Here is a 50,095-nt window from a genome sequence, read left to right on the forward strand (position 1 = left end):
CCCGGGCCGTCAGGGCCCCCCCGGGGGGCGGCGTCCGCCCCCCCGGGGGGTCAGGGCCCCGGGGCCCCGCGGGGGGGGGGCCCCCCGGGGGGGGGGCGGCCCCCCGGCGCGCGGGCCGCCGTCGTGGTTTTCGCCCCCCGGCCGGTAGGCCGGCCGCCTGACGGGTAACCGTCGCGGACCACGACCGGACACGCCCAAGGGCCACCGCACGGGGGAGTGCAGCGCACATGGGCATTGGCAGCGCCATCTTTCTCATCGCGCTCGGCGCGATCATGACCTTCGCCATCCGGGCCAACGTCTGGTGGATCGACCTGCGCGCGGTCGGTTGGGTGTTCATCCTGGCCGGGCTGGCCGTGCTGCTCACCACGCTGTGGTTCTGGCAGGACCGGCGCAAGCGGGCACGCACCCTGATCGTGGAGGAGAACCGGCTCTCCCACCCGACCGCGATGATGCCCCCGCCGCCGGACCCGCCGCCGCCCACGGCCCCGCCGTCCTGACCCGTTCCGCCAGCGAAGGTACTGACCGCGGCCCCCCGGTACAACGGAATCCGTTGACAGGGGGCCCTTCCTTTCGCCTCAGCCGCGGGCGGTGTGCCGGGCGGTGATGGGCGCGCCGCCAGGTGCCAGCGCCGCCCAGGGGGCGGTCGTCCGGTGTACCACCAGGTCGGTGGTACGCAGCCCGTCCGGGTCCGCCCGCTGCGGGTCCAGCAGCGCCGAGAGCAGCGAGATGCCCGGGTTGTGGGCCACCAGCAGCACGGTGCCGGCGTCCGACGGGACCGCCCGGACCAGCTCCAGCAGCTGCTCCGGCTGGGCCTCGTAAGCGGTCGGCTCGTAGCGCACCACCGGCGACGACCCCGCCGGTCCCCCCTCCGGTGGGGATCCCGTCATGCCCATCTCCACCCCGTGCCAGGTCTGTCGGGTGCGGCGGGCGGTGGAGGAGAGCACCACGTCGGGGAGGAGGGCGTGTCGGGCCAGCCATGCGCCGGCGGCGGCCGCGTCCGCCTGGCCCCGCGCGCTCAGCGAGCGGTCCGCATCCGGCGCGTCCTGGGACTGTTCGGCCTTGGCGTGCCGGAGCAGCACCAGCGTCCGTTCCTGGTTTGTGCCGTCCGTCATGCGCACAGCTTGCCTGATTGGCGATCCGAGCGCCTGGGTAAGTCGATGGATGCCGCTACCTCATCCATGGCCGCGGCGGGTTGGAAACGCCAGCAGAACGCCAAGGAGGCGACGTCATGGGCATCGGTGCAAGCATCTTCCTCATCGCGCTGGGCGCGATCTTCGCGTTCGCCATCAACGCCAACCTGGGATGGCTCGACCTGAACGTCGTCGGCTGGGTGCTGATGCTGGTCGGTCTCGTCGGCCTGGTGATGACCCTCTACTTCTGGAACAACCGCCGCCGCACGGTGGTCGCGGCCCCGGTCCGCGAGCGGGTCGTCGCCGAGCCGGTCGTGCCGGTCCAGGACGACCGGGTCGTGCGCGAGGAGTACCGCGAGGTGCGTCGCCCGGGCTACCCGGCCTGATCCGTCCCCCCGCAGATGTCGAGGGTCCCGCAACGGCGCGGGGCCCTCGTGCTGTCTCCGGCGGCTCAGGAGAAGATCGCGAAGTAGATCGCGATGTGGTGGCAGATCGCCGCCACCAGGGTGCAGGCGTGGAAGAACTCGTGGTGGCCGAAGACGGTCGGCCACGGGTTCGGCCGGCGTAGCGCGTAGAAGACCGCGCCGACGGTGTAGATCGCGCCGCCGATGATCAGCAGCACCAGGGCGGTGACGCCGCCGGCGTGCAGGATCTGCGGCAGCATCGCCACCGCGACCCAGCCGAGTGCCAGGTAGAGCGGCGCGGAGACCCAGCGGGGCGCGTGCGGCCAGATCAGCTTCAGCGCCACCCCGGCCAGCGCCCCAACCCACACCAGGCCGAGCATCAGGGTGGCCTGCCGGGTGCCCAGCAGCAGGGCGCAGAACGGGGTGTACGTGCCGGCGATGAACACGAAGATCATCGAATGGTCCATCCGCCGCATGATCTGGTAGCCGCGCTCGGACCAGACCCGGCGGTGGTAGAGGGCGCTGGTGCCGAAGAGGCCGCACACGGTCAGGCTGTAGATCAGGCAGCTGACCAGCGGCGCCCAGCCGGGGCGGGCGGCCGCGATCGAGCACAGCACGATGCCGCAGACGAGCGCGACGAAGAACGCGTAGGTGTGCAGCCAGCCCCGCATCCGGGGCTTACCGATGTCGACCGGCTTGAGTCGAAGCGGTGCGGAGGTGGTCACGCCATTAGGTTACGGCACCGTAGGTTACTTGCAGGTATCGGCATCTCGACCGCCTGCCTCGAACCCTCCGAACGCCATCGTCGACTGATCCACGCCCGGGCGGGAGGATGGCGGGATGCGGATCCGACCCGTCGGCGCGCACGCCCTGCTGCTCGACTGTGCCGACCCCGACCAGGTCCAGGCGTGGCGCGCCGAGCTCTGGCGCCGCCGGGACGCCGGGGAGTTGAGCGCCGTCGAGATCGTCCCGGCGGCGACCACCGTGCTGGTCGACGGCGTACCGGACCCGGAGGCGACCGCCGCCCGGATTGCCGGCTGGACCCCGCGGGGCGGCACCGCCGGCGCCGGCGCCGCCGAGGTCGAGGTGCCCACCGTGTACGACGGAGAGGACCTGCCCGCCGTCGCCGAGCACTGGGGCGTCGACGTGCCGGCGGTGGTCGACCGGATGCGGCGCACCGAGTTCCGGGTGGCGTTCTGCGGGTTCGCGCCCGGGTTCGCGTACCTGACCGGCCTGCCGGGAGAGCTGGCCGTGCCCCGGCTGGCCACCCCGCGTACCCGGGTGCCGGCCGGGTCGGTCGCCCTGGCCGGCCCGTACGCGGGGATCTACCCCACCGGCTCGCCCGGCGGCTGGCTGCTGGTCGGCCGGACCGACCTGGTCCTCTTCGACGTGCACGCCGACCCGCCGGCGCGGCTCACCCCTGGCGCCCGGGTACGGCTGGTGTCCCGTGAGCGCGAGGAGTGAGCCGGTCTTGCGAACCCCGCAGTCGCGAACCGGCCCGCTCAGCATGATCGAGGTGCTCCGGGCCGGTGCCCTCACCACCGTCCAGGACCAGGGCCGGCCCGGGTACGCCCACCTCGGCGTACCCCGCTCCGGCGCGCTCGACCCGGCCGCGCTGCTCCTGGCCAACCGGCTCGTCGGCAACCCGGAGACGGCCGCCGGCCTGGAGATCACGCTGACCGGCTGCGAACTGCGCGTCACCCGGGCGGTCAGCGTGGCGCTCACCGGCGCCGAGGTGGACGTCCGGGTCGGGCACCGGCCGGGGGACCTGGGCCGGCCGCTGTCGGTGCCGGCCGGGGCGGTGCTGCGCGTCGGGCCCACCCGCGCCGGGCTGCGTACCTGGCTGGCCGTCTCCGGCGGGATCGCGGCCGAGCCGGTGCTCGGCAGTCGCGCCACCGACACCCTCTCCGGCCTGGGCCCGCCCCCGGTACGCGACGGCGACCGGCTCCCCCTCGGCCCGTCCGCCGGCCAGCCCGCCCCGGTGGACGCCACGGTCAGCCCACCCGTCCCCGGCGAGCTGCGGCTGGGCCTCCGGCTCGGCCCCCGGCACGACTGGTTCACCGCCGCCGCGCTCGACCTGCTGCTCGGCACGACGTACGCGATCAGCCCGCTGAGCAACCGGGTCGGCGCGCGACTGGTCGGCGCGGCGCTGCCCCGCGCGGTGGCCGGGGAACTGCCGAGTGAGGGCATCGTCCTCGGTGCGGTGCAGGTGCCGGCGGACGGCCAACCGCTGATCTTCCTCGCCGACCACCCCACCACCGGCGGATACCCGGTCGTCGGGGTGGTGGACGACGTGACGCCGCTCGCGCAGGCCCGGCCAGGGACTACGGTGAGGTTCCATGGACCTCAACGCTGACCTCGGCGAGGGATTCGGCATCTGGCGGCTCGGCGACGACGCGGCGCTGCTGGACCTGGTGACCTCCGCCAACGTCGCCTGCGGCTTCCACGGCGGCGACCCGTCCACCATGCACCGGGTCTGTGCCGCCGCCGCGGAGCGCGGAGTCGCTGTCGGCGCGCAGGTCGGCTACCGGGACCTCGCCGGCTTCGGCCGGCGGCACATCGCGTACGACTTCGCCGAGCTGCGCGACGAGACGATCTACCAGGTCGGCGCGCTCGACGCGTTCTGCCGGCTGTTCCGCACCCAGGTTCGCTACGTCAAGCCGCACGGCGCGCTCTACCACGCGGCGGCCTGCGACGAGGCCCAGGCCGCCGCGCTGGTCGCCGCCGTCAGCGCGTACGACCACGAGCTGCCGCTGCTCTGCCCGCCCGGCTCGGTGCTCGCCCAGCTCGCCGTCGGCGCCGGGTTGCGGGTGGTCGCCGAGGGCTTCGCCGACCGGAACTACCTGCCCAACGGCCAGCTGGTGCCCCGGACCGCCGCACACGCACTGGTCACCGACCCGGAGGAGGTGGCCAACCGGGCCGTCCGGATGGCCACCGAGCGGACCCTGGTCGCGGTGGACGGCAGCGAGGTCCCCGTCCAGGTGGAGTCGATCTGCCTGCACGGGGACAGCCCGGGCGCGGTGCGCTGCGCCGAGCTGGTGCGGGCCGCCCTCATCGACGCCGGCGTCACCCTCGCCCCGTTCGTCTGAAACGAGGGGCCCTTCCTCACGCCTGCGGTAGCGGAAGGGCCCCTTCTCAACACCGGCCGGCGTCAGGCCTCGTCCATGCCGCGGAGGACCAGGGGGACCCGGGTCGCGCCGCCGTCGACCACCCGGACCGGGACGCCCCAGTCCTGCCGGGTCAGGTGGCAGGCGGCGTGCTCGACGTCGGCGTCGCAGCTGGCCGCCTGCGCGGTCACCTGCAGCACGCCCTCCGCCACCTCGGCGTTGACCACCAGGCGGCGGGACAGGTCGGTGGTCGTCCCGGCCCCCTCGACGAGCAGCTCCGGCGGGGACGCGGAGACCACCAGCCGGGTCGACGGCCCGTACGTCTCGTCCAGCTTCTGCCCGGGCGCGGGCGTGAAGATCACGTCGAGGGTCAGCTCGCCGGCCGCCACGTCGGTCGGCTTCCGCTCCAGCTTGTGCCGGGGGCCGTCGACCGTGCTCGCGCCGGCGGCGGTGAGCACCCCGGGGGCGAGCCGGGTCAACCGATGGGCGGCCGACTCGACCACCAGCACCTCGCCCTCGGCGGTCAGCACCACGTCGCTCGGCTCCGCCAGCCCGTCGGCCACGGTGGCGACCTGGTCGGTCTCCGGGTCGAACCGGCGCACCGCGCCGTTGTACGTGTCGGCGATCAGCACCGAGCCGTCGGGCAGCGCGCACACCCCGAGCGGGTGCTGGAGCAGCGCCCGGTCGGCCGGCCCGTCGACGTGGCCGAAGTCGAACAGGCCCTGGCCGACGGCGGTGTGCAGCACGCCGTCCTCGACGTACCGGACGGCGCTGGTCTCGCTGTCGGCGATCCAGAGCCGGCTGCCGTCGGCCGAGACGGAGAGGCCGGAGGGCTGGGCCATCCAGACGTCCGGCAGCGGCCCGTCCCGCAGCGCCTCGACCGTGGTGCCCGCGTAGACGCCGGCGGTCCGCTTCACCGGGTCGAACCACCAGAGCTGGTGGATGCCGGCCATCGCGATGACGACCTTCTCGTCGTACCAGGCGACGTCCCAGGGGGAGGAGAGGTCGATCGAGAGCGCGTCGTGCGCGTGGTCGTCGACCGTCGAGCGCCACGGCCGGCCGGTGCCGGCCACCGTGACCACCTCGCCGGTGTCCAGCTTCACGCCGCGCACCAGGTGGTTGACCGTGTCCGCGACGACCAGGTCGTACCCGGCGACCTCGGCGGCGTGCGTGGGCAGCAGACAGAGCCCCTGCGGCTCCGAGAAGGTGGCCACGTCGGCCGGGCCGTCGTCCTGCCCGCGGGTGCCCGCGCCGATCCGGCGGACCAGCTTCTCGCCGTCCGGGGCCAACTCGACCAGGGAGTGCCGGGCCGAGTCGGAGACCAGCAGGTTGCCGCCGTCGAGCACCACCGCCTTGCCGGGAAAGCGCAGCGTGGTCTCCGGCTCGGCCGGCGGCACGTACGGGCCCTCGCCCCGGTGCAGGGTGCCCTTCGCCTCGTGGGTGGTGATCAGGTCGTCGATCAGGCGGGCCAGCCCCTCGGCATGTCCCTCGCCGGCCATGGTGGCGACCACGTAGCCCTCCGGGTCGACCACCGAGAGGGTCGGCCAGGCCTTCGCCGCGTACTGCTGCCACATGTCCAGCTCGGGATCGTCGAGCACCGGGTGGTGCACGCCGTACCGCTCGACGGCCGCCGCCAGAGCGTCCGGGTCCTTCTCGTGCTCGAACTTGGGCGAGTGCACGCCGATCACGACCAGCACGTCGCCGTAGCGCTCATCCAGCGGGCGCAGCTCGTCAAGGACGTGCAGGCAGTTGATGCAGCAGAAGGTCCAGAAGTCCAGCAAGACGATCTTGCCCCGCAGGTCGGCCAGTGTGACGGCCTTCCCGCCGGTGTTCAGCCAGCCGCGGCCGCGCAGCTCGGGTGCCCGTACTCGTGCGCTCATGCCCTCAGTCTGCCGGACCGCGCGCCCCGATCCGGCCGACACCCGACGCGGGGTCGATCACACCCGGGACGTACGACGGCGGGGCCACGGACCACCGTGACCCCGCCGTCGGGGAACTGCTACTGGCCAGCCGGCTTGAGGCAGAGCACCCGGTTCCCCTCGACGCCCTTGAGCTCCACGATCGGCTGCGTCGGGTCGGTGCACTTGTCCTTGCTCTCGACCCTCGAAACGACCTTGAACGCGCCCGACTCGGCGCAGTCGGCCGGCGCCGCGGACGTGCCGGACTGCTTGATGCAGGAGTCCACGGCCGGGTTGAACAGGGCCGGCTTGTCGTCACCGCCGATCTTGCCGAGCAGCGCGAGCACGCCGAACGGGATGGCGAGGATCAGCACCGCCGCGATCAGCACGAGGGCCAGCACCCGGCCGTTGCGCACCTTGGGCGCGGGCGCCTCGGTCTTCGGCTCCGCGTCCGGCTTGAACGCGTCGAACCGGCCCTGGTCCGCGTCGGTGCCCGGGCCCTGCTGCCAGGCCGGCGGGGCGTGCTGGGGCGGCGGCGGGAACGCGGGCGGGAAGCCACCCTGGCCCGGCTCGCCCAGCGGCCCCGGCCCCTGACCGGGCACGGCGACCGAGGCGCGGCCGCCGGGCGGCCCGCCGAACGGGTCCGGCTGGCCGCCCGGGCCGCCGTACTGGCCCTGGTGGGCGAACGGGTCCTGCTGCCCGGCCGGGGCGCCGAACGGGTCGTGCTGGCCGCCGGGCCCGCCGAACGGGTCACCGGGACGCTCTCCGCTCTGCGGGTGCACTCCGTTGACCGGCCGGTTGTTGGCGGCCGGGTCCATGAAGGACGGCACCCCGGGTGGGAACGGCGGCGGACCGGCGGGCGACGACGGCGCCGGCTGCGCCTCGGCGAAGGCGTTCGGCAGCACAGGGTGCTCCGGCTCGTCGGCGCGCGGCTCCGGGCCCGCCTCGTCGAACCGGAGACCCTCGCCCGGGTAGCCGTTCGGGACGCCGTGGCCGGGGAGCCCCTCCGGCTCGGGCGGGATGGGGCGGCCGTAAACGCGGGGCTGCGGGGCCGGCGTGGCGGCGGGCCGCATCCCCTGGTCGGTCGGGGGCATCACCCGGCTGGCCAGCGGCACCGAGGCGCTGGCGGAGACGCTGCCGGGCGCGCCGGCCTCCGGCGAGGTACGCGGGCCGGGCACCACCGGTCCGGCCGGCGACTGCGGCTCCTCGTGGGACGGCTCCGGCGCGCCCCAGGCGGTGGCGGCCCGCTCCGGCTCGTACGCCTGCGGGTTCCGGTCGGCAGGCTCGCCGGCCGGGGCGAACTGGGCCGGCAGCGAGTAGTCGGCGGGCGGGGAGGCGGCCAGGGTGGCGCCGGGCACCCGCTGCTCCTGCGGCGGCAGCGGTACGGCGTTCGCCGGGGAGATGCCGGGGCCGGGTTCCGGCTGGTAGGCCGGCGTCTCCTCGGCGCGGGTCGGCTCCCAGTTGTGCGACGGCGACGCGGTCGGCCCGGCCTCGGCGGCGTGGCCCCACGCCTCAGCCGGCGACCACGGCTCCGCGTCCGGGATGGTCGGGGGCTGCGGCGTCCACGGTGCCGGGTTGTCCTGGTTGCCGGCCCAGGCGGGCGGGGAGTCGGGCGAGGGCACCGAGGCGCTGGCCCGGGCCGACGCTTCCGCCGACCCCCAGGCTCCGGCCTCCGGCCGGTCGCCGGCGGCACCCCAGCCGGACTGTGCCGGTTCGTCCTGGTCACGCTGCTGCGGCACGGCCGCCGCACCGCTCCACGGGGCGGCGGGACGCTGCTCGTCCGGGGCGTCCCAGCCGGTCTGCTGCGGGGCTTCGGCGTGCCCGGCGGCCCGGCCTGCGGCCCAGCCGCCGGAGCGGTCCGGGTCGCCGTCCTGCGCACCGGACGGGCCGGCCGGCCAGCCGCCGGACCGGGCAGGGTCGTCCTGCGGGGTCGACCAGGCGTTCTCGGCCTGCGCACCCGGCACGGGGACCTTCGCGGAGGCGCGGGCGGGCGGCTCGGCGGGTGCCCACGCGGGGCTGCCCTGATCGTTCTGCTGGCCCCAGGCCGGCTGGTCGTCCGGCTGCGGCGCGGTCCAACCGCCGGCCTGGTTCGGGTCGTCCTGGTGCTGGGCGCCGGCCCCCACGGCCCAGCCGCCGGAGCGGTCCGGCTGCGGGTCGGACCCGGCCTGCCAACCGCCCGAACGGCCGGGGTCGTCGTCCTGCTGCGGGGCCGGGGTGGCCCACGTCTCGTGCGGCACGGTGGCGGGGGCGGGCACCTGCGCGGCACTGCGCGCGCCCGGCTCGGCGGGCTGCGCCCAGGCCGGCGGCTCACCCGACCCGGCGCCCCAGGCGGGGCCGGCCTGCTCGGTCGACGCTCCCCAGGAGGGCGGGGACGGCTCCCCGGGGGCGGCCGACGGACCGGCGGCCCACGCGGGCTGGCCGGACGCGGCCCACCCGCCCGGCTCCGCCGGCGGCGGCACCTGGGCGGCGCCACGGTTGGTGGGCTGTCCGCCCGCCGCCCAGCTGGGTGCCGGGTCGTCCGGCGCCGCCCAGGCGGGGGCCGGGTCGTCCTGCGCCGCCCAGGCGGGGGCCGGCGGAGCGGGCCGAGCCGCCGGCGGGGGCGGGGCCCAGCCGAGGTCGGGAGTGCCGGGGTACCCGTTGTCCTGCGGGGCCGGGCGGTCGCCGTACGGCGACGCCCCGCCCGGCGACACCTCGCCCGGCTCCTGGCCAGGGCGGTGCGGGGCCTCGGACGTCATGGGTGCGCCTCCTCCGTCACATGTCGGCCGCCGATGCCGATCGGGACCGTCGGCAGGGTTGCCGGCGTCGCCGGCGGTTACCGGCCGTCGGGCTCCCCGCACCGTATCCGGTGGCCGCCCAGAGGCGTCCGGGGGAGCACCGGCCGTCACTCACCGTCGCCGGACGCTGTCGATCGGTTTCCCGTCGTCGTGAGTGGTCCGGGGGCGGGCGGGTGGCGACCGAGCCCCACCGTACCGGGCGGTGCGGCGAGGTGGAATCCCGGTCTCAATCGACGTGAAACGCCGAAGACCCGCCCGGGGTGACCGGGCGGGTCTTCGAACTGGAGGAGGTGAGGAAAGTAGGGGAGCGTCAGCTCATGTGACGCTGGGCGATGGCGAGAAGCTCCTCGCGGACCGCGGGCGAGTTGGCGGAACGCAGCGCGTGCTCGATGGCGCGGGCGCGGCGGTTGGCGTCGCGGCGGGTGCGGATTCGCTCGATCATGCTCATCTGGGTCTCTCCTCCTGGCTATTCGGTTGTCAGCCCCTTGATGTCTCTATTGAACACCAGGACGCCGCCAACTTCCATCGATTATTAGGTGAGCTGAACCACCCACCTAAGGATCGTAGGTTGAGAAGTGCCCTCGACCGAAGATTCCGTCCCCCATCGGCAACGGCCGGTGTGCCGGGCGTTAACCCGTGGCACACCGGCCGTTGGCTGGTGCGGTGACCGTCAGGTCCAGGCGAGCAGCGCCGCCTCCGGATCGGCCAGGAAGTCCCCGACGTCGCGCAGGAACTTCGAGCCGAGCTCACCGTCGATGATCCGGTGGTCGAAGGAGAGGCCCAGGGTGGTGACCAGGCGCGGCTTGACCTTGCCCTTGTGCACCCACGGCATCTCCCGGACCGCGCCGAAGGCCAGGATCGCCGACTCACCCGGCGGCAGGATCGGCGTACCGGTGTCGACGCCGAAGACGCCGACGTTGGTGATGGTCAGCGTGCCGCCGGACATGTCGGCCGGGGAGGTCTTCCCCGTCTTGGCCGTGAGCACCAAGCCGGTCATCGCGTCCGCCAGCTCGCGCAGCGAGAGCCGGCCGGCGTCCTTGATGTTCGGCACGATCAGCCCGCGCTCGGTGGCCGCCGCGATGCCCAGGTTGACGTACTCCTTGACCACGATCTCGTCGCCGGCCCAGGTCGAGTTGACCATCGGGTGCCGCTTGACCGCGAGGAGCACCGACTTGGCGACCAGCAGCAGCGGCGAGACGCGGACGTCCCGCCACTCGCGCCGCTCGCGGAGCCGGTCCAGCGCCTTCATCGCCCGGGTCACGTCGACGGTCAGGAACTCCGTCACGTGCGGGGCGGTGAACGCCGAGCGGGACATGTTCTCCGCGGTGAGCTTGCGTACCCCCTTGACCGGGATGCGCTGCTCGCGGTCCGCGCCGAAGCTCGCGGCCGCCGTCGCCGGCGCCGCGACCGTCAGCGGCTCGGCCGTCGCCGGAGCCGACGCCGCCCGCTGCACGTCCTCGCGGGTGATCGAGCCCAGCGGGCCCGAGCCGGTCAGCGTGGCGAGGTCGACGCCGAGGTCCTTGGCGAGCTTACGGACCGGCGGCTTGGCCAGCACCGGACCGGTGGCACGGCCGTTGCCGCTCACCGCCGGTACGGGCGACACCGGGGCGACCGGTGCCGGGGCCGGCGCGGCCTGGACCGGGGCGGCCGGAGCCGCCGCGGCCTGGGCCGGAACCCCGCCCTTGCGCGGGCGGCGCTTGGCCGGCGCGTTCCGCGGGCCGTAGCCGACCAGGACGGCGGTACGCCCGCCCGGCGCGACCCCGCCGATCAGGCCCGGCTCGACCATGCCCTCCTCGGGCGCGACCTCGACCGCGGCCAGCGAGGCCGCAGACGGGGTGGGCAGGGCGGCGGCCGGCGCGCCGGTCGTCGACTCCTCGATCGGCCCGGCGTTCGGGTCGGTGTCGATCGCGATGATCGGGCTGCCGACCTCGACCGTGGCACCCTCCGGGTGGAAGATCGCCTGCACTCGGCCGGCCCACTTCGCCGGGATCTCGACCGCCGCCTTGGCGGTCTCCACCTCGACGATCGGCTGGTTCAGCTCGATGTCGTCGCCCACCTTGACCAGCCAGGCGAGGATCTCGCCCTCGGTCAGGCCCTCGCCCAGGTCGGGAAGGTTGAATTCCTTGATCCGCGACATGCCGCTCACCAGCCGAAGGTGCGGTCGACGGCGTCGAGCACCCGGTCGAGGTCGGGCAGGTACTCCTCCTCCACCCGGGCGGCCGGGTAGGGGGTGTCGAAGCCGGTGACCCGCAGCACCGGGGACTCCAAGGAGTAGAAGCACTCCTCGGTGATCCGGGCGGCGATCTCCGACCCGAGGCCCAGGTTGCCCGGGGCCTCGTGGACGACCACGCAGCGGCCGGTGCGCTTCACCGACTCGTACGCGGCGGTCAGGTCCAGCGGGGAGAGCGTGCGCAGGTCGATGACCTCCAGCTCCCGGCCGTCCTCGGCGGCGGCGGTGGCCGCGTCCAGCGCGGTCCGCACCATCGGGCCGTACGCCAGCACGGTGGCGTCGGTGCCCGGCCGGGCGACCCGGGTGGCGTGCAGCGGGTACGCCTCGGCGAGCGGGGCGTCCAGCTCGACCAGCCCCTTCTCCCAGTAGCGCCGCTTCGGCTCCAGGAAGACGATCGGGTCGTCCGAGGCGATGGCCTGCTGGATCATCGAGTACGCGTCCTGCGGGTTGGCGCAGGTCACGACCTTCAGGCCGGCGGTGTGCGCGAAGTACGCCTCGGGCGACTCCGAGTGGTGCTCGACCGCACCGATGCCGCCGCCGTACGGGATCCGGATGACCATCGGGATCCGGACCTTGCCCTGCGAGCGGTAGTGCATCTTCGCCACCTGCGACACGATCTGGTCGTACGCCGGGTAGACGAAGCCGTCGAACTGGATCTCACAGACCGGCCGGAAGCCACGGATGGCCAGGCCGACCGCGGTGCCGATGATGCCGGACTCGGCGAGCGGGGTGTCGATCACCCGCTGGTCGCCGAAGTCCTTCTGCAGGCCGTCGGTGATCCGGAAGACGCCGCCGAGCTTGCCGACGTCCTCGCCCATGATGACGACCTTCGGGTCGTTCTCCAGCGCCTTGCGCAGACCGGCGTTCAGGGCCTTGCCGAGGGTGAGCGTCTCCGTGGCCATCAGTGGGCGCTCCCCTCGAACGACTCCAGGTACTTGCTGAACTGGGCCCGCTGCTCGTCGAGCTCGGGGGACCCGTTGGGGTAGACGTGGTCGAACATGGTCACCGGCTCCGGGTTGGGCATGGCCAGCACCCGCTCGCGCAGGTGCACCGACTCGGCCCGGGCCTGCTCGTCGACCTCGGCGAAGAACGACTCGTCGACGATCTGCTGCTTGGTCAGGAACGCCTTCATCCGGGCGATCGGGTCCTTGGCCTGCCAGGCCTCGACCTCGCTGGCGATCCGGTAGCGGGTCGGGTCGTCGGAGGTGGTGTGCGCCCCCATCCGGTAGGTGTACGCCTCGATCAGGCTCGGGCCCTGGCCGTGCCGCGCGTTGTCCAGCGCGTGCCGGGTCACCGCGTACGACGCGAGCACGTCGTTGCCGTCCACCCGGACGCCGGGGAAGCCGAAGCCGCCCGCCCGCTGGTACAGCGGGACGCGGGTCTGCCGCTCCAGCGGCTCGGAGATGGCGTACTGGTTGTTCTGGCAGAAGAACACCAGCGGGGCGTTGAAGACGCTGGCCCAGACGAAGGACTCGTTGACGTCGCCCTGGCTGGTGGCGCCGTCTCCGAAGTACGCGATCACCGCCTCGCCGTCGTCGCCGCCGGTCTTGCCGTCCATGGCGACGCCCATGGCGTACCCGGTCGCGTGCAGGGTCTGCGCCCCGATGACGATCGTGTACATGTTGAACTTGAACTCGTTCGGGTCCCAGCCGCCCTGGTCGACGCCGCGGAACAGGCCCAACGGCATGATCGGGTCGATGCCCCGGCAGTAGAGCACGCCGTGCTCCCGGTAGGTCGGGAAGGCCATGTCCTGCGTGCGCAGCGCCCGGCCGGAGCCGACCTGCGCCGCCTCCTGGCCGAGCAGGCTGGCCCAGAGGCCCAGCTCGCCCTGACGCTGGAGCGCCGTGGCCTCGGCGTCGAGCTTGCGGACCAGCACGAGGTCGCGGTAGAGCCCGCGGTACTCCTCGTCGGTGAAGTCCACCCGGTACTCGGTCCCGTCCGGGCCGAGCGCGCTATCGATCCGCTCGCCCTCGGGCGTGAGCAGCTGTACGAGTTCCGGTTCGCCCGCCACGGCGGCGCGCTTGGAACGGGGTGCGGCCCGCCTGCTGCGGGTGGCGGCCCCGGGGTCGCCCTTTGCCATCCGTCTCTCCCTGTCTGGTCTGCGCCGGCGCCGGGGGGTGACCCGTGCCGCGCACATCGTGCGCCCGCCCGGCTGGTGCCGGATCGGTCCCTGGCGGCCGCGCCTAGCCCCGGTGAGGGTTGCCGCGCGGCGTGAGCCGGGTTCGTGGGGGGGAACCCGGCCCGGGAGCGCCGGCGCCGTACCGCACCAGCCGCGGGGTGCGCGGAGGTGGCGGCTGCGTTGCCGTCGTGCCTGAATGATTGCAGAGGAGGTGAGCGGGCCCACAGTATGGCCTCCCCCGCCCGTGACGTTCGGTCTGGTTCGCGACGCATGGGCTTTTTGTCACCTGGGCCGTCCCGGGCCGACGGACAAATTGTGTGTCGACACGCTGTGGTGGCTGGTGAACTGAGCGTCACCGGTCCAAGCTGATTGATGTCCCTGCTGGGCGCTTTCGAGGGGCTTCGCCCGATTCCCGCGCCATGCCGTCCGGCCGGGATCCTTGCCACCGCCGACGGACGAGGAGCGTGCCGTGTCCGAGCCAGCAGAGGGTCCGGGTACGCCGCTCCTCCGCCGCCACCAGGTGGGTTCCGGGGCCGACTACCGGCGGGTCGTCGGGGCGCACCGGGCACCCGGTACGGGCGGCGGTCCCCCCCGCGGCTACCTCTTCACGGTCGCGCTGCTCGCCGGCACCGCGTCCATGCCGATCCTGGCCGCGTTCAGCGCCGGGTCGGCCACCGTCGGCAACAGCGCCCTCCCGGACAGCAGCACCCCGTTCATCCCGACCCCTTCGGTCGGCCCGGTGGTCGTCCCGCTGCCCGTCGGCACCCAGCCTCCGGTCCTCCCCACCCGTGCGGCGACCAGCCCGCCGCCCCGCGCGCCGCTGCGCCCGGCCGCCCCCGCCCTGCCGGTCGACACCGACCTCGGCTCGCAGCGGCGATCACTGCCCGGCACTCCCGTTCCGCGACCCACCCGGGCCACGCCGACCGGTTCGCCGCGCCCGTCGCCGATACCGACGCCCTCGCCGTCGGCGTCCAACCCGGCCACCTCGGACCCGACACCGAGCCCGACAGCCGAGCCGACCAGCACCTGCACGAACCCGGCGACCGGCCCGTCGCCGACCGCGAGCCCGGATCCCGCTCCGACCACCTCGCCCGACGGATCCCCGTCGCCGACCAGCCCGCCGCCGGAGGAGCCACCCGTGCCGACCCTCCGCCCCACCCCCGACCCGGACCCGAGTCCCAGCGCCGCGGGCCAGGTCCGCACCTGACGGCTCAGGCCGGGTCGTCGGTGAGGCGGTGCCGGTTCGCCTCGATCCAGGCGTCCAGGGCGGCCGGATCGTCGGGGTCGACGCCATCCGCCATCAGCTGGGCGACCGCCGCCGTGGCCGGGCTGCGCCGCTCACCGGTGCTGTAGAGCCGGGCGAACTCGGGGACCAGTTCCTCGATCGCCTCGTCCGTCCGGCGGGCCGCCGCGGCCGGCAGCCCGCGCTGGCGCGCGGCGTACGCCGCCCAGCCGCGCAGCACCCGGGGCAGCATGGCCGCGTCGTCCATGTCCAGCACGGCCCGCCGGTGCACCCAGTCGAGCAGGAACAGCTCGGCGACGGTCGGGCTCCACCGCATCGGGTCGGCGTCCGGGAAGCTCGCCGCGTGGTCCAGCAGCAGGCCCAGGCAGAAGTGCAGCGACGGCAGCTCCGTGTCGGCCACCAGGTCCAGGCCGAACGTGGCCGCCTCCGGCGAGCCGAGGAAGCCCCGGACCAGCCGGGTACGGTCCTCGTCCGTCGGCGGCGGGACCTCCCCGGCACCCGCCGGCGCGGCCCGGTCGGGCAGCGCGGCCAGCCGCGCGCCGACCAGCGCCCGGTCGGTGGCGAGCGAACCCTGCGCGGGCAGCTCACCGAGGCTGTCGGTGATCGCCAGGTGGCGGCTCACCTCCGCGTGCATCCGGGCCGGGTCCTCGGTCCGGAACCAGGTGAACTCGTCCTCCGTGCAGATCTCCCGGGCCTGCTCGACGATCCGTCCGGCGGGACCGCCGACGAAGACGTCCTTGGTGATGCCGATGTTGTGGTCGACCAGCGCCACCAGGGCGTGTTCCGGCCCATCCTCGTCGTCGTAGGCGAAGGTGGCCAGGTAGGAGGTCTGGTCGCCGTACACGTCCCCGTACGCCCAGGCGCCGGTGAGGTGCACCCGCCCGAGCTGCCCAGCCCAGGCGGGGGCGTACGCGCCGGGGCGGACCCGGGCGGCGCCCTCGGCGTCCGGCACCAGGGCGGCGAAGACGGCGCGGATGGTGGTGGCGGCGGCGCTGCGCCGGCGCGACGTGGCGGCGAGGAACCCGGCGACGAACTCCCGGACGGCGGTTGCCCGGTCGGTCTCCGCGACGGCGTAGACGCTGCCCAGCAGGGCGGCACCGAGCATCTCCGCGTCGAGGGCGGAGTCGAGCCTCGTCACGTCGCGGGCGGCGTGCAGGACCGCCTCGTAGGGGGTCTGTGGCGTGGCCATGCCCCGACCCTACGCCGCCCGGCCGGCCCGGACACCGGTCAGCGCGCCCGGGTTCAGCGCCGCGCGGCGTCCCGCAGTGCCTCCCGGGCCTCGGTGTAGCGGGCCAGCACCGCCCAGACCGGGTTGAGCACGTACTTCTCGCCGACGCTGCCCACCGAGATCAGCAGCCGCCGTTCGGCCCGCTCCCGGACCCGGCGGGCCGCCCACCGGATCACCGGCCGGGTCAACGCCGCCACCAGCAGGCCGGCCAGCAGGCCGCCGAGGAGCAGCACCGTCGGCCAGGGCACCTCGCCGAGCTTCGGGTGGTCCAGGGCCGGCAGGCCGAGCACGCGCAGACCGTAGCCGAGGAGCAGCCAGGCCAGCCCGGCCGCCGCGGCGATCGTGACCAGCCACTGCAGGCCACCGACCAGCCGCCACCAGGTCGGCCGGTGCGCCATGCCCAGGTCGGTGGCGGCCACCGCGTGGTCCAGCGCGTCCGGCAGGTCGGCCAGCCGGGCCCGGGCCGCCGCGGTCACCGTGGCCGGCCAGGGTGCCGGCAGGTCGGCGGCGGAGCGGTCGGCCACCGCGCGGATGGCCAGGTTGAGCGCCGAGCGCTGCGCGGCGGTCGGATCGGGTACGGAGGTCGCCGCGACCAGGCTCTCCGCCGGCGCGTCGGGGTCCGCGCCGGGCAGGTGCAGCCGGCGCAGCGGGTCCGGGCGCAGCTTCCGCCAGCCCCGAACCAGCGGCCAGCCGGTCGTGCCGCCGGCCCGGTGCCGGTACGCCGCCTCGACCGCCTCGGCCACGGTCGGCACTCCGGCCGCCCCGGCCAGCGCGGCGGTGAGTTCCTGCGCCGACGCGTCGCCCGGTCGGGTCCGTGGCGGCTCCGGCCCGACCAGCGGCTCGAGCCTGTCCACCACGATGTCCACGTCGCCGGCCAGCCGACGCAGGGCGGCCTGCCGCTCGGCGACCGTACGCTCCAGCTCCGCGCGGAGCCCGTCCAGCCCGTCCGGGTCCACCGCCACGGTGGGCAGCAGCGGCACTCCCTCCAGCCCGTCGGCGTCGAGCAGCCGGCGCAGGTCACCGAGGACCCGGGGCAGCTCGGCCGGGGGCAGCCGGTCAGCCTGGTTGAGCACGACCACGGTCACGTCGCGGTGCTGGTGGAACTCGCGCAGATAGCTGGTGTGGATCACCCGGTCGGCGTACTTCTGCGGGTCGACCACCCAGACCACCAGGTCGACCAGGCCGAGCAGCCGGTCCACCTCCAGCCGGTGGGTCCGCTGGACCGAGTCGAAGTCCGGCAGGTCCAGCAGGACCAGGCCGTGCAGGCCGACCTCGTCGTCCCCGTCGAGCTGACTCTCCCGGACGAACCGGTGTCGGGGTAGCACCCCGATCCAGTCGAGCAGCCGGGACGCGCCGTCCGGCGGCCCCCAGACGCAGGCGTGCGCCACCCCGGTGGTCGGCCGGCGTACGCCGACCGGCGAGAGGTCCAACCGGGCGAGCGCGTTGAACAGGCTCGACTTGCCACTGCCGGTCGATCCGGCCAGGGCGACCACGGTGTGGTGCCCGGAGAGGGCGAGCCGGGTGCCGGCGCGTTCGACCACGGTGTGCGCGTGGACCAGTTGCGCGTCGGGCACCTGGCCGTCGACCGCGCCGAGGAAGCGCTGGAGCGCCTGGAGGCGTGCGATCAGGACGTCGGGATCGACCCGCTGCTCGCCCCGGAACGCCTCCCGCATCCGTCCGACGATGTTGCTCACCCGGGCCCACCCTCCGCGCGACCGCTCGGCACGCTCACCGGCTGCCGCCCTGGTCGGCGGCCGGCAGCCCCGGGCCGTCGGTGCGGGACAGGCCGCTGCGGTGCCGGGCCTGCTCCACCTCGGCCGCGGCCCGGCGCAGCGTCTCGCCGGTCCGGGCGGCCGGGCGGGCGGCCTCGGTGCGGGCGAGGAACCGGCCGGACTCCTCCTCCAGCAGCGTGCCGACCCGGTCGAGGAGGTCCACCCGGGCCTTGTTGGCCAGGTTCCGCACCGCCTGGTCCCCGAAGATCGCCTGGAGAACGGTCTGCCCGGCGACCGCGGTGCCGGCGCCGGTGGCGACTTCCAGCCCGGTCGGGATGAAGGCGGTGGAGGCGAAAACCCCGATCATGACGGCCAGGCCGGTCGCATTGACCGCGTACGCGGCCGTGCGGGCCACGAAGCGGCGGTCGCCGCCCTCGACCCGGACCAGCTCCAGCACCCCGCGCTGCCAGTCGCGGACCAGCCGCTCGGCGCGCTCGGCGAAGTCGTCCGAGGCATGGGCGAGCCCCGGTTCGAGCAGTGCCGCCCCGGCCGGGTGCGCCTTCCACCCGGTGTACGCGTGCTCCGCCGCCTCGGCGGCCACCCCGCGCAGCAGCGTGACCAGCTGGGACTCGATGGCCGTCCGCAGCTCGGCGGCGGGGGCGGGACGGCCGGTGATCGTGGCGACCACCCGGTCCCGCAGCCGGCCGATCCGGGCCTCCAGGGTGCGGAAGAACTCGCCGGTGCCGACGAACTCCTGCCAGCGGGCCAGCACCTCGCCGCGGAGCAGCCGGCCGTCCTTGAGCCCCTGGTCGACCGTCCGCTGCGCCCCCCGGTACGCGGCCCGGACCCGCTCGTCGAGCGCCCCGGCGGCGTCCACCTGCTCGTCGGCGGCGTCGGCCAGCGCGTCCACGGTGGGGTGCAGCGCGGCCAGCGCGCCGTCGAGGGTCTGCCGGACCACGGCCGAGCGGGCCTCGGCGTCGGCGGCGAGTCGGCCGGCCCAGGTGCTCAGCGGGGCGGTGACCTTGTCCGGGAGCAGCCCCTGCCCGTCGACCCAGGTCTCCGGGAGGACGAAAAGCGGCGCGGCGCCCAGGTCCTGCGCGGCGAGCATCTCCGACAGGTGGGCGGCGATCTCGTCGGCCGCCTCCGGGGGCACCCGGTCGAGGACCATGGCGATCGCCGTCCCCCGCGACCGGGCGCTGCGCAGCAGCTCCCAGGGGACGGCGTCGGCGTACCGGGCGGCGGTGGTGACGAAGAGCCAGAGGTCGGCGGCGGCCAGCAGTTGCCCGGCGAGCGCCCGGTTGGCGTCGACCACCGAGTCGATGTCGGGCGCGTCGAGGAAGGCCAGTCCGGCCGGCAGTGCGGGGGCGGTGACCAGGTGCAGAGTGCCCGGCTCGTCGCTCGGCACGCTGGTGCGGGTCAGCCCGGGAAGCAGCTCGCCCTGCCGGAACCACGCCGAGTCGGCGGGGTTGCAGACCAGGACCGGGGAGCGGGTGGTGGGGCGCAGCACCCCGGCGGCGCTGACCCGCGCCTGGACCAGGCTGTTGACCAGCGTCGACTTGCCGGCGCCGGTGGAGCCGCCGACCACCACCAGCAGCGGGGCGTCGAGCCGGGCGAGCCGGGGCAGCAGGTAGTCGTCGAGCTGGTCGGCGAGGGCGGCGGCGGTACGCCGGGCCGGTTCGGCCGAGGGCAGGGCCAGCGGGAACCGGGCCGCTCCGATCGCCGCCCGCAGGCCGGCGAGCGCGGCGGGCAGATCTTCCGCGCTGGTGGCGGGCGGATCGTCCCCGGCATCGGGTCCGGTGCGGGCTGCGACGGCGGGCGCGCCGGAACGGGCGGCGGAATCGCCATGCGTCGTCACCGCTAAAGCGTGCCCGACCGATGCAAGGTAAGACAACCGGACGGTAATAACGGTCAGGTTGCGTCGGGTCGACTCAACCTCGACTTGCGGTTTGCCGATAGCATGGCACTATTGAGTCAAGTTCACTCAACTTGTGGTGCGGTCGCTGCGGGCGACCCGCCGGGCAGGCCTGTTGACCTGCTCACCCGTTACGAAGCGAGGAAGCGAACATGGCACGTGCGGTCGGCATCGACCTCGGCACGACGAACTCCTGCGTCAGCGTTCTCGAGGGCGGTGAGCCCACCGTCATCGCCAACGCTGAGGGCTCGCGTACGACCCCCTCGATCGTCGCGTTCGCCCGCAACGGCGAGGTGCTCGTCGGTGAGGTCGCGAAGCGCCAGGCGGTGACCAACCCCGACCGGACCATCCGCTCGGTCAAGCGGGAGATCGGCACCAACTGGACCGTCGACATCGACGGCAAGAAGTACACCCCGCAGGAGATCTCGGCCCGCACGCTGATGAAGCTCAAGCGGGACGCCGAGGCGTACCTGGGCGAGCAGATCACCGACGCGGTGATCACCGTCCCCGCCTACTTCAACGACGGCCAGCGTCAGGCCACCAAGGAGGCCGGTGAGATCGCCGGCTTCAACGTGCTGCGGATCGTCAACGAGCCGACCGCGGCCGCCCTGGCGTACGGCCTCGACAAGGGTTCCAAGGAGCAGACCGTCCTGGTCTTCGACCTGGGTGGCGGCACCTTCGACGTGTCGCTGCTGGAGCTGGCCGAGGGCGTCATCGAGGTCAAGTCCACCAGCGGTGACAACCACCTCGGTGGTGACGACTGGGACCAGCGGATCATCGACCACCTGGTGAAGACCTTCCGCGGCGAGCACGGCATCGATCTGTCCCAGGACAAGATGGCCATGCAGCGGCTCAAGGAGGCGGCCGAGAAGGCCAAGATCGAGCTGTCCGCCGCCACCACCACCAACATCAACCTGCCGTACATCACCGCCGGTTCGGCCGGCCCGCTGCACCTCGACGTGACCCTGAGCCGCGCCGAGTTCCAGCGGATGTCGCAGGACCTGCTGGACCGCTGCAAGGGCCCGTTCGAGCAGGCCGTGAAGGACGCCGGGATCAAGGTCTCGGACGTCGACCACGTCATCCTGGTCGGTGGCTCGACTCGGATGCCGGCCGTGACCGACCTGGTCAAGCAGCTCACCGGCAAGGAGCCCAACAAGGGCGTGAACCCGGACGAGGTCGTCGCCGTCGGCGCCGCCCTCCAGGCCGGTGTGCTCAAGGGTGAGGTCAAGGACGTCCTGCTGCTCGACGTGACCCCGCTGAGCCTGGGCATCGAGACCAAGGGCGGCATCTTCACCAAGCTCATCGAGCGCAACACCACCATCCCGACCAAGCGCTCCGAGGTCTTCACCACGGCGGACGACAACCAGCCGTCGGTGCTGATCCAGGTGTTCCAGGGCGAGCGGGAGATCGCGGCCTACAACAAGAAGCTCGGCACCTTCGAGCTGACCGGCCTCCCGCCGGCGCCGCGCGGCGTGCCGCAGATCGAGGTCACCTTCGACATCGACGCCAACGGCATCGTCAACGTGCACGCCAAGGACCTTGGCACCGGCAAGGAGCAGAAGATGACGATCACCGGCGGCTCCTCGCTGCCGAAGGACGACATCGAGCGGATGCGCCGGGACGCCGAGGAGCACGCCGAGGAGGACAAGCGCCGCCGCGACGAGGCGGAGACCCGCAACGTGGCCGAGGCGCTCCAGTGGCAGACCGAGAAGTTCCTCGCCGAGAGCGGCGACAAGCTGCCCAGCGAGAACCGCGACCAGCTCAACGAGGCGCTCGGCGAGCTGCGCAGCGCGCTCGGCGGTCAGGACATCGACAAGATCAAGGCGGCCCACGAGCGGCTGGCCCAGGTCTCCCAGCAGGCCGGCTCGCTGCTCTACTCGCAGCAGCAGGGCGAGCAGGGCGAGCAGGGCGAGCAGGGTGCGCCGGGGGCGGCCGGGCCGGGCGCGGGTGCGACCGGTGGCGCGCAGGCCGGCGGCGCCGACGACGTGGTCGACGCCGAGATCGTGGACGAGGACAAGAAGTGACGTTCCGTCCCGGACACGTTCTGACGGCAGAGGGATGAGGTAACCGCATGACGGAGAAGCCACGAGCCGCCAGCCCGGGTTCCACCGGGTCGGCGCCGGGTGGCTCCGCGGCCGCCGGGCAGGGCTCCGGCGACGAGCCACGGGTCGTCATCCGTGACAAGCGCAAGATCGGCAAGTCCACCGCGCAGTCCGCGGCCGACGCGGCGGCGGCGGACGCCGCGGCCGACGCGCCGGCCGAGGGGCTGGTCGAGGAGGCCGAGGTCGTGGTCGACGAGATCGAGGCCGAGGCCGAGGCCCCGGTCTCCGGCCCGGCGGTGGTCGACGCGCCGGCCGAGCCGACCGAGGAAGTGGAGGCCGCCCCGGCGGGCGCGCCGCTCGGCGCCGAGCTGGAGTCGCTCCGGGCCGAGCTGGACGAGCGGACCCGCGACCTGCAGCGCGTGTCGGCGGAGTACGCCAACTACCGCAAGCGGGTCGACCGGGACCGCAACCTGGTTCAGGAGCAGGCGACGGGCGGGGTGCTGACCGCGCTGCTGCCGATCCTCGACGACCTGGACCGGGCCCGCGAGCACGGCGACCTGGTGGGGCCGTTCGGCTCGGTGGCCGAGCAGCTCACCACCGCGCTGGGCAAGTTCGGCCTGACCGCGTTCGGCGAGCAGGGCGACCCGTTCGACCCGACCCGGCACGAGGCGGTGGCCCACCAGACCTCCGCCGACGTGACCGAACCGACCTGCGTGCAGGTCATGCGCCGGGGCTACCAGCTCGGCGAACGGCTGCTGCGGCCCGCCCTGGTCGCGGTCGCCGACCCGGAGTAGTGCCGACCCGTGACGTCCCGCCCGCCCGCACCGGGCGGGCGGGACGACCGGGGTACGTCCCGTGGAAGGGGGTGGACCGGTGAGTTCCAAGGACTGGATCGAGAAGGACTACTACGCCGCGCTGGGCGTGGAGAAGTCCGCCTCCTCGGACGAGATCAAGAAGTCGTACCGGAAGCTGGCCCGGGAGTCGCACCCGGACCACAACCCCGGTGACCCGAAGGCCGAGGAGCGGTTCAAGACCGTGTCCGAGGCGTACGCGGTGCTCGGCGACGAGAAGAAGCGCCGCGAGTACGACGAGATGCGCTCGCTCTTCGGCTCGGGCGCGTTCCGTCGCAATGCCCGTGGCGCAGGCCAGCCGGGCGGCATGCCGTTCGACGTCTCCGACCTGTTCGGCGGGGCGGCCGGCGGCACCGACACCCGGTTCGGTGGCGGCGGCTTCACCGACCTGTTCAGCTCGATCTTCTCGGGCGGCGGTGGCGGTGCGGCCCGGGCGCGCGGGCCGGCGCGTGGCCGGGACGTCGAGGCCGAGGTGGCGCTCGACTTCGAGGACGCCGTACGTGGCGTCACGTTGCCGCTGACGCTGCGCGCGCCCGGGGTCTGCGACACCTGCCACGGCAACGGAGCGAAGCCCGGCACCCAGCCGGTGGCCTGCCCGGTCTGCCACGGCGCCGGGGTGACGACCCGCAACCAGGGGTCGTTCAGCTTCTCCGAGCCGTGCCGCAACTGCCAGGGCGTGGGCACCATCGTCGAGGAGAAGTGCCCGGAGTGCCACGGCACCGGCGGGGTGACCAAGACCCGGACGCTGAACGTCCGCTTCCCCGCCGGGGTGGCCGACGGCCAGCGCATCCGGCTGGCCGGCCGGGGTGAGCCCGGCGAGCGGGGCGGTCCGGCGGGCGATCTGTTCGTCCAGGTGAAGGTGCGCCCGGACGAGCTGTTCGGGCGTAGCGGGGACGATCTGACCGTGACCGTGCCGATCACGTTCGCCGAGGCCGTGCTCGGCACGGACCTGCGGGTGCCGACCCTGGACGGCACGGTGACCCTCCGGGTGCCACCGGGTACTCCGAGCGGTCGGGTGCTCCGGGCCCGGGGCAAGGGCGTCGTACGCAAGGACGGCCGCGCCGGTGACCTCCTGGTCACCCTCGATGTGGTGGTTCCGGCAAAGGTGTCGGACGAGGCGAGGGCGGCGCTGGAGGCGTTCGCGGAGCAGACCCCACCCGCGGCGCGGGAACATCTCGACGCGCGGGTGCGTCGGTTCGGTTGATCGGGTGAGCAGGCAGCGGAGGTGAGCGGGGATGTCGCAGGAGTTCGTCGGCTCGGGTGACCCTGCCTACGAGGCCAAGGTGCTGATGATCTCGGTCGCGGCGCGGATGGCGGGCATGCACCCGCAGACCCTGCGCCAGTACGACCGGCTGGGCCTGGTGCAGGCGGGCCGGGCGGCCGGTGGTGGTCGCCGCTACAGCGTCCGGGACGTGGTGCTGCTCCGCGAGGTGCAGCGCCTCAGCCAGGACGACGGGATCAACCTGGCCGGGGTCAAGCGGATCATCGGGCTGGAACGGCTGCTCGAGGAGGCCCAGCAGCGGGTGGCCCGGCTGGAGGCGGAGCTGGACGCCGCGTACCGCCGAATCGCCGAGCTGGAGTCGCTGGGCGGTTTCCCCCGCGGCGACCTGGTCCCCACCAACCGCACCTCGACGGCGCTCGTCGTCTGGCACCCCCGCCGCACCCCCGACCGCTGATCCCCTACTCCGCCGCCCACTGACGCAGGCCGGCGTGTGCCCTTCCGGGCCGCGCCGGCCTTCCGCGTTTCGCTCCCCCTGACCGGCTGCATGTCCACGATGCCGACGTGGGTCAGTCGGCGGCGCGCCGGCGGTAGCGGGCCATCTTGTCGCGGCTGCCGCAGACCTCCATGGAGCACCAACGGCGGCTGCCTGCCCGCGAGGTGTCCAGGTAGATCAGCGTGCACGTGTCGCTGGAGCATTCGCGCAGGCGGTTGGCGTGGGAGCCACCGAGCAGGTCGACGCCGTCGCGCGCCACGAACGCCAGCAGCCCGTCGGCGGTGGGTGCCACGAGCAGTTTCGCCGAACCGTCCGCCGTGAGCCGGATCGCGGGGGGCGCCTTGGCCGCCCAGCGGTTCACCAGATCGATGGCTCGCCGGTCCAGCGGTTCCTCGAGGGCTCGGCCGCGCATCAGCCGGTAGAGGGCTTCGCGCAGCTCGCGGGCGCCGCGGAGGGTCGAGGCGGAAACCGGCACGGGGATGTCGGTCAGACCCGCCTCGAGGAACCAGCGCGCGAGATCGGCCGGGGCAGGGATGCGTTCGACGCTGGGGTCGCGCCACCGTAGGCCGTGGGTCGCGGTGAAGTCGATTGAAACCCGGCCGCCGACGAACCGGAAGGCCGCCTCATCGTGAAACACCACTCGATGATACCGGTTCAAGCGGTAACCCAGATCACTCCACGGGCGCTGTTGTGTTACCTGCTCGACCAGTAACGTCTCGGCGCATGAGAATTCTTGTCGTCGGGGCGGGCGCGACCGGAGGCTACTTCGGTGCCCAGCTCCAGCAGGCCGGCCGGGACGTCACCTTCCTCGTCCGGCCCAAGCGCGCCGACGTGCTCCGCGAGCGCGGGCTGCGAATCACCGGCCTGGGGACCGAGACCGTGCTCACGCCACGGCTGCTTACCGCCGCCGAGATCGATGGGCATTACGACGTCGTGCTCGTCTCGGTGAAGGCCACCGCGCTGCCGGCGGCGATCGACGACGTCGCCGCCGCGGTCGGCCCGCGTACCACGGTGATCCCGTTCTTGAACGGGATGGCGCACATGGACACGCTGAGCGAGCGGTTCGACGTGGACGCCGTGCTCGGCGGCGTGGTCCGCGTCCTCACCACGCTCGACGCCGAGGGTGACATCGTCCGGCTGGGCACCCTGGCCGAGATCGTCATCGGCGAACAGCAGGGCGGCCCGTCGCAGCGCGTCGAGCAGATCGCTGCGGTGCTGTCCGGCGCGGGCTTCGACTTTTCCGTCTCGCCGGACATCAGCAGAGCCATGTGGCACAAGTGGGTCTTCATCAGCACGCTCGGCGCCCTCAACACCCTGGTACGCGGTTCGGTGGGCGACGCTGTGGCAGTCCCCGAAGGCTCCCGTCTCGGCCCGCAGATCGCAGCCGAGGCGGCGGCTGTCGCCGCAGCAGCCGGGCATCCGGTGCCGAAGCAGGCCCTCGACAACGTCCAGGCCTTCGTGACCCGGCCCAACTCGGCCGACACCGCCTCGCTCTACCGGGACCTGGTCGCCGGGCAGCCGACCGAGGTCGAGCAGATCTTCGGCGACCTCACGGCGCGGGCCCGTGCGCTCGGCGTACCCACTCCGCTGCTGGACGCCACGACGGTGGCTCTGCGCGTGCACGAACAGCGCCTCACCTGCGGATAGTGTGCTGTCTCCAGGCTCAGCCGCCGGTTGGCCCAGGTCTGCCGCCCCTGGGCCGCCCGGTGGGTTCGGGGAAACCGGGGTGCCGGGCGGAGGCGATCCGCTAGCGTCTGAACCAGGCCCAACCAACTCAATCCGGACTCCGAACTGGCAGGGGGAGCCATGGCGGAATCGGCGAAGAAGGTGGCGCAACAGGCGGAGGAACGGCTGGAGAAGGTGGCCGAGAACGTCCGCGAGCGATTCGACCGGGTGACCGAGGGTCGCTTCACTGACAAGATCAAGGAAGGGCGCTTCGCCGACCAGGTCGATCACGGCATCGACCAGGGGCGCGCCGAGACGAGACGCCGGAGACAGGGCGGATCGGAACGCTGACGATCCGCGACGTGCGGGCCGGGACCCACGGGGGGTCCCGGCCCGTTCGCCGTCCCACGGCGGAACACCACCGAAGGTCAACAACGAAGCCGGCGGGGCCACATCCCGCCGCCAGGCAGCAAACCAGCTAGAGCCGCCGGTTCTCCCGCACCAGGCCGCCTTCGCACCAGTCCCGGTAGACGAAGAGGTCCGGTCGGGCCAGCAGCACCCGGCTGTTGTGCGCCCAGTTGCGCATCAGCTCGTCGCCGGCCCGCTCGGCCTGCTCGACCAGCTTGCGGAACCGGCGCTTCGGGTGGGCCCGGAAGTTCGTCCGGATGCCGTCGGCCGCGTAGATGTAGAGGCAGTGCAGGGCGAACCGGCGGGCCGGGCAGGCCGGGTCCATGGCCAGCTCGAAGAGCGTCTGCACCAGGTGGTCACCGGCGACCAGCAGGTCCCAGTCCTGCGGCATGGAGGCCAGCGGCACGGAGTCCGGCTGGTACGCCCACGCCCGCAGCTCGGCCGGCGAGGGGTCGACGGGGTTGGCAAAGCCGTGAAACGTCTCTTCCTGCACGCTCACCGGCCAACCTTCCGCTACCGCTTGCGGGGGCACCAGCCACCCGCAGACCCTGGCTGCTGGGGCGACACCGTAACTCGGTTTCGCCTGGCTGCGGTAGACCTTCCCGGAACCAATTCCACAACCGTTGGCCGGGCCGGATCCACCGTACGGTCGATCCGGCCCGACGACTCAGTCGCCCACCCGCACCGGCGCAGGTGGCCGGGTGGCGACCCGCCGGCGCAACCAGCGCTTGAACCAGGGCAGATCCGGCAGCCGGGCCAGCATCGGCCCGGTCACCACGGTGATCAGCACGTACGCCGTGGCGAGCGCGGCCAGCTTCGGTTCGACCGGGTACGCGGCGGCCACGGCGAGCCCGGCGATGACGATGGAGAACTCGCCGCGCGGGGTGAGCGCGAAGCCGGCCCGCCAGCGACCGGGCTCGGCGATCCCGGCCCGGCGGGCGGCCAGCCAACCGGTGGCCAGCTTCGTCCCCATGGTGACCACGGCCAGCAGCAGCGCCGGCAGCAGCACCGGCGGCATGTCCAGCGGGTCGGTGACCAGCCCGAAGAAGACGAAGAAGACCGCGGCGAAGAGGTCCCGCAGCGGGGACAACAGCTCGGTGGCGTGGTGCGCCACCGGCCCGGACAGGGCGATGCCGACCAGGAACGCCCCGACCGCGGCGGAGACCTGGAGCTTGGCCGCGACCCCGGCGACCAGCAGGGTCAGCCCGAGCACCCCGAGCAGCAGCGCCTCCGGGTCCTTCGCGGAGAGCGCGGCGGAGATCAGGTGGCCGTACCGGATCGCGACGGCCAGCACGAGGACCACGGTGAGCACCGCGACCGCGAGCGCGATGCCGCCCTTGACCAGGCCGACCCCGGCGAGCAGCGCGGTGACCAGCGGCAGGTAGAGGGCCATCGCCAGGTCCTCGATCACCAGCACGGAGAGGATCACCGGGGTTTCCCGGTTACCGACCCGGCCGAGATCGCCGAGCACCTTGGCGATGACGCCGGACGAGGAGACCCAGGTGACGCCGGCGAGCACCACGGCGGCCACCCAGCCCCAGCCGAGCAGCAGTGCGAAGGCGAAGCCGGGCAGCGCGTTGAGCACCGCGTCGATCAGGCCGGCCGGGGCGGCCGAGCGGAGGTTGCCCACCAGCTCGTTCGCGCTGTATTCCAGGCCGAGCATGACCAGCAGCAGGATCACGCCGATCTCCGCGCCGACGGCGAAGAACTCCTCGCTGGCGTTCAGCGGCAGCAGGCCGCCGTGGCCGAAGGCGAGTCCGGCGAGCAGGTAGAGGGGGATGGGCGAGACGCCGAACCGGCGGCTGAGCCGGCCGAGCAGGCCGAGCAGGAGCAGCAGCGCGCCGACCTCGACGAGCAGTGTGGTGGTTTCGTGCATCCGCCTCAGCCGTCCGGGTCCGCTTCGGCGAGGATCGCCGTCACCCCGTCGAGGCCCTGTCGGGTTCCGACGACGACCACCACGTCACCGGCCGCGAAGCGAAAGGTGGGGTCCGGCGAGACGATCACCTCGCCGTCACGAAGCACGGCCACGATGGACGCGCTCGTGCGGGTGCGCGCCCTGGTGTCGCCCAGCCGCTTGTTGACGTACCTCGAGCCGGCCGGGATGGCGATCTGCTCGGTGAGCAGTCCGGCGGCCTGCTCGCGCAGCCCGGAGAGCTGGCCGAGCATCAGCGAGGCGCCGAGGATGTCGGCCAGCGCCTCCGCCTCGTCGTCGGTCAGCGGGATGTCGGCCTGGCAGGAGTCGGGATCGTCCGGGTCGTACAGGACGAGGTCCCGGCGGCCGTTGCGGTGGGAGACCACGCCGAGCCGGCGCCCGGATTCCGTCACCAGGTCGTGACGTACGCCGATCCCCGGTAGGGCAGTCTGTTCGACACGTACTCGCACCCAGGTGAGGCTACCCTGTCCGGCGGCCGGATGAATGCGCGAAGATCATTCCCGCTGGTCGCCCCTTCGACGGACAATTGACCATCGCACGCAGGGAAGGCGACCGTGCCGAGGAGGTCTGATGATCGCTCGGAAGCTTCTCCCGGCCGTCGCGCTGCTGCTGCCGGCCCTCGCTGCCTGCTCGATCGGCGACGTCCGGCGGCCGCCGCCGACGCGGGCGCCCGGCCCGGTGCTGACCGCACCGGCGCCGCCGCGCGTCGTCGACATCGACGAGGTACGCCACGTCCGGGTCGCCGTCCCGGAGCGGTACGACCGCCCGTTCGTCGAGTTCGTCGACGCCGAGCACGGCTACGCCCTCTTCGCCGCCTGCGACAGCCAGCCGCCCGGCCGGAGCTGCAGCGCCCACCTGTATTCCACCCTGGACGGCGGGCGCTCCTGGCAGCCGCTGCGGCATCCCCGTCCGGTAGCCGAGGACCAGCAGCTCTACGCGGCCCCCGGTGTGCTGGCGCTGCTCGCCGAGCCCTACGGCTGGTACACGTCGACCGACGGCGGTGCCGGCTTCATCCACACCACCGGGGACGAGCCGCCGCCTGTGCTGGTGGGCGCCCGCGGTCGCTTCCAGGTCATCGAAGGGCTGGGCGAGGTCGGCGAGTGGGACGGTCAGCGGCTGCGTCCACTGGCCAACCAGGCGTCCGTGCCGGGGCTGAACACCGTCGGCCAGGACGGCGACCTGCTCGTGGCGGCCGGTGCGGCCGGCGGGCGGCCGTACGCGGCGATCTCCCGGAACCAGGGGCGGAGTTGGCGGGCGACACCGGTGCCGGCGCTGGACGGCGAGGTAGGCGTGCTGCGGGTGACGCTCGCGCCGGACGGCGGCATGTGGCTGGTCGGTGAACGGCCGGACCGGACGGGCTTCCCAGCGCTGTGGCGGTTCGCGGGCCCGACGTCGTGGGAGCGGGTCCGCGCCGACGGGCATCCGGCGCAGGCACGGTCAGTGGTACCGATCGGCGCCGGGCTGCTCGCGGTGACCGGCCCGGGCGGGGTGGGCGTGGTGGCCGGGGGCCGCTACTACCACGTCGACTGGCCGCTGACCGCCGACCACTATCTGACGGTGCTCGCCGACGGCACGATCGTCGCCCGTGGCCCGGCCGACGTCATCCTCGGCACCGGCTGGACCGCCAACCGGCGCTGGGTCAAGGTGATCCTGGACGGCGACTGACCCAGCCGGCTGCCGGTGTGCGACCCATGGGAAAGCCAGCGCTATCAAGAGGAGGGGCTTCGTTCAGCCACGTAGACGCCCTTGCCCTGGTGGCCCTCGACCAAGCCTTCCGCTTGGAGGATCAGCAGCGCTGAGCGGACTGGCTCTGCGGAGACTCCGTGGTGCGCGATCAGCTCGCGCAGGGACGGGAGCTTGTCGCCGGGGGCGTACTCGCCCGAGGCGATCTTGTCTCGGATGTCCTGTGCGATTCGCTGGCGGTCGGAAACGCGAGGCATGGCGCTCAGCTCGCCTGCTTCGGCTCGGCGACGAAGACGCCTACCCCCTCCAGGGTCTCGGTCAGGCCGGTCGCGCGCAGAATCATCATCGCCTTGCCGACCACGGTGTCCGATACGCCGTATTCCTTGCACAGTTGTGACCGGCTCGGCAGTTTGGTGCCGGGCGGCCACTCTCCCGAATCGATCTTGTTCTTCAGCTCGTCTGCGAGCACCTGGTACTGCTGCTTGGGCATACACACTCCCCGGATGGCACGCCCATTCGATCACGCAGCAACCTCCAACCTCAAGCAATCGTTGGTTGGCCATTGACCCACAACCGCTAGCGATTGTTGGTTCCTAATGAACGCTCCCGGATGGCACTGGGGCGCTCATCTGGTCGGGGCGGGCGTCCCCCTTGGTCCGTCCCGACCTCGCGGATCTGCCCTGCTGCCGTACTCCCGAACAAAGCTGCGGTGGCAGGGTAGGGCGGCCCGGTTGATCAACGCCCACTCGGTCAGGCCGCTCCCTTCCGCCCTCGCCGACCGATCGTTGAGGAGGGACCAGCATCATGCGTAATCTCCTGCGACCCCGATCGAAGCGCCGGAACAGCGGCGCGCCCAACCAGCCGCCGGCTGGTGCGTACCGCTCGGCGTCGTACCTCCCGCTGCGGCCTTGGCAGGTGCGGAGCCGGACCTTCGCCACCCGCCGCCGGGGCCTGGACCCGGTCGACGTTGTCGCGTTCCTCGACCGGGTGGCGGGCGACCTTGCCGCCGCGCATGCCGACGTGGTCCGCAGTCGGGAGGAGGTGGCCCGGGTCAAGGACGCGCTCCGCGAGTGGCAGTCCCGGCAGGCCCACACGATGCGCGACCTGGCCGGACGACCGTGACCAGCCGCTACGTCATTCACCTGCCGGTCACCGCCGCCGACCTGGCCCGGGCCAAGATCTTCGCCCGGACCGCCGGTCGTTCGCTGGCCTTCCTCGCCGCGGTCGACCTCGGCGGGATCACCGTTTCGACCGAGGACAACCAATGCGTACGCCACTGGGTGTTCTGCGACCGCAAGCTCGACGGCGGCCGACGTTGCGTCCTGCGTGCCGATCACGAAACGCCGTGCACCGCGCGCTTACCTGGACGGCCCGGGCGGTGATGGCGTGACCGACTCAACTCCAAAGGGCGCTCGCCCCCCGGCCGACGGCTGGCGCTCCCGTTCGACCCTTGCCCTGGCGAGGCATCCTGGAGCGGCGGTGACCGGCGTCACACCGCTCGAGTTGAGCGGAATAGACTCAACTCTGGTTGTGTCATTCCCAGTGGACACGCCGATCCAGGGGAGCCCATGAACACGGAACGCCTCACCACCAAGAGCCGCGAGACCATCACCGGTGCCGTCGCGCTGGCGAACCAGCGCGGTCACGCCACCGTGGAGCCCTGGCACCTGCTGCTGTCGCTGCTGGACACCGAGGGCTCGACCGCCGCCGGCCTGCTGCGCGCCGTCGGGGCCGACCCCGCGGAGCTGCGCCGGGTCGCCCAGCGTTCGGTCGACACCCTGCCCGCCGCGCGCGGCTCCAGCCTCGCCGAGCCGACCCTGGCCCGCGAGTTCGTCAACGCCATCGGTGCCGCCGAGCAGATCGCCCGGCCGCTGGGCGACGAGTACACCTCCACCGAGCACCTGCTCTCCGGCCTCGCCCGCGTCGGTGGCGCGGTCTCGGTCGCGCTGAAGAACGCCGGCGCCACCGAGGAGAACCTGGTCGCCGCCTTCCCGACCGTCCGCGGCGGGGACCGCCGGGTCACCACGGCCGACCCGGAGCAGACCTACCAGGCCCTGGCCAAGTACGGCGTGGACCTGACCGCCAGCGCCCGCGACGGCAAGATCGACCCGGTCATCGGCCGCGACTCGGAGATTCGCCGGGTGATCCAGGTGCTGTCCCGGCGGACCAAGAACAACCCGGTGCTGATCGGTGAGCCCGGCGTCGGCAAGACCGCCATCGTCGAGGGCCTCGCCCAGCGGATCGTCGCGGGCGACGTGCCCGAGTCGCTGCGGGACAAGAAGCTCGTCTCGCTCGACCTCGGCGCGATGGTGGCCGGCGCGCAGTACCGCGGCCAGTTCGAGGAGCGGCTGAAGTCGGTGCTGGAGGAGATCAAGAACTCCAACGGCCAGGTCATCACCTTCCTCGACGAGCTGCACACCGTCGTGGGCGCCGGCAAGGGCGAGGGCTCGATGGACGCCGGCAACATGCTCAAGCCGATGCTGGCCCGCGGTGAGCTGCGGATGGTCGGCGCGACGACCCTGGACGAATACCGCGAGCACATCGAGAAGGACCCGGCGCTGGAGCGCCGCTTCCAGCCGGTGCTGGTCGGCGAGCCGACCATCGAGGACACCATCGGCATCCTGCGCGGCCTCAAGGAGCGCTACGAGGTGCACCACGGCGTACGGATCACCGACGCCGCACTGGTCGCCGCCGCCGCCCTGTCGGACCGCTACATCACCGACCGGTTCCTGCCGGACAAGGCGATCGACCTGGTCGACGAGTCCGCGTCCCGGCTCCGGATGGAGATCGACTCCCGTCCGGTGGAGGTGGACGAGATCGAGCGGGCGGTGCGCCGGCTCGAGATCGAGGAGATGGCGCTGGCCAAGGAGCCGGACGCCGCGTCCGCCGAGCGGCTGGAGCGGCTGCGCAAGGAGCTGGCCGACAAGCGCGAGCAGCTCACCGCGCTCTCCGAGCGCTGGCAGTTGGAGAAGAGCCACATCACCAAGCTCTCCACCGCCAAGGAGGAGCTGGAGCGGCTGGGCGGCGAGGCCGAGCGGGCCGAGCGTGACGGCGAGCTGGAACGCGCCGCCGAGCTGCGGTACGGCCGGATCCCCGCCCTCAAGGCCGAGCTGACGCGGGCCGAGGAGGAGCTGGCCCGGCTCCAGGCCGACGGCGCGATGCTCAAGGAGGAGGTCGGCGCGGACGACATCGCCGCCGTGGTCGCCTCCTGGACCGGCATCCCCGCCGGCCGGCTGCTCGAGGGCGAGACCGCCAAGCTGCTCCGGATGGAGGAGTCGCTGCAGTCTCGCGTGGTCGGCCAGTCCGAGGCCGTCGCCGCGGTCTCCGACGCGGTCCGCCGCGCCCGGGCCGGCGTCGCCGACCCGGACCGCCCGACCGGCAGCTTCCTCTTCCTCGGTCCGACGGGTGTCGGCAAGACCGAGCTGGCCAAGGCGCTCGCCGAGTTCCTCTTCGACGACGAGCGGGCCATGGTCCGCATCGACATGAGCGAGTACGGCGAGAAGCACTCCGTCGCCCGCCTGGTCGGCGCCCCTCCGGGGTACGTCGGCTACGAGGAGGGCGGCCAGCTGACCGAGGCGGTGCGCCGCCGGCCGTACTCGGTGGTGCTGCTGGACGAGGTGGAGAAGGCCCACCCGGACGTCTTCGACGTGCTGCTCCAGGTGCTCGACGACGGCCGGCTCACCGACGGCCAGGGCCGCACGGTGGACTTCCGCAACGCGATCCTGATCCTCACCTCGAACCTCGGCTCGTCGATCATCAGCGACCTGACGCTCGCCGAGGAGCAGCGCCGAGAGGGCGTCCTCGCGGTGGTCCGGTCGCACTTCAAGCCGGAGTTCCTCAACCGCCTCGACGACATCGTGGTGTTCGCCGCCCTGCAGGGCGAGGACCTGCGGGCCATCGTGGACATCCAACTCGACCGGATGCGCCGCCGGCTGGCTGACCGCCGGCTCGGCCTGGAGATCACCGACTCCGCCCGTCTGTGGATCGCCGAGCACGGGTACGACCCGATCTACGGCGCCCGCCCGCTGCGCCGACTGGTGCAGTCGGCGATCGGCGACCAGCTCGCCAAGGCGCTGCTGGCCGGCCAGATCCGCGACGGCGACACGGTCCGCGTCGACCTCGCCGACACGAAGGACGCCCTCTCCGTCACCGCCGCCTGACCACCCTCGTCCGTCCGCCCGGCCGGTCCCGCCGCACCGCGGCCCCCGGCCGGGCGGCCGTCGTTGACCAGGAAAGTTCGCGTCGGGCAACGGGACGCAAACTTCTTGATCAACAGGGTCGGCGGCGGCCACCGCGGGCAATAGTGAGGACATGTTGGGGATGGGGAAGAAGGAGCGGGAGCTGGAGGCGGCCGTCAAGGAGCTGGCGAAGGCGGACACGCTGGCGTTCGGTGGGGTGGGGATCGCCGGCCAGATCCTGCCGGCGACGGACGCGTACCGGCACGTCGAGCATGCCCTCCGGGAGCATCCGGCGCAGGCCCGGAAGAAGGTCGACTGGCTGCTGAAGCACGGGTCGCCGGCGGGGAAGGCGTACGCGGCCGCGCTGCTGGACACCGTCGACCGGGCGGCCGGTCGGGCGGCCTGGGAGCGGCTGCGCGACGACGAGGGCGAGTTCACCACGTTCACCGGCTGCATCATGGGCCGCGCCACCCTGCGGGAGTACGCCACGGAGCGCCTCGCCGGGGAGTGACCACCGGCCCACCGGGAGCGGGGCTGCGGAAAACGACCGAGGGCCTTAGCGTTCCGCCATGACCTCTCCCGACGCCGCGCCGGCCCGGTCCGCCCGGCCCGGTGCGGTCACCGTCGCGTACTGGTTACAGGTCGCCGCGGTGGCCGTCCTGCTCGTCCTCGTCTGTCTGGTGATCGTCGAGGCGGTGCGCTATGACGCGCAGATCGACGAGGCGCTCCGCCGGGTGCCCGACGCCGACCCGGCCGAGGTCTCCGACGAGCGGGGCGGGAACGTCTTCATGGCGTGCTTCATCGGCGTCCCGGCCCTGCTGCTCGCGGGCTGGCTCGCCGCCACCGCGCTGCCGCTGCGCCGGGGCAGCAACATCGCCCGGATCCTGGTGTTCGTGGCCGCGGGCGGGCAGCTGCTGCTCTGCGTCGGGCAGGGCTGCCTCGGCCTGGCGATCGTCCCGCTCGCGTTCGTCGCCGCGACGCACGCCCCCGAGTTCGCCCCGTCGGCGGGCGTGCCCACCGACGCCGGCGACTGGGAGCAGTCGAAGTTCCTCGACGCCCTCTACGCCCAGAGCGACGGCCCGGGCGCGGTGACCTCCGCGGTCGGCGGTCTCGGGGTCCTGCTGGTGCTGGGACTCACCGCCGCCGTGGTGGTGCTGCTCCTGCTCCCCGATTCCCGGCGCTGGTTCCGGGGCCCGGCCCCGGTGCCGCCCGCCGGCCCCTGGCCTGCCTACGGGCACGGCTACGGACCGGGCTACCCGCAGCCCGTCTGGCCCACCCTCCCGCCGGGCTACCTCGTCTGCCCCGACCCGGCGCTGCACCTCGCCCACCCGCCCGCCGCCCCGACGACGACCACCTCGGACGCCGCCGGATCTGCCGATCACGAGGAAGCCGTCGACCGCCGGGACGCCCCGGCCGACGACGGTTCGGAGCAGCCACCGGCCGCGGGACGCGGCACCACGTAGCTGACCTCTCACTCAGCGAACGGCGCTTCGGCGCACGTGCGTCTGGTTGTTACCGTCTCCGCCGATGCACATTGGGGGGAGGCGGTCGTGAACGGTTCGATGGCGTACCTGGTGGCGACGCTGGGATGTCTCGTCGGGGTGGCCGGTGTCGTGATCGCCGTGGTGGCGATGCGCAAGGCCCGGCCCGGGCCACGCCCGCAGGCCCCTGACGACCCGTTCCGCGACCGGGACGCCGACGCGCTGCGCGGCGACCCCCGCGGGCTCAAGCCCGGCGACATCGTGGAGATTCGCCAGGTGCCGTACACGGTGCGTGGCTCGGTGCACCTGGTGGAGGGGGGCTGGAGCTGGGCGGAGCACCTGCTCGACGACGCCGGCGGGGTGAAGCGCTGGCTCTCCGTCGAGGAGGACCCGGACCTGGAGCTGGTGCTCTGGACCAGCGAGCCGTCCGCCACCGTCACCCCGGGCGCCCCGACGCTGGAGGTCGCCGGCCGGCGCTATCACTGGGACGAGTCCGGCCAGGCGCGCTACACCGCCACCGGGGGCACCGGCCTCGATCCGCGCGGCACCATGCGCTACCACGACTACCAGGCGCCCGGCGGGGCCCGGCTCTCCTTCGAGGCGTACGGGGAGGCCGGCTGGGAGGTGAACCTCGGCGAGAAGCTGCACCGCGCCGAGGTGATGATCTACCCGCAGGGCGGCCCGGACAAGGTGGCCTGAGCGTGCTCGTCGTGCTGGACGCCCCGTACGTCGACACCCGCGCCGTCGACCTGAGCCTGGCCCTCGGCGGCCCCGAACGCCCCGCCCTGTACGTCCGCGAGCTGACCCTGCCAGGCGGGCTGCGGCTGCGGCTGCGCCTGCTCGGCGCCTCGCACCAGGTGGTCTGCGGCGACCTCACCGAGACCGTCGCCTGCCTGCCCGGCCGGCCACCGCACCTGCCCGACAGCCTGCACGACGAGAACGTCGGCTACCGGTTCATCGCCACGGTGCTCCGGCCGACCGGCGCCGGCCTGCGCAGCCGGGTCGCCGCGCTCCGCGCCGAGCTGGCCGACGACCCGTATGCGCTGGTCGGGGTCTTCCCCGGCGACGTCGACGCGGTCACCGCGCTCTCCGTCCGCCCCGACCCGCCCGACGGCACGGTGGCCTGGCGCACCTGGCACGCGTATCCCCAGACCAACGAACTGGTCCTGACCGAGACGGTGGTGGCACTGTGACGTACCGACGCTGGTTCGTGGTGGGAGTGGCCGTCGCCGTGATCGGCGCGCTGGTCGCCGCCTTCGCGATCTTCTACGGCAACTTCTCCCCGCGCGGGTACGTCCAGGACCACTACCACCGGGCGGCGAGCCGGGACCTCGGCTCCGACGCGCTCGCGTACACGTCGGGCAGGACGCCGAGCCAGGTGTCGAAGGACATCACCGACACCTGGCAGCCGGCCGACCAGTACGTCGACGGCAGCGGCGTCTACCTGCGCTACGACGACGACTCGGTGGTGATCCTGCCGATCGCCGCCGGCTCGGTGATCCTGCTCGAGCGGATGACCACCGCCTACCCCCGCTACCACCACGTCGTCGGCGGTGGCTGGGGCTGGGGCCGTGGCAGCACCGTCCGGGGCGGCGGCCCCGGCGCCGGCAAGTAGCCCGTCCGACCCCCTCACCCTGGAGTCCCTGTGCAGCATCTCGTCACCGACCTGCTGGTCACCCTCGCGTACGGCGTGGTCGGCGTGGTCCTCATGGGCATCGGCTACGTGCTGGTCGACCTGGCCACCCCGGGCCGGCTCAACCACCTCATCTGGACCGAGCGCAACCGGAACGCGGCCCTGCTGCTCGCCTCCAACCTGGCCGGCGTCGGCATCATCGTGGTCGCCTCGATCGCCGCCAGCGAGGACGACTTCGTGCTCGGCCTGATCGGCGCGGCCGCGTACGGGATCCTCGGCCTGGTCATCATGGCGGCGGCCTTCATGCTGCTCGACCTGGCCACCCCGGGCCGGCTCGGCGAGTTGCTGGTCGACCCGGAGCCGCACCCGGCGGTCTGGGTCTCCGCCGTGGTGCACCTCGCCACCGGCGCGATCATCGCCGCCGCGATCAGCTGATGAGCGGCGGCAAGCGCCCGACCGCGGCGAAGGGGAAGTCGAACGCCCTGAAGGCCGGGCTGGTCTGGGCGTTCGTGCTGGGCGTCGCCGGCCTCTGCGTCGTCGGGATCGTCAGCGGCGACTCGGACGACCTGACCGTCCCGGCCCCGGCGGCCGACGAGCGCGCCGACACCGTGCCGATCCTCCAGGCGGCCTTCACCAGCCAGGGCATCTGCTACGGCTGGCGGCTGACCGACGGGTACGACGTGGTCAACGTCGGCTCGAACCTCGGTGACGGCACGGCGGCCGCGGGCGCGCCGGGGTGCCCACGCTGGATCGAGCTGACCGCGAACATCACGTACACCGCGGAGAGCAGCGAGGCCAACGACTCCGCCTCGATCCGGGTGCAGGGTTCGGACGACCTCGACGTCGCCGACCTGTACGCCATCGAGAACGGGCTGGACCGGTTCGGGCTGGACGAGGACGCGTTCATCGACGACCCGGGCTGGGCCGCCACCCGAGCCGCAACCACGCTGCCGCTGCTCGCCGCCGAGGCCGGCCTGGCCGCGCCCGCCGCCACCCCGAGCGCCGGCCCGTCGGCCGCCGCCAGCCCGCTGCCGGACGCCGGCGGCGACTTCTGGCGGGACCGTTGGGGCTGGCTGCTCGCCACGGTCGGCTTCTTCCTGCTCGCGGCGCTCCTCATCACCGTGGGCGTGGTGCAGCGCCGCCGGCAGCTCCGGGTACGCGTGCCCGCGCAGCGCGCCGGGGCGGAAGCCGCCGGGCGTACCCGGGAGGCGGCGTGACCACCGACGCGCCGGCGCGGCCGCACTGGCGACCGGCCCGCGCGGCGGTCCTGCTCGCGGTCTTCGTCTGCGCGGCCTGCGGCCTGGTGTACGAGCTGGCACTGGTCGCCCTGGGCAGCTACCTGATCGGCGACGCGGTCGGCCAGGCGTCGATCGTGCTCGGCGTGATGGTCTTCGCGATGGGCGTCGGCGCGCTGGTCGCGAAGCCGTTCCAGCGCCGCGCCGCCGCGGCGTTCGCCGTGATCGAGCTGACCCTGGCCCTGCTCGGCGGCCTCTCCGTGCTCGGCCTCTACGCCGCCTTCGCCTGGCTGGACCTGTACGGGCCGGCGCTGGTCGGCACCGCGTTCGTGCTCGGCCTGCTGATCGGTGCGGAGATCCCGCTGCTCATGGTGCTGCTGCAACGCATCCGCGAGCAGTCCGCCGGCAGTGCGGTGGCGGACCTCTTCGCCGCCGACTACGTCGGCGCGCTGCTCGGCGGGCTGGCCTTCCCGTTCCTGCTGATGCCGGTCTTCGGCCAGCTCAAGGGCGCCCTGGTGGTCGGTGCGGTGAACGCCGTCGCCGGCCTCGCGCTGGTGTGCACGGTGTTCCGGGCGGACCTCGGCCGCCGCGCGCGGCTCGCCCTCGGCGCCGCCTCCGTGGTGGTTGCCCTCGGCCTGGGGTACGCCTGGGTCACCGCGCACGACTTCGAGGTGACCGCGCGGCAGCAGCTCTACCGCGACCCGGTGGTGCACGCCGAACGCAGCCGCTACCAGGAGATCGTGCTGACCCGGTCGGTGCGGGAGATCGGCCACGCCGACACCGACCTGCGGCTCTTCCTCAACGGCGACCTCCAGTTCAGCTCGGTCGACGAGTACCGCTACCACGAGTCGTTGGTGCATCCGGCCATGCGTGGACCGCACGGCGAGGTGCTAGTGCTCGGCGCCGGGGACGGGCTGGCGCTCCGGGAGATCCTCAAGTACCCGGACGTGCGACGGGTCACCCTGGTCGACCTCGACCCGGCCGTGGTGCGGCTGGCCCGCACCGAGCCGCAGCTGCGCGACCTGAACCACGACTCGTTCGCCGACCCCCGGGTGCGGGTGCTCAACCTCGACGCGTTCGGCTGGCTGCGTACCGCCGCGGAACGGTTCGACGTGGTGGTCGCCGACCTGCCCGACCCGGACGAGACGGCCACCGCGAAGCTCTACACGATCGAGTTCTACGCGCTGATCCGCTCGGTGCTCGCCCCGGGCGGTCGGCTGGTGGTGCAGGCCGGGTCGCCGTACTTCGCGCCCCGGTCGTACTGGTCGATCGAGCGGTCGGTCCGCGAGGCCGGCTTCGCCACCGTGCCGTACCACGTGGACGTGCCGAGCTTCGGCGACTGGGGCTACGTGCTGGCCGCGCCCGGGTCGAGCCCGCCGACGCTGGCGCTGCCCGCCGACGCGCCGCCGCTGCGCTTCCTCACCCCGTCGGTGCTTGCCGCGGCGGCCACCTTCCCCGCCGACCGGGCCCGGATGGACGTGCCCGCCTCCACGTTGCTGCAGCCCAGAGTGCTCGAGTACGCCCGCACGGAGTGGCGCGGCTACTAGTTTCGGGGCATGTCGCCCGAACCGTCCCGTAGTGGCCCCAGGGCCCCGGGTCTCGGGTGGTTGCGCCGGCGGATCCCGACCCGGGCCATCGGCGCCGGCGCATACCTCCAGGCGTTCGTGCTCTCCGGGGTGGTCACCGTGCTCGCCCTGCGGGCGTACCTCAAGGCCACCGGGTATCCGCAGCTCGGCGCGGGCGGCCTGCACATCGCCCACGTGCTCTGGGGCGGGCTGCTGATGGCCGTCGGGCTCGGGGTGGCAATGGTCTTCCTCGGCGGCGGGCCGCGGACCGCCGGGGCGATCATCGGCGGGATCGGCTTCGGGCTCTTCATCGACGAGGTGGGCAAGTTCGTGACCGCCCGCACCGACTATTTCTACGCCCCGGCCGCCGGCATCATCTACGGCGCGTTCGCCCTGCTCGTCGTGCTCACCCAGGCGGTACGCGGCCGGACCGGCCGGACCCGGCTGACCCCGGCGGAACGGCTCGCGAACGGCCTCGACATGGTGCTGAGCGGGGTGCCGGGCGGGCTCACCGACCGGCGGCGGATCGCCGTGCTGCGCATGGTGCAGGGCACCGGGCCGACCACCGAGGCGGCCATGGTGCAACTGCTCGACGCGGTGCCCCGGCGCGAACCCCCTCCGGTCCGGTTCTGGCAACGCGCGACCGACCGGGCCCGCCGCCTCGCCGCCTGGGTGGCCGCCCGACGGTGGCTGGTCTGGCCGGTGGTCGCCTACCTGGTGGTGGAGCCGGTGGTGACCGTGGTCGCGGTGGCGCTCGCCGGAGTGACCGGTGAGCTGAACGAACAGCGGGAGTGGGGCGCGGTGCTCGGCACCTCGATCGCCGCGCTGATCACCGCCGTGCTTAGCCTCCGGGCGGCGTGGCTGCTGCGCCGCGACCGCGCCGACGCGTTCCGGCTGTTCAAGCTGGCGCTCCTGGTCGACCTGCTGTTCGGGCAGATCTTCAACTTCACGGTCAACCAGTTCGGGGCGGTCTCCGCGCTCGCCTTCGACCTGTTCCTGCTCGGCATCGTCACGGCCGAGCACCGCCGGCTCCGCCGGGAGGCCGAGGCGGTCGGGCGCTGAACCGGCGGGGGTTGCCGGACCGCGAGGCGTGCCCAGCTGGCCCGGGCTCGCTACGGTGGTCGTCTGATCTAGGGAGGGAGAATCATGGTCGATGCTCCGGGCACCCCGCCCCGTGCACGTCCCGCCGTGGTGACGGCGTCCAGTTGGCTGCTCATCCTCGTCGCGGCCATCCAGTTGGTGAACCTGATTCTGACGCTCACCACCATCGGCACCGTCCGGGACGTCCTGCGCGACGCCTTCCGGGGCACCTCGGCCGAGCAGGCGGCCGACTTCGCCTGGGTGTTCGGCCTGGTCGGGGCCGTGCTGAGCCTGCTGCTCGCGATCGGGCTCGTCGTCCTCGCGATGCTCAACAACCGGGGGAAGAACGGCTCCCGGATCACCACCTGGGTGCTGGGCGCCATCATGCTCTGCTGCACCGGTGGCGGCCTGCTGAACAACGCGGCCGGCGGCCTGACCGGCGGCGGCTCGACCAGCGGCGACGTGCCCAGCGGCCAGGAGATCCAGCGCCGCCTCTCGGACGCCCTGCCCGGCTGGTACGGCCCGCTCACCACGCTGCTCGGCGTGGTCGCCCTGCTCGCCCTGCTGGTCGCCCTGATCCTGTTGGCGCTGCCGGCGGCCAACGAGTTCTTCCGTAAGCCGCGGCAGGCCTGGGAGCCGCCGGCGCCAGGCACCGCCTACCCGGCCTACCCGTCCACCCCCGGCTACCCGTCCACGCCCGGCTACCCGCCGACTCCCGGCTACCCGCCGACTCCCGGCTACCCGGGTGCCCCCGGCCCGTCGGCGGGTCCGGGCCAGCCGGGCCAGGCCGGTCCGGCACCGGAGTCCGGCGAGCGCCGCGACCCCGAGCCGCCCCCGGGAAGTTGACGTCCCGATAAGAGCGACTCCGACGATCCCTCCGAGTAGGTTGCAAGCCGACGCCTACCGGAGGGATTCGTCGTGTCGTACCCCGATCAGGCCGCGGCCCGCCGTCCCGGGGCCGTCGTCTCGGCGGCGGCGGTGCTGCTGCTGATGGCGCTCGGCGCCGTGGTGTACGCGGTCGCCACCCTGCTCGTCGCGTCGGGCACGGTGGACCGGTTCCGGGCGTCGGCGCAGGCCACCGGGGCCGGCGGCGGCCAGATCGACGACGTGGTGTCGCTGCTGCGCGGCTCCACGGCGCTGTCGGCCGTGGTCGGTGTGGTCATGGGTCTGGTGCTCGTCGGGCTTGCCCTCGGGCTGCTCTCCGGTCGCCCCGGCGCCCGGGTGACGACCTGGGTCGTCTCCGGGCTGGGCCTGTTCTGCGGCTGCTGCGGCCTGGCGGTGCTGGTCGGCCAGCGGGCCGCCCCGTTGCGCGTGAGCGCCGACGGTCGGGCCACCGCCGACCTGCTCGCCCAGCTCGGCGAGGCGTACCCGGGCTGGTGGGTCCCGGTGAACGCGGCCGTGTCGGTGGGGCAGGTGCTCGGTTACCTGGTGGCCGCGGCGCTGCTGACCCTCCCGGCGGCCGGCGCCTTCTTCCACCGCCGCCCCGTGCCCGTGGGCCCCACCCCCGCGACCGGCCCGGTGCCGCCCGCCTACGGGTCCTCGTCGCCCTGGGGGCCGCCGCCTCCGCCGGCGCCGCCCACCCCTCCGCCCCCGTCGACCCCGCCCGGGTCGACCTCGCCCCCCGAGGACCGCCCGTGACCGACGAACCGCACCCCTCCCCGCGCCGCGCGTTGATCACCGGAGCCAGCCTGGGCATCGGCGAGGCGTTCGCCCGCCGGCTCGCCGCGGACGGCTGGGACCTGGTCCTGGTGGCCCGGGACGCCGGCCGGCTGGACGCGACCGCCGCCGAGCTGACCGCCAGGTATGGCCGCCGGGTCGAGACGATCTCCGCCGATCTGTCCACCGACGACGGCTGTACGACGGTGGAGCGGCGGCTCGTCGCCGAGCCGCCGGTCGACCTGCTGGTGAACAACGCCGGGATCAGCCTCAACACCCCGTTCGTCCGGTCGGCCGTCGAGGACGAGGCCCGCCTGCTGCGGTTGAACGTGCTGGCGGTGCTGCGGCTGACCCACGCGGCGCTCGGACCGATGATCGAGCGGGGCAGCGGGACAGTGATAAATGTCTCTTCGGTTGCCGGGTTCGGCGTGCCGATGCCGGGTTCGACGTACTCGGCCAGCAAGGCCTGGGTGACGAATTTCAGTGAGTCGATCGGCCTGTCGGTGGCGCCGCTCGGGGTGCGGGTGATGGCTCTGTGCCCCGGTTACACCCGTACCGGCTACCACGAGCGGGCCGGCATCGACATGTCGCGTACCCCGCGCTGGCTGTGGCTGCGGACCGACGAGGTGGTCGACGAAGGACTGCGTGACCTGGGGAAAGGCAAACTTGTCAGCGTGCCGAGCTGGAAGTACAAACTGGCCGTGGCGGGCCTGCGGCACGCCCCGCGACGGCTGCTGCGCGGCGTCTCCCGGGACACCCGTGGCCGGGTGGGGCGCGACGGTGGCTGACCGCCGGTCGGCGGGGCGCGCGTCCCGCGACGGGATCGGCGTCCGGTGGCCCGGGTGGACAGTCGCGCAGCGTAGCCGGACATCGCCACCCATCGGTCGCCCGCAGGGTTGACCCGGGTGGACCCGACCGACGCCTCCCAGACTTGCGCAGTACCCTCTATCGCCATGGGCGACCACGACGACCTGCGTAAATTCATCACCGACCTGGCTGTGGTCCATGGCCGTGTGGTGCTCTCGTCGGGCCGTGAGGCGGACTGGTACGTCGACCTGCGTCGCGTGACGCTCCATCACCAGGCGGCACCGTTGGTCGGCCGGGTGATGCGTGACCTCACCGCGGACTGGCAGTACGACGCCGTCGGTGGGCTGACCCTCGGGGCCGACCCGATCGCCGCCGCGATGCTGCACGCGTCGGCCGGGACCGACCGGCCGCTGGACGCATTCGTGGTTCGCAAGGCCGGCAAGGCGCACGGCCTCCAGCGGCGCATCGAGGGGCCGGACGTGGCCGGTCGTCGGGTCCTGGCCGTCGAGGACACCTCGACGACGGGCGGCAGCGTGTTGACCGCCGTCGAGGCATTGCGTGAGGCCGGGGCCGAGGTGGTGGGTGTGGCGGTTATTGTTGATCGAGGCGCCGGCGACGCGGTGCGAGCCGCCGGACTGCCGTACCGGGCGGCCTATACGTTGGCTGACCTCGGCCTTGTGGCGTAAAAGTTTGCCGATTCGGATCTGCTGATATGCAGGCGGATCGATGCTGCTGGTGGAAGGATGGAATACGTGGGAACTGCGTTGGCTGAAATGACCATGCCTCAGATCTCGCCGCTTGCCGGCGAGCCGATCGAACGTGCCGATGCCGAGCGTCTCGCGGGGGTGCTGAAGGCCCTCGCCGACCCTGCCCGGCTGCGGCTGCTCAGCCTGATCCAGTCGGCGCCCGAGGGCGAGGCGTGCGTGTGTGACCTCACCGCACCGCTCGGCCTCTCGCAGCCGACGGTCAGTCACCACCTGCGCATCCTCACCGAGGCCGGCTTGCTGGAGCGGGAGAAGCGTGGTGTCTGGGCGTACTACCGGCTGGTGCCGACCGCGATCGCCACGATCGCGGATCTGCTCACCCCGCCGCGTAAGCGGGCCACCAAGAAGGCCCGCTGAAACCGGACGTGTCCGAGGTCCGGGTTGGCTGTCCGGGGTCGTGGCGCGGCGTCAGACCGTGTGCCAGGGGTGGCGCCACCACCGGACGGTGACGGCTGCCCGTCATCCGTACCACCCGCAGGTCGACAGGTAGCTGATGGCCGGCCCCCAGCGAAGGGGCCGGCCATCGGCGTACCTGGGATCAGCGGCGGTGGCGCGGGTCGCGCCGGCGGTGGTCGTCGCCCTCGATCGCGTCGCGCACCGCGTCGACCGCGCCCGCCGCGCTGGCCGCCGCGACCACCGCGGCCGCCTCGCCGCGCTTGCGGGCCCGCCGGTCGCGGAGGAACTCGAAGAAGATCGGCAGCACCGAGATCAGGATGATCACCGCGACCACCGGCAGGATGTACCGGTCGATCTTGTCGCCGATCGCGTGGTAGATCTGGTCGGCCAGCAGGTAGCCGATCAGCAGGATGCCGTCCACCCAGAGGACCGCGCCGACGATGTTCCACAGCAGGAACTGCCGGGCCGGCATGCCGAGCACGCCGGCCACCGGGTTCAGGAAGGTCCGCACGATCGGGATGAACCGGGCCAGCACCACGGCCTTCGCCGGGCCGAACTTCTGGAAGTAGTACTCGGCCTTCGCCACGTACTCCCGCTTGAACAGCCGGGAGTTGGGGCGGTCGAACATCCGCCGACCGTACCGGGCGCCGAGCCAGTGCCCGAGCTGGGCACCGGCGATCGCGCAGAGCGGGCCGCCGATCAGCAGCCCGGCCAGCGACAACCGGGTGCCGCTGCCGAAGATCGCGTCGGCCACCGGTGAGGCGGCCACCCCGGCGAGGAAGAGCAGCGAGTCGCCCGGGAAGAAGAAGCCGACGAGCAGGCCCGTCTCGGCGAAGAGGATCGCCCAGACGCCGATCATCCCGAAGGTGTGGATCAGGTCCTTCGGATCGAGCGGGTTCAGGGCGACGCTCTCGGAGAACATCCGGGTCTTCTCAGCTGTGTCCACGGCCACAAAGGGTACCCGGGCCCGGTCCGGCACCGAGCCGGACCGGGCGTACGGGCACTAGAGCCGCGGATCGACCGGTTCCGACTCGCACGCGAGGATCGCGAAGACCAGCTCGTGCCGCCGCCAGAGCGGGGCGTCCTCGGCGAGCGCGTCCAGGGCGGCCAGGCCGAGGCCGTGCTCGCGCAGCGCCAGCCCCCGCTTGCGGCCCAGCGAGCGCTTGCGCAGCGCGGCGAGCTGACTCGGCTCGGTGTACCCGGGACCGTAGATGATCCGCAGGTACTCCCGGCCCCGGCACTTGATTCCCGGCTGGAGCAGCGACCCCTTCGGCGAGCGGGCGGCGAGGCCCGCGTATGGCTTGACCACCATGCCCTCGCCGCCGGCTGCGGTCAGCGCCAGCCACCAGCCGGTCGCCGCCGCCACCGCCGCCTCGTCGGTCAGGCCGACCACCTGCCGTCGGGTCGGGGTGAAGAACTCCGGGTCCGCCGCACACAGTCGGTCGGCCAGGGACAGGTGCCAGCCGTGGTCGCGGTCGGCGTAGCTCGCCCCGGCGCCGGCCAGCACGGCGAACGGCGCGAGCGTCACCCCGCGCAGCCCGTCGGTCGGCCCGACGTACACCCGGTACGCCGCCGAGTATGCCTCGACCTCGGCCGCCCGGTCGGCCATCCGGCCACGCAGCTCACCCACCGGCAACCCCCGCCCGGCGGCGGCAGCCAGCGTGCCGAGCACCGCCGGCACGGCGGCCCGGCCGGCGGCGCCGACCCCGGCGTACTGCTCGCGGATCAGCCCGCCCGCCTTCGCCGACCAGGGCAGCAGCTCGCAGTCGAGCAGCAGCCAGTCGGTGTCCAGCTCGGCCCAGAGGCCGGCCGTGCTCACCGCCGCGCGTACCCGGGCCAGCAGTTCGTCGTCGAGCGGCGGCCCGAAGAACGGCCGGCCGGTACGGGTGTGCACCGCGCCGCCGGCGAACCGCCCCGGCTCCCGCTCCACCAGCACCACGGCCCGGGAGCCCATGTGCTTCTCCTCGCAGACCACCCGCTCGACGCCGGCCGAGCGGTAGTCGGCGAACGCCTGCTCCGGGTGCTCCAGGAACCCGTCGACGGTCGACGTCGAGCAGGGCGCCATGGTCGGCGGCAGCCAGACCAGCCGGCCCGGGTCGACCGCGTACCGGCTCATCACCTCCAGCGCGGCGGCGGCGTTCTCCGCCGGCACGGTCAGGGTCCCGTACGCGTGCGTCAGATGCCGCCGCCCGGTGACGTCGGCCAGGTCCAGCACGGTGTCCGGCCGGGCCGGCGTGGCCGGGACCAGCGGACGGGCCGGGGCGTACCACTCCTTGACGGCCGGGACGGAGACCAGCTCCTTCTCCGGGTACCGCAGTGCGGTGAGCCGGCCGCCGAAGACGCAGCCGGTGTCGAGGCAGATGGTGTTGTTCACCCACTCCGGCTCCGGCGTCGGGGTGTGCCCGTACACGACCATGGCCGAACCCCGGTAGTCGCGCGCCCACGGGTAGCGGACGGGCAGGCCGTACTCGTCGGTCTCGCCGGTGGTCTCCCCGTACAGCGCGAACGACCGCACCCGGCCGGACGCCCGGCCGTGGTACGCCTCCTTGAGGCCGGCGTGCGCCACCACCAGCCGTCCGCCGTCCAGCACGTAGTGGCTGACCAGCCCGTCGATGAAGGCCGCCGTCTCCGCGACGAAGCTCTCCGGCTCCGACTCCAGCTGGGCCATCGTCTCGGCCAGGCCGTGGGTGAGCCGCACGTCCCGGCCGCGCAGCTTGCGCAGCAGCTTCTGCTCGTGGTTGCCCGGCACGCACACCGCGTGCCCGGCCGCCACCATGCTCATCACCAGGCGGAGCACGCCGGGGGAGTCCGGGCCGCGGTCCACCAGGTCACCCACGAAGACCGCGGTACGGCCGGCCGGGTGCACCGCGTCCACCGGGCGACCCGTCTCGTCGCGGTGCAGTGCGTAACCCAGCCGGAGCAGCAGCGCCTCCAGTTCCTCGCGGCAGCCGTGCACGTCGCCGACGACGTCGAACGGCCCGGTCAACTCGCGCCGGTCGTTGAACAGCTTCTCGTAGCGGATCTCCGCGGCGTCGATCTCCTCGGTTCCGCGCAGCACGTGCACCTTGCGGAAGCCCTCCCGGGCCAGCCGCCCATACGACTGCCGCAGGTCCCGCTGCATTCGGGCGAGCACCTGCCGGCCGTGGGTCCGGTCGGCCCGCGCGTGCGTACGCTCCCAGGCCAGCGCCTCCGGCACGTCAAGCACGATCGCCACCGGCAGCACGTCGTGCTCGCGGGCCACCTTCACCAGCGCGGCCCGGGCGTGTGGCTGGAGGTTGGTCGCGTCGACCACGGTGAGCCGGCCGCGGCGCAGCCGGATGCCGGCGACGTGGTGCAGCGCGTCGAACGCGTCGCCGGAGGCGGACTGGTCGTTCTCGTCGTCGGCCACCATCCCGCGGAAGGCGTCCGAGGAGAGCACCTGGCTGGGCCGGAAGTGCCGCCGGGCGAAGGTGGACTTGCCGGATCCGGAGACGCCGACCAGCGCCACCAGGGCGAGCTCGGGAATGTCCAGGGTGGTCATCGGGTCGTCTCCGCCTTCCGGGTCAGCACCGCCAGCTGGGTCGGCGCGCCCACTTCGGGATCGTCGTCGCCGATCCCGCCGATGACGGCGAGATAGCCGTGGGCCGCCGCGACCCGCTCGACCCAGGTGGCGAACTCGGCCCGGGTCCACTCGAACCGGTGGTCGGCGTGCCGGAACCGGCCCGCGCCCAGCCCCTCGTAGCGGACGTTGTACTCGACGTTCGGCGTGGTCACCACCACCGTCGCCGGCCGGGCGTGCCCGAAGACGGCATCCTCCAGCGCCGGCAGCCGCGGCGGGTCGAGGTGCTCGATCACCTCCATCAGCACCGCCGCGTCATAGCCGCGCAGCCGGTCGTCCCGGTAGGTCAGCGCCGACTGCCACAGCGTGATCCGGTCCCGCTGCCGCTCCGGCAGCCGGTCCAGCCGCAGCCGCCGGGCGGCCAGGGTGAGCGCGTGGCTGGACACGTCGGTGCCGACGACCTCGGTGAACCGCCGGTCGGCGACCAGCGCGCTGAGCAGCGCCCCGCCACCGCAGCCCAGGTCCAACACCCGGCTGGCACCACTGGCCCGCAGCGCGGCCAGCACCGCCTCGCGCCGGCGTACGGCCAGGGAGGCACGAGGCGTCTCGGCGGGCTGCTCGCTCTCGACACTGTCGTCGGCGGGCGGCTCGTCGGTCAGCCGCAGCTCGGCCAGGCGGGCCAGGGCCTCGCCGGCGAGGGCGCGGCGGTGCGCCAGGTAGCGGCGGGTGATCAGGGCACGCTCCGGGTGGTCGGCCAGCCAGCCGGCGCCGGCCCGGAGCAGCTTGTCCACCTCGTCCGGCGCCACCCAGTAGTGCTTGGCGTCGTCCAGCACCGGCAGCAGCACGTACAGGTGGTTGAGCGCGTCGGCGACCCGTAGCGTGCCGGCCAGCGTCAGGTCGACGTAGCGGCTGTCACCCCACTCCGGGTACGCCTCGTCCAGCGGGATCGGAGTGGCGGTCACCGTCCAGCCCAGCGGGGCGAAGAGCCGTACGGCCAGCTCGGCGCCGCCCCGGCAGCGCAGCACCGGCACCCGCACCTCCAGCGGGATCGCGGTGGCGGCCAGCTCCGGCCGGTCGCGGGACTCGCCGCGCAGCGCCGACCGGAACACCTTGGTCAGCGCCGACGAGAGCAGGCTGGACGCCGCGTACGGGCGGTCGTTGACGTACCGGCCGAGGGTGAAGGTGTCCGGGGTGGCCGCCTGCTTTCGGCCCCGACCGCCGCCCAGCTTCAGCGGGTCGATCTCGACCAGCAGCGCCGCCGTGCACCGCTGCTCGTCCGCCTCCGGGTAGAGCACGTGCGCGGTGCCGGCGGGCAGCTCGAAGCTCTGCACGCGGTCCGGGTGCTTGACGAGGAGGTGGCCGAGGTCGGTCGCGGGGCGGTGGGTCGTGGTCAGGGTCAGCAGCACGGCTCTGATGCTCTCATCGGTGTCGATCGCGTTTCTCGGGTCGCTGCGCGTGGGGGTTTCCGGGGAGCCCCACCCGCTCCGGGCGGTCAGGCTTGATCCCTCCGCGGGCGGGGCTCCCCGGAAACCCGGTCGTGGTCGGGCGCCGTACGGGCCCTGCTGCTGTTGGGGTGTGGGTCTTGGGGGTGACCTGGATATGGAGGTGCCCCCCCCCCGGGGGGGGGGGGGCCCCCCCCGGGGGGGGGGGGCGGCGGCGCAACCGGGGCGGCCCCGGCGCGGCACGACCTATCCCGCCCCCCCCGCGC

50 protein-coding genes are annotated in these 50,095 nt (G+C 73.5%); 30 read left to right on the forward strand and 20 right to left on the reverse strand.

Features of this window, described 5'->3' with window-relative positions; genetic code table 11:
• The first annotated feature begins 227 nt into the window (after positions 1–227).
• Positions 228–497: a DUF6458 family protein gene (locus ACFYOS_RS30660; RefSeq protein WP_088969138.1), complete on the forward strand. Its 270-nt coding sequence runs from the start codon at positions 228–230 to the stop codon at positions 495–497.
• 78 nt (positions 498–575) lie between these two features.
• Here ACFYOS_RS30660 and ACFYOS_RS30665 read toward each other — a convergent pair whose 3' ends face one another.
• Entirely contained in the window at positions 576–1,112 is a 537-nt protein-coding gene (locus ACFYOS_RS30665) for a SixA phosphatase family protein (protein WP_387148994.1), read from the reverse strand.
• A gap of 116 nt (positions 1,113–1,228) precedes the next feature.
• On the opposite strand from ACFYOS_RS30665, the gene ACFYOS_RS30670 reads away from it, so the two are divergent.
• Entirely contained in the window at positions 1,229–1,516 is a 288-nt protein-coding gene (locus ACFYOS_RS30670) for a DUF6458 family protein (protein ID WP_387148997.1), read from the forward strand.
• A 65-nt stretch (positions 1,517–1,581) separates the two neighbouring features.
• Here the strand turns inward: ACFYOS_RS30670 and ACFYOS_RS30675 are convergent, their stop codons facing one another.
• A complete protein-coding gene (locus ACFYOS_RS30675) occupies positions 1,582–2,259 on the reverse strand; it encodes a hemolysin III family protein (protein WP_387148998.1) in 678 nt (225 codons plus the stop codon).
• Positions 2,260–2,374: 115 nt separating this feature from the next.
• Between ACFYOS_RS30675 and ACFYOS_RS30680 the strand changes: the two genes are divergently transcribed.
• From ACFYOS_RS30680 to ACFYOS_RS30690, 3 genes are read left to right on the forward strand one after another with little or no spacing between them, the layout of a single operon-like run.
• Complete coding sequence (locus tag ACFYOS_RS30680) at positions 2,375–2,998, forward strand: allophanate hydrolase subunit 1 (protein WP_387149001.1); 624 nt, start codon at positions 2,375–2,377, stop codon at positions 2,996–2,998.
• 43 nt (positions 2,999–3,041) lie between these two features.
• Complete coding sequence (locus ACFYOS_RS30685; protein WP_387149100.1) at positions 3,042–3,890, forward strand: biotin-dependent carboxyltransferase family protein; 849 nt, start codon at positions 3,042–3,044, stop codon at positions 3,888–3,890.
• Positions 3,874–4,623, forward strand: coding sequence for a LamB/YcsF family protein (locus ACFYOS_RS30690; protein WP_387149004.1), 750 nt, complete (start codon positions 3,874–3,876; stop codon positions 4,621–4,623). Before ACFYOS_RS30685 ends, ACFYOS_RS30690 begins: the two co-directional genes overlap by 17 nt.
• A gap of 62 nt (positions 4,624–4,685) precedes the next feature.
• Here the strand turns inward: ACFYOS_RS30690 and ACFYOS_RS30695 are convergent, their stop codons facing one another.
• From ACFYOS_RS30695 to pdhA, 6 genes are all read right to left on the reverse strand, one after another.
• The gene (locus ACFYOS_RS30695; protein WP_387149006.1) at positions 4,686–6,521 is read right to left on the reverse strand and encodes an NHL domain-containing thioredoxin family protein; all 1,836 of its coding nucleotides are present in this window, start codon (positions 6,519–6,521) and stop codon (positions 4,686–4,688) included.
• Between the two features lie 119 nt (positions 6,522–6,640).
• Complete coding sequence (locus ACFYOS_RS30700; RefSeq protein ID WP_387149009.1) at positions 6,641–9,274, reverse strand: hypothetical protein; 2,634 nt, start codon at positions 9,272–9,274, stop codon at positions 6,641–6,643.
• A gap of 349 nt (positions 9,275–9,623) precedes the next feature.
• Positions 9,624–9,761, reverse strand: a complete 138-nt coding sequence (locus tag ACFYOS_RS30705) for a hypothetical protein (protein ID WP_013283356.1) — start codon at positions 9,759–9,761, stop codon at positions 9,624–9,626.
• A gap of 222 nt (positions 9,762–9,983) precedes the next feature.
• Entirely contained in the window at positions 9,984–11,450 is a 1,467-nt protein-coding gene (locus ACFYOS_RS30710; RefSeq protein ID WP_387149103.1) for a dihydrolipoamide acetyltransferase family protein, read from the reverse strand.
• Between the two features lie 5 nt (positions 11,451–11,455).
• Positions 11,456–12,445: an alpha-ketoacid dehydrogenase subunit beta gene (locus tag ACFYOS_RS30715; RefSeq protein ID WP_387149013.1), complete on the reverse strand. Its 990-nt coding sequence runs from the start codon at positions 12,443–12,445 to the stop codon at positions 11,456–11,458.
• Positions 12,445–13,623 carry a pyruvate dehydrogenase (acetyl-transferring) E1 component subunit alpha gene (gene pdhA / locus ACFYOS_RS30720; RefSeq protein WP_387149015.1) on the reverse strand — a complete coding sequence of 393 codons (1,179 nt, stop codon included), beginning with the start codon at positions 13,621–13,623 and terminating at the stop codon, positions 12,445–12,447. Before pdhA ends, ACFYOS_RS30715 begins: the two co-directional genes overlap by 1 nt.
• A gap of 508 nt (positions 13,624–14,131) precedes the next feature.
• Here pdhA and ACFYOS_RS30725 point away from each other — a divergent pair.
• Positions 14,132–14,869, forward strand: a complete 738-nt coding sequence (locus tag ACFYOS_RS30725) for a hypothetical protein (RefSeq protein ID WP_387149018.1) — start codon at positions 14,132–14,134, stop codon at positions 14,867–14,869.
• 4 nt (positions 14,870–14,873) lie between these two features.
• On the opposite strand, the gene ACFYOS_RS30730 is transcribed toward ACFYOS_RS30725, so the two are convergent.
• The 3 genes from ACFYOS_RS30730 to ACFYOS_RS30740 are packed head-to-tail and all read right to left on the reverse strand — an operon-like array spanning position 14,874 to position 19,700.
• Positions 14,874–16,094 (reverse strand): hypothetical protein, encoded by a 1,221-nt coding sequence (locus ACFYOS_RS30730; protein ID WP_387149020.1) that lies wholly within the window; start codon positions 16,092–16,094, stop codon positions 14,874–14,876.
• A 53-nt stretch (positions 16,095–16,147) separates the two neighbouring features.
• Positions 16,148–17,806 carry a GTPase gene (locus tag ACFYOS_RS30735; RefSeq protein WP_387149105.1) on the reverse strand — a complete coding sequence of 553 codons (1,659 nt, stop codon included), beginning with the start codon at positions 17,804–17,806 and terminating at the stop codon, positions 16,148–16,150.
• A 55-nt stretch (positions 17,807–17,861) separates the two neighbouring features.
• Positions 17,862–19,700, reverse strand: coding sequence for an ABC transporter (locus ACFYOS_RS30740; protein WP_387149023.1), 1,839 nt, complete (start codon positions 19,698–19,700; stop codon positions 17,862–17,864).
• Positions 19,701–19,909: 209 nt separating this feature from the next.
• Between ACFYOS_RS30740 and dnaK the strand changes: the two genes are divergently transcribed.
• From dnaK to ACFYOS_RS30760, 4 genes are all read left to right on the forward strand, one after another.
• Positions 19,910–21,781, forward strand: coding sequence for a molecular chaperone DnaK (gene dnaK, locus ACFYOS_RS30745; protein ID WP_387149026.1), 1,872 nt, complete (start codon positions 19,910–19,912; stop codon positions 21,779–21,781).
• 47 nt (positions 21,782–21,828) lie between these two features.
• Positions 21,829–22,593 carry a nucleotide exchange factor GrpE gene (gene grpE / locus ACFYOS_RS30750; RefSeq protein ID WP_387149028.1) on the forward strand — a complete coding sequence of 255 codons (765 nt, stop codon included), beginning with the start codon at positions 21,829–21,831 and terminating at the stop codon, positions 22,591–22,593.
• Positions 22,594–22,672: 79 nt separating this feature from the next.
• Positions 22,673–23,854 (forward strand): molecular chaperone DnaJ, encoded by a 1,182-nt coding sequence (dnaJ, locus tag ACFYOS_RS30755; RefSeq protein ID WP_387149031.1) that lies wholly within the window; start codon positions 22,673–22,675, stop codon positions 23,852–23,854.
• A 31-nt stretch (positions 23,855–23,885) separates the two neighbouring features.
• Positions 23,886–24,326 (forward strand): heat shock protein transcriptional repressor HspR, encoded by a 441-nt coding sequence (locus ACFYOS_RS30760; protein ID WP_387149033.1) that lies wholly within the window; start codon positions 23,886–23,888, stop codon positions 24,324–24,326.
• Between the two features lie 112 nt (positions 24,327–24,438).
• On the opposite strand, the gene ACFYOS_RS30765 is transcribed toward ACFYOS_RS30760, so the two are convergent.
• Positions 24,439–25,002: a CGNR zinc finger domain-containing protein gene (locus ACFYOS_RS30765; RefSeq protein WP_387149036.1), complete on the reverse strand. Its 564-nt coding sequence runs from the start codon at positions 25,000–25,002 to the stop codon at positions 24,439–24,441.
• Between the two features lie 86 nt (positions 25,003–25,088).
• Between ACFYOS_RS30765 and ACFYOS_RS30770 the strand changes: the two genes are divergently transcribed.
• Together ACFYOS_RS30770 and ACFYOS_RS30775 are read left to right on the forward strand one after the other, a co-directional pair.
• Entirely contained in the window at positions 25,089–26,012 is a 924-nt protein-coding gene (locus ACFYOS_RS30770) for a ketopantoate reductase family protein (RefSeq protein ID WP_387149038.1), read from the forward strand.
• Positions 26,013–26,171: 159 nt separating this feature from the next.
• Positions 26,172–26,381, forward strand: coding sequence for a hypothetical protein (locus tag ACFYOS_RS30775; protein ID WP_387149041.1), 210 nt, complete (start codon positions 26,172–26,174; stop codon positions 26,379–26,381).
• A 127-nt stretch (positions 26,382–26,508) separates the two neighbouring features.
• Here the strand turns inward: ACFYOS_RS30775 and ACFYOS_RS30780 are convergent, their stop codons facing one another.
• The 3 genes from ACFYOS_RS30780 to ACFYOS_RS30790 form a co-directional block, all read right to left on the reverse strand.
• A complete protein-coding gene (locus ACFYOS_RS30780; RefSeq protein ID WP_387149043.1) occupies positions 26,509–26,937 on the reverse strand; it encodes a hypothetical protein in 429 nt (142 codons plus the stop codon).
• 168 nt (positions 26,938–27,105) lie between these two features.
• A complete protein-coding gene (locus tag ACFYOS_RS30785) occupies positions 27,106–28,314 on the reverse strand; it encodes a cation:proton antiporter (RefSeq protein ID WP_387149046.1) in 1,209 nt (402 codons plus the stop codon).
• 5 nt (positions 28,315–28,319) lie between these two features.
• Positions 28,320–28,820, reverse strand: coding sequence for a cation:proton antiporter regulatory subunit (locus tag ACFYOS_RS30790; RefSeq protein WP_387149049.1), 501 nt, complete (start codon positions 28,818–28,820; stop codon positions 28,320–28,322).
• A 121-nt stretch (positions 28,821–28,941) separates the two neighbouring features.
• On the opposite strand from ACFYOS_RS30790, the gene ACFYOS_RS30795 reads away from it, so the two are divergent.
• Positions 28,942–30,036, forward strand: a complete 1,095-nt coding sequence (locus tag ACFYOS_RS30795) for a hypothetical protein (RefSeq protein WP_387149051.1) — start codon at positions 28,942–28,944, stop codon at positions 30,034–30,036.
• A gap of 44 nt (positions 30,037–30,080) precedes the next feature.
• Here the strand turns inward: ACFYOS_RS30795 and ACFYOS_RS30800 are convergent, their stop codons facing one another.
• Complete coding sequence (locus tag ACFYOS_RS30800; protein WP_387149054.1) at positions 30,081–30,311, reverse strand: winged helix-turn-helix domain-containing protein; 231 nt, start codon at positions 30,309–30,311, stop codon at positions 30,081–30,083.
• 5 nt (positions 30,312–30,316) lie between these two features.
• Complete coding sequence (locus ACFYOS_RS30805; RefSeq protein WP_387149056.1) at positions 30,317–30,544, reverse strand: winged helix-turn-helix domain-containing protein; 228 nt, start codon at positions 30,542–30,544, stop codon at positions 30,317–30,319.
• Positions 30,545–30,858: 314 nt separating this feature from the next.
• On the opposite strand from ACFYOS_RS30805, the gene ACFYOS_RS30810 reads away from it, so the two are divergent.
• The 17 genes from ACFYOS_RS30810 to ACFYOS_RS30890 all read left to right on the forward strand — a co-directional run bounded on the left by ACFYOS_RS30810 (position 30,859) and on the right by ACFYOS_RS30890 (position 44,810).
• A complete protein-coding gene (locus ACFYOS_RS30810) occupies positions 30,859–31,176 on the forward strand; it encodes a DivIVA domain-containing protein (protein WP_387149058.1) in 318 nt (105 codons plus the stop codon).
• The gene (locus ACFYOS_RS30815) at positions 31,173–31,436 is read left to right on the forward strand and encodes a hypothetical protein (protein ID WP_387149060.1); all 264 of its coding nucleotides are present in this window, start codon (positions 31,173–31,175) and stop codon (positions 31,434–31,436) included. The genes ACFYOS_RS30810 and ACFYOS_RS30815 overlap by 4 nt, the downstream gene beginning before the upstream one ends.
• Positions 31,437–31,622: 186 nt before the next feature.
• On the forward strand, positions 31,623–34,214 hold the full coding sequence (gene clpB, locus ACFYOS_RS30820; RefSeq protein WP_387149063.1) for an ATP-dependent chaperone ClpB: 2,592 nt from the start codon (positions 31,623–31,625) through the stop codon (positions 34,212–34,214).
• A 151-nt stretch (positions 34,215–34,365) separates the two neighbouring features.
• Positions 34,366–34,743 carry a hypothetical protein gene (locus tag ACFYOS_RS30825; protein WP_387149064.1) on the forward strand — a complete coding sequence of 126 codons (378 nt, stop codon included), beginning with the start codon at positions 34,366–34,368 and terminating at the stop codon, positions 34,741–34,743.
• A 58-nt stretch (positions 34,744–34,801) separates the two neighbouring features.
• Complete coding sequence (locus ACFYOS_RS30830; protein WP_387149067.1) at positions 34,802–35,695, forward strand: hypothetical protein; 894 nt, start codon at positions 34,802–34,804, stop codon at positions 35,693–35,695.
• 87 nt (positions 35,696–35,782) lie between these two features.
• Positions 35,783–36,412: a DUF4178 domain-containing protein gene (locus tag ACFYOS_RS30835; protein ID WP_387149069.1), complete on the forward strand. Its 630-nt coding sequence runs from the start codon at positions 35,783–35,785 to the stop codon at positions 36,410–36,412.
• A 2-nt stretch (positions 36,413–36,414) separates the two neighbouring features.
• Positions 36,415–36,906, forward strand: a complete 492-nt coding sequence (locus ACFYOS_RS30840) for a DUF2617 family protein (RefSeq protein WP_387149071.1) — start codon at positions 36,415–36,417, stop codon at positions 36,904–36,906.
• Positions 36,903–37,328, forward strand: a complete 426-nt coding sequence (locus tag ACFYOS_RS30845) for a DUF4247 domain-containing protein (protein ID WP_387149074.1) — start codon at positions 36,903–36,905, stop codon at positions 37,326–37,328. The genes ACFYOS_RS30840 and ACFYOS_RS30845 overlap by 4 nt, the downstream gene beginning before the upstream one ends.
• A 30-nt stretch (positions 37,329–37,358) precedes the next feature.
• Positions 37,359–37,781: a DUF350 domain-containing protein gene (locus ACFYOS_RS30850; RefSeq protein ID WP_387149077.1), complete on the forward strand. Its 423-nt coding sequence runs from the start codon at positions 37,359–37,361 to the stop codon at positions 37,779–37,781.
• Positions 37,781–38,563, forward strand: coding sequence for a hypothetical protein (locus ACFYOS_RS30855; RefSeq protein ID WP_387149079.1), 783 nt, complete (start codon positions 37,781–37,783; stop codon positions 38,561–38,563). The genes ACFYOS_RS30850 and ACFYOS_RS30855 overlap by 1 nt, the downstream gene beginning before the upstream one ends.
• Positions 38,560–40,128 carry a polyamine aminopropyltransferase gene (locus tag ACFYOS_RS30860; protein WP_387149082.1) on the forward strand — a complete coding sequence of 523 codons (1,569 nt, stop codon included), beginning with the start codon at positions 38,560–38,562 and terminating at the stop codon, positions 40,126–40,128. The genes ACFYOS_RS30855 and ACFYOS_RS30860 overlap by 4 nt, the downstream gene beginning before the upstream one ends.
• Before the next feature lie 72 nt (positions 40,129–40,200).
• Positions 40,201–41,208, forward strand: coding sequence for a hypothetical protein (locus ACFYOS_RS30865; protein WP_387149107.1), 1,008 nt, complete (start codon positions 40,201–40,203; stop codon positions 41,206–41,208).
• Positions 41,209–41,292: 84 nt separating this feature from the next.
• On the forward strand, positions 41,293–42,072 hold the full coding sequence (locus ACFYOS_RS30870; RefSeq protein ID WP_387149084.1) for a hypothetical protein: 780 nt from the start codon (positions 41,293–41,295) through the stop codon (positions 42,070–42,072).
• A gap of 72 nt (positions 42,073–42,144) precedes the next feature.
• Positions 42,145–42,864 carry a hypothetical protein gene (locus ACFYOS_RS30875; RefSeq protein ID WP_387149086.1) on the forward strand — a complete coding sequence of 240 codons (720 nt, stop codon included), beginning with the start codon at positions 42,145–42,147 and terminating at the stop codon, positions 42,862–42,864.
• The gene (locus ACFYOS_RS30880; protein ID WP_387149088.1) at positions 42,861–43,670 is read left to right on the forward strand and encodes an SDR family NAD(P)-dependent oxidoreductase; all 810 of its coding nucleotides are present in this window, start codon (positions 42,861–42,863) and stop codon (positions 43,668–43,670) included. The genes ACFYOS_RS30875 and ACFYOS_RS30880 overlap by 4 nt, the downstream gene beginning before the upstream one ends.
• A gap of 165 nt (positions 43,671–43,835) precedes the next feature.
• Entirely contained in the window at positions 43,836–44,375 is a 540-nt protein-coding gene (pyrE, locus tag ACFYOS_RS30885) for an orotate phosphoribosyltransferase (protein ID WP_387149091.1), read from the forward strand.
• Positions 44,376–44,432: 57 nt separating this feature from the next.
• Complete coding sequence (locus ACFYOS_RS30890; protein ID WP_007073957.1) at positions 44,433–44,810, forward strand: helix-turn-helix transcriptional regulator; 378 nt, start codon at positions 44,433–44,435, stop codon at positions 44,808–44,810.
• A 181-nt stretch (positions 44,811–44,991) separates the two neighbouring features.
• Here ACFYOS_RS30890 and ACFYOS_RS30895 read toward each other — a convergent pair whose 3' ends face one another.
• The 3 genes from ACFYOS_RS30895 to ACFYOS_RS30905 are packed head-to-tail and all read right to left on the reverse strand — an operon-like array spanning position 44,992 to position 49,793.
• Positions 44,992–45,828 (reverse strand): DedA family protein, encoded by an 837-nt coding sequence (locus ACFYOS_RS30895; protein ID WP_387149093.1) that lies wholly within the window; start codon positions 45,826–45,828, stop codon positions 44,992–44,994.
• Between the two features lie 24 nt (positions 45,829–45,852).
• Complete coding sequence (locus ACFYOS_RS30900) at positions 45,853–48,369, reverse strand: polynucleotide kinase-phosphatase (protein WP_387149095.1); 2,517 nt, start codon at positions 48,367–48,369, stop codon at positions 45,853–45,855.
• Entirely contained in the window at positions 48,366–49,793 is a 1,428-nt protein-coding gene (locus tag ACFYOS_RS30905) for a 3' terminal RNA ribose 2'-O-methyltransferase Hen1 (RefSeq protein WP_387149097.1), read from the reverse strand. The genes ACFYOS_RS30900 and ACFYOS_RS30905 overlap by 4 nt, the downstream gene beginning before the upstream one ends.
• Positions 49,794–50,095 lie beyond the last annotated feature (302 nt).

Source organism: Micromonospora sp. NPDC005806, assembly GCF_042871425.1.
Lineage (GTDB): Bacteria > Actinomycetota > Actinomycetes > Mycobacteriales > Micromonosporaceae > Micromonospora.

Bases quoted from the DNA above. Each gene is read 5' to 3' on its own strand.
- ACFYOS_RS30760 (WP_387149033.1), top strand. From the start codon at position 23,886: ATGTCGCAGGAGTTCGTCGGCTCGGGTGACCCTGCCTACGAGGCCAAG.
- ACFYOS_RS30680 (WP_387149001.1), top strand. From the start codon at position 2,375: ATGCGGATCCGACCCGTCGGCGCGCACGCCCTGCTGCTCGACTGTGCC.
- ACFYOS_RS30685 (WP_387149100.1), top strand. From the start codon at position 3,042: ATGATCGAGGTGCTCCGGGCCGGTGCCCTCACCACCGTCCAGGACCAG.
- ACFYOS_RS30810 (WP_387149058.1), top strand. From the start codon at position 30,859: ATGCGTAATCTCCTGCGACCCCGATCGAAGCGCCGGAACAGCGGCGCG.
- ACFYOS_RS30730 (WP_387149020.1), bottom strand. From the start codon at position 16,094: ATGGCCACGCCACAGACCCCCTACGAGGCGGTCCTGCACGCCGCCCGC.
- ACFYOS_RS30795 (WP_387149051.1), top strand. From the start codon at position 28,942: ATGATCGCTCGGAAGCTTCTCCCGGCCGTCGCGCTGCTGCTGCCGGCC.
- ACFYOS_RS30825 (WP_387149064.1), top strand. From the start codon at position 34,366: ATGTTGGGGATGGGGAAGAAGGAGCGGGAGCTGGAGGCGGCCGTCAAG.
- ACFYOS_RS30710 (WP_387149103.1), bottom strand. From the start codon at position 11,450: ATGTCGCGGATCAAGGAATTCAACCTTCCCGACCTGGGCGAGGGCCTG.
- pyrE (WP_387149091.1), top strand. From the start codon at position 43,836: ATGGGCGACCACGACGACCTGCGTAAATTCATCACCGACCTGGCTGTG.
- ACFYOS_RS30660 (WP_088969138.1), top strand. From the start codon at position 228: ATGGGCATTGGCAGCGCCATCTTTCTCATCGCGCTCGGCGCGATCATG.
- ACFYOS_RS30870 (WP_387149084.1), top strand. From the start codon at position 41,293: ATGGTCGATGCTCCGGGCACCCCGCCCCGTGCACGTCCCGCCGTGGTG.
- ACFYOS_RS30830 (WP_387149067.1), top strand. From the start codon at position 34,802: ATGACCTCTCCCGACGCCGCGCCGGCCCGGTCCGCCCGGCCCGGTGCG.
- ACFYOS_RS30670 (WP_387148997.1), top strand. From the start codon at position 1,229: ATGGGCATCGGTGCAAGCATCTTCCTCATCGCGCTGGGCGCGATCTTC.
- ACFYOS_RS30715 (WP_387149013.1), bottom strand. From the start codon at position 12,445: ATGGCCACGGAGACGCTCACCCTCGGCAAGGCCCTGAACGCCGGTCTG.
- ACFYOS_RS30890 (WP_007073957.1), top strand. From the start codon at position 44,433: ATGGAATACGTGGGAACTGCGTTGGCTGAAATGACCATGCCTCAGATC.
- ACFYOS_RS30695 (WP_387149006.1), bottom strand. From the start codon at position 6,521: ATGAGCGCACGAGTACGGGCACCCGAGCTGCGCGGCCGCGGCTGGCTG.
- ACFYOS_RS30665 (WP_387148994.1), bottom strand. From the start codon at position 1,112: ATGACGGACGGCACAAACCAGGAACGGACGCTGGTGCTGCTCCGGCAC.
- ACFYOS_RS30705 (WP_013283356.1), bottom strand. From the start codon at position 9,761: ATGAGCATGATCGAGCGAATCCGCACCCGCCGCGACGCCAACCGCCGC.
- ACFYOS_RS30800 (WP_387149054.1), bottom strand. From the start codon at position 30,311: ATGCCTCGCGTTTCCGACCGCCAGCGAATCGCACAGGACATCCGAGAC.
- grpE (WP_387149028.1), top strand. From the start codon at position 21,829: ATGACGGAGAAGCCACGAGCCGCCAGCCCGGGTTCCACCGGGTCGGCG.
- ACFYOS_RS30805 (WP_387149056.1), bottom strand. From the start codon at position 30,544: ATGCCCAAGCAGCAGTACCAGGTGCTCGCAGACGAGCTGAAGAACAAG.
- ACFYOS_RS30775 (WP_387149041.1), top strand. From the start codon at position 26,172: ATGGCGGAATCGGCGAAGAAGGTGGCGCAACAGGCGGAGGAACGGCTG.
- ACFYOS_RS30855 (WP_387149079.1), top strand. From the start codon at position 37,781: ATGAGCGGCGGCAAGCGCCCGACCGCGGCGAAGGGGAAGTCGAACGCC.
- dnaK (WP_387149026.1), top strand. From the start codon at position 19,910: ATGGCACGTGCGGTCGGCATCGACCTCGGCACGACGAACTCCTGCGTC.
- ACFYOS_RS30735 (WP_387149105.1), bottom strand. From the start codon at position 17,806: ATGCGGGAGGCGTTCCGGGGCGAGCAGCGGGTCGATCCCGACGTCCTG.
- ACFYOS_RS30900 (WP_387149095.1), bottom strand. From the start codon at position 48,369: ATGACCACCCTGGACATTCCCGAGCTCGCCCTGGTGGCGCTGGTCGGC.
- clpB (WP_387149063.1), top strand. From the start codon at position 31,623: ATGAACACGGAACGCCTCACCACCAAGAGCCGCGAGACCATCACCGGT.
- ACFYOS_RS30690 (WP_387149004.1), top strand. From the start codon at position 3,874: ATGGACCTCAACGCTGACCTCGGCGAGGGATTCGGCATCTGGCGGCTC.
- ACFYOS_RS30770 (WP_387149038.1), top strand. From the start codon at position 25,089: ATGAGAATTCTTGTCGTCGGGGCGGGCGCGACCGGAGGCTACTTCGGT.
- ACFYOS_RS30700 (WP_387149009.1), bottom strand. From the start codon at position 9,274: ATGACGTCCGAGGCCCCGCACCGCCCTGGCCAGGAGCCGGGCGAGGTG.
- pdhA (WP_387149015.1), bottom strand. From the start codon at position 13,623: ATGGCAAAGGGCGACCCCGGGGCCGCCACCCGCAGCAGGCGGGCCGCA.
- ACFYOS_RS30785 (WP_387149046.1), bottom strand. From the start codon at position 28,314: ATGCACGAAACCACCACACTGCTCGTCGAGGTCGGCGCGCTGCTGCTC.